We start from the raw sequence: 57671 nt of genomic DNA on the forward strand, positions 1-57671 counted from the left end.
AAATTTGAACGCCAGACGTCAAAATTTCGCGGCACTATAAGCGACCAGCCCGGTGCCCAATTTCCTGCCCAGAGCGGGCGCTACCATTTATATGTCTCCCTAGCTTGCCCTTGGGCCCATCGCACTTTGATTTTTCGCGAATTGAAAGGTCTGCAACAGCATATCGATGTATCAGTGGTTTCACCGGATATGCTGGAAAACGGCTGGGAGTTTACCCCGGCTTTTGGTGCCACAGGTGACAAATTATATAACAGCCAATACCTTTATGAACTCTACACCCGAGCCGAAAAAACCATCACCGGACGTGTCACCGTGCCCATGTTATGGGACAAGCAGCAACAATGCATAGTTAACAATGAGTCCGCTGACATCATTCGTTTATTTAACCACAGCTTCAATCACCTCACAGGCAATGACCTGGATTTTTATCCCCCGACGCTAAGGGCACAAATTGATGACATCAATGAACTGGTATATCAAGCCATAAATAACGGCGTATACCAGGCGGGATTTGCCACTACTCAAAGCGCATACGAAGAAGCCGTGCAGAATTTGTTTCAGGCGCTGGAAAAAATTGAGACACGCCTTGGCGATCAACGTTATCTGGTGGGGAACCGTATCACCGAGGCAGATTGGCGGTTATTCACCACTCTTGTCAGGTTTGACGCGGTTTATGTGGGGCATTTTAAGTGCAACCTTAAACGCATAGTCGACTACCCCCATTTGTACGGCTATTTACGTGAGTTGTATCAGATGCCTGGTGTGGCAACAACGGTAAATTTCGAACATATCAAACGCCATTATTATTACAGCCATACTATGATCAATCCCACTCAGATCGTGCCTAAGGGCCCCCAAATGGATCTGACCGGAGATCACCAGCGAGATCAACTTTGATGCTAAACAATAGACAGATAGCCCAGGTGGCCAGCGCTCAGGAAACCAGTGACGGCGGCGGCGTAAAACTCAAACGGATCATAGGCCAAGGCGCGTTACCCGGTCTCGACCCGTTTTTATTGCTGGATGAATTTGGTTCCGATCAGCCCCAGGATTACCTTGCGGGCTTCCCTGAACATCCCCATAGAGGCTTTCAAACCGTGACATATATGCTGGCCGGAAAAATGCTGCACAAAGATTCAAGCGGTAATGTGGGCATGATCCAAAGCGGTGGTTTGCAATGGATGAATGCGGGCCGGGGGATCATCCATTCTGAAATGCCCCAGCAAACCGAGGGGCTGATGCGTGGGTTTCAGTTATGGCTTAATTTACCGGCTTCCCACAAAATGTCTGCTCCCTCCTATCAGGATATCCCTCAGGCAGAAATACCAGTAATACAGGCTAATCCGGGATTACAGGTTAAAGTTCTAGCGGGGGTTTATAAGGATACCCCTGGGCCTGTTAACACTCAGGCAGTCAAGCCATTGTTTCTGGATATCATATTTTACAGCGCCCAAGTAACTACGGTGCAACTGGAGCAAGGAAGTACGGCTTTTGTTTATTGTTATCACGGAAGTGTGCACATAGGTGAGAGCCAGCTTAAGCGAGGGCAGTTGGGGGTCTTGACTGATGGTGAGCAGGTAGAACTGGGAGGGCAGGCTGATTCCCGCTGTATTTTAGTATCCGCTCAGCCTATTAATGAGCCGCTAGTTCAATACGGCCCCTTCGTAATGAACAGCCAACAGGAAATTGAACAGGCGCTACAGGATTACCGAAATGGCAAGTTGGTATAACCCCTCATCCTTGAAACTGCATGTTTGTTGGCGACACTTATTCGCCCCCATCGGTAACCGACGTTGCGACAACCGACGTTGCGACAACCGACGTTGCGACAACCGACGTTGCACTTAACGGCTGAGTCATGGGGCCTCATTTGTTTGCCGCGGCCATGCAATTCCAATGATTTTGGCTATAGACAAGTGTGAAAGGGGAAAATTAGCCAACTAAAGTGCTTTGTAGATTGAATATCAAGGGAAGCTTTAATACTATTCGCGCATTAAAAAAAAACAAGATGCTTAGGCATTGACCTTAAAAAGGATAGTTAAATGAAACCTGTTGTTTTAGCCGGTGGCAGTGGCAGTCGCTTATGGCCCAAATCACGAGCAGCCTTGCCCAAGCAATTTCTGCGTTTAACCTCAAATTTAACCATGTTGCAAGAAACGGTTGCCAGGTTGGATGGCATTCATATTGACCAACCTATTGTGATTTGTAACGAATCACACCGTTTTTTGGTGGCGGAACAACTAAGGCAACATGATATCCAGCACGGCGGTATTTTACTTGAACCCATGGGCCGAAACACTGCCCCGGCAATCGCATTAGCGGCTTTGCATGCCTGCCTAAACGGTGAAGATCCTACCTTGTTGGTATTGGCGGCAGATCACCTCATTAACGACGTTCCTGCTTTTCACCAAGCCATAGCAGAGGCAGAAAAACTGGCCGAACAAGGTAAGCTCGTGACCTTTGGTATAGTGCCAGACAGTGCTCATACCGGTTATGGCTACATTCGCCGAGGCGATGCAGTTATCAGAGGCAGTAAAGGCTTCGATGTAGCGGAGTTTGTGGAAAAACCCGATCTGGACAAAGCCCAGCAGTACGTGGCGTCGGGCAGCTATTACTGGAACAGTGGCATGTTTTTATTTAAAGCCAGCCGCTATTTGCAGGAGCTGGAAAAGTACGCCCCCGAGATGTTGGATATCTGTAAACGAGCCATAGCCAGCGAAGCACAAGATTTAGAGTTTGTGCGGGTGGACGCAGAAATATTTGCCAATTGCCCTGATGACTCTATAGATTATGCCGTAATGGAAAAGACCGATGCCGCTGCCGTAGTTCCCCTGGATGCCGGCTGGAGCGATGTGGGCAGCTGGACGTCCTTATGGGAAACAGCAACCAATAAAGATGAAAACAATAATGTCATCATTGGTGATGCCATATTGGATGGGGTAAGCAATAGCTATATTAACTCGGAACAGCGTTTGATTTCAGTTGTTGGTCTGGACGATGTGGTCGTGGTAGAAACCAAAGATGCGGTGTTAGTTGCCCACAAAAATAAAGTACAAAACATTAAAAATGTGGTAAATCGCTTAAAAGCTGAAAAACGCCCGGAATTCGAATTTCACCGAGAGGTATTTAGACCCTGGGGCAGCTATGACTCGATTGATAACGGTGCGCGTTTCCAAGTTAAACGTATTACGGTTAAACCCGGCGAAAAATTATCTGTACAGATGCATCACCATCGCGCCGAACATTGGATAGTTGTAGCCGGCACCGCCAAGGTTACCAATGGCGACCAGACCTTATTGCTGTGTGAGAATCAGTCTACTTATATTCCGATTGGTGTGATCCATGCCCTTGAAAACCCGGGAAAAATTCCCCTTGAGTTAATTGAGGTCCAATCGGGCACCTACTTAGGTGAAGATGACATTGTGCGTTTCTCTGACCGTTATGGCCGTGTTAAAACCAAATAGCTTTTAGCCCTAAGGAAAATAATTAAATGAAGATCACCTGTTTTAAGGCCTACGACATTCGCGGCAAGCTAGTGGAGCAATTAGATGAAGCCGTTGCTTACCGTATCGGTCGTGCGTTTGCCGAACACTTCGGGGCCAAAACGGTGGTAGTAGGCGGTGACGTCCGTTTGACTTCAGCCCCGTTAAAACTGGCACTGACGGCGGGACTGATAGATGGCGGTAGCCAGGTCACGGATCTGGGCATGACGGGTACCGAAGAGATTTATTTTGCAACCAAACATCTTAAGGTGGACGGTGGCATCGAAGTTACAGCCAGCCACAACCCCATAGATTACAATGGCATGAAACTGGTTAAAGCTGACTCCAAGCCGGTTAGCGGCGATACCGGCCTGTTCGCCATTCGGGATCTGGCGGAAACTTACACTGGAGAACTGGTCAGTCAAAGGCTCGCTGCTTATACCCAAGCACCGGTGACAGACAATGAATTTATCCAGGGGCGTGCCAGTGTCAGTATCGATAAACTGCGCGCCAGTGGTTTGTATCAACAAACCAGCGTGATGCAAGCTTATGTCGAACACATGTTATCTTACGTAGATTATCAGCGTTTGACCCCCCTTAAATTGGTGGTCAATGCGGGTAACGGTGCGGCGGGCAAAGCCCTGGACGCCATCGAAAATGCCCTACATAAATACAATGTACCCATTGAGTTTATTAAAGTTCACCATCAGCCTGACGGCCATTTCCCCAATGGGATCCCCAATCCCTTATTGCCTGAAAGTCGCGCGGATACCGCTAATGCCGTACTTGAACATCAAGCCAATATGGGAATCGCCTGGGACGGGGACTTTGACCGCTGTTTTTTGTTTGACGAAAAAGGCCAGTTTGTCGAGGGCTATTATATAGTGGGTTTATTAGCCCAAGCATTTTTGGATAAAGATCCCGGGGCAAAAATTATCTTTGATCCCAGGGTGTATTGGAATACCCAGGATATAATTAAATCTGCAGGTGGCGTACCGATTAAAAGCAAAACCGGACACGCCTTTATCAAAGAGCGCATGCGCGCAGAAGATGCGGTTTATGGCGGGGAGATGAGTGCCCATCATTATTTTAGGGACTTTGCCTATTGTGATTCAGGCATGATCCCCTGGTTGCTGGTAGCTGAGTTGCTATGTGTACAAGGAAAACCCTTATCGCAAATGGTGTCCCAGCGTATTGCAGCCTTTCCCTCGTCCGGGGAAATCAATAGCACGCTAAAAGATGCGGATGCCGCAATAGAGGCCGTTCTTGCAGCTTATCAAGAGGGTGCAGAGTTGGTAGATTACACCGATGGTATTGGTGTGGAATTTAGTGATTGGCGCTTTAATTTACGCAAATCCAATACTGAACCCGTGGTGCGCCTCAATGTTGAATCCCGTGGCGACATTTCGTTGATGGAAGCTAAAACCAAAACGTTATTAGCCATACTTAAAAAGTATTAAAAACACGCTGCGAAACTTACCGTGTTTGTGGATTTCAAGTAAAAAAATAGCGCCCATAGGCGCTATTTTTGTATTCACAAAACGGATTATTTATCGATTTTGCTATATTTCCTTTGTGCTTCACCCGTATATAACTGGCGAGGACGGCCAATTTTTTGACCAGGCTGGCTAAGCATTTCGTGCCAATGTGATACCCAACCTACTGTTCTTGCCAAGGCAAAAATACAGGTAAACATATTGGTCGGAATACCTATAGCTTTTAACACTATACCGGAATAAAAATCGACATTCGGGAACAATTTTTTCTCGGCGAAATAAGGGTCGCTAAGGGCGATCCTCTCCAGTTCCATGGCCACGTTGAGCAAAGGATCGTCGATATTTAATTCATCCAATACTTCGTGACAGCTTTCACGCATAACCGTGGCTCTAGGATCGAAATTTTTATACACACGATGTCCAAAACCCATCAAGCGGAAGGGATCATCTTTATCTTTAGCTCGAGCAATGAACTCAGGGATACGGTCTACCGTACCGATTTCTTCCAGCATATTTAGACAGGCTTCATTAGCACCACCGTGAGCAGGTCCCCACAAAGAAGCGACACCGGCCGCTATACAGGCGTAGGGGTTAGCCCCTGATGAGCCGGCTAAGCGTACTGTTGAGGTTGACGCATTTTGTTCGTGATCCGCATGCAAGGTAAAAATGCGATCAACGGCACGTGCCACAACCGGACTAATTTTGTAATCTTCTGCGGGCACGGAAAACATCATATTCAGGAAGCTTTCTGCGTAGGTTAAATCGTTACGTGGGTAAACAAATGGCTGGCCAATGTTATATTTGTAACACATGGCAACCAGGGTCGGCATTTTTGCCACTAAACGATAGGCACTACGTAAACGCTGTTCCGGATCATGGATATTCAAATCGTCATGATAGAAAGAGGCCATGGCCCCAACCGTGCCACACAGCATTGCCATGGGATGTGCATCGCGTCTAAAACCTCGAAATAAGTTGTTTACCTGATCATGCACCAAGGTGTGGCGCGTGATGGTATCTTTAAAATCGAGATATTCTTCAGAAGTGGGGGTTTTATCATGTAATAACATGTAGCAGACTTCAATATAGTCTGCGTCCCTGGCTAATTCTTCAATAGAGTAGCCACGGTGCAACAATATGCCCTTTTCCCCATCAATGTAGGTGATGGCTGATTCACATGACGCGGTGGCCATGAAGCCCGGGTCGTAGGTGAAATAGCCATTGGCGCCCAAAGTCCTTATATCGATTACATCGTGCCCTGCAGTGCCAGTTAAAATTGGTAATTCAATTTCCTTGTCACCTGCTTGTAAAGTGGCTTTTTTGTCCGCCATGTATTGCTCTCCTCAGAAAGTTCTGTTTGCGATAAACCGAATTATGTGCTGATTATCGGGGGAATTTGCCGGTATTTGTACTTATATTGTCTGAATAAGTCAATTTAAAACCAGTTACACGCAAAAATTATTCACTTTAAATCAACCTGAAAATATGTCTTGTCTTGCTTTGAATATTTCTCTGTGAATGCAAGCCGTTAATATCGAACAATAATTGTATTTAGGGACATCGCTGGATATACTGCGGGTCGTCGTCTGACACTTGTAAACACGAACAATAATAGCCACATATTGTTTACAAGTTGGTAACAATTCAGTCGATGGAATACATGTTCTTTAAGCGATTGTTAGAGTGCAACACGCTAACAAACAATGACTAGACAACCTACGGGTATAACAGGCATCCAAACGTGAAAAAGCAGAGACCAGTTAATTTACAACTTAATACGATCAGTTTTCCTCCCGCAGCAATTACTTCTATCTTACATCGCGTAACAGGCGTGGCAATGTTTTTTGCGCTGCTGTTTGTGATCTGGGCATGGGCAGAATCTGTGTCCTCTCCTGAAGGTTTTGCCATGGTGCAGGACCAAATGTCAGGGATCCTAGGCAAGATAATCGCTATCGGTTCGATTTCAGCACTGACCTATCATATTCTCGGTGGCTTGCGTCACATGGTGATGGACATGGGTTATTGGGAAGAAATTGAATCAGGCAACAATAGTGCCAAAGCCATTATCATTCTGTGGATCATATTAACCGTCGTGGTAGGAGTTCTATTATGGTAACTAACCAAGCTAGTTTAAAACGTGATGGCGTGCAGGATTACGTCACCGTGCGCACAACCGCACTCATTATGACTGCTTTTTCTTTTTACCTGCTGTGGTACTTTCTAAGCACACCTGTGGTGACGTTTGAAAGTTGGCAGGGCTTGTTTTCTACTTTGGCTATGAAAGTTTTCACTTTTGCTGCTCTGGTTTCCGTGATGTTACATATCCGCATCGGTATGTGGCAAGTGTTGACTGATTATGTAAAAGCGTCAGGGCTACGTGCCTTAATACAGTTTGTTATCAATCTAGTGGCTTTCGTTTACGTAGCCGTGGGTTTGTTTGTTTTGTGGGGTCTATAAATGGGAATTCCAGTTCACGAGTTTGACGCAGTCGTCATCGGAGCAGGCGGCGCAGGTATGCGTGCGGCACTGCAAATTTCAGAATCGGGTAAATCCTGTGCCTTATTATCAAAAGTATTTCCAACCCGTTCACATACTGTTTCTGCCCAAGGCGGGATAACGGTTGCTCTGGGCAATTCCCATGAAGATAACTGGGAATGGCATATGTATGACACTGTTAAGGGGTCAGACTACATAGGTGACCAAGACGCCATTGAATACATGTGTAACACCGGTCCGGCGGCCATTATCGAAATGGAAAATATGGGTCTGCCATTTTCACGTTTTGAGAATGGTAAAATCTACCAACGTCCGTTTGGTGGACAATCCCAGAATTTCGGAGGCGAGCAAGGTGCACGCACCGCCGCAGCAGCAGACAGAACCGGCCATGCCTTGTTGCATTTGCTGTATCAGCAAAACGTCAAAAACAAAACCAAAGTATTTAGCGAATGGTATGCACTGGATTTGGTAAAAAACCAAGACGGTGATGTAGTGGGTACGACTGCCATTGATATCGAAAGTGGCGAAGTCGTTTTTTTCAAAGCCAAAGCAGTGGTGTTAGCCACCGGTGGCGCCGGGCGTATTTTTGCTTCTACTACTAATGCCCATATCAACACGGGTGATGGTGTAGGCATGGCTATACGTGCTGGTGTGCCCATGCAAGATATGGAAATGTGGCAATTCCACCCAACCGGCATTGCTGGCGCAGGCACCCTGGTAACTGAAGGTTGTCGTGGTGAAGGCGGTTACTTATTGAATAAAGATGGCGAGCGTTTTATGGAACGTTACGCACCTAATGCCAAAGACTTGGCTGGCCGGGATGTTGTTGCCCGCTCGATGATGACCGAAATTCGCGAGGGTCGCGGCTTTGATGGACCTTTGGGACCGCACTTGAAACTGAAACTTGATCACTTGGGTAAAGAAGTCCTGGAATCACGTTTACCCGGCATACTTGAGTTATCTCGTACTTTTGCCCACGTTGATCCCGTCAAAGATCCTATTCCGGTTATCCCTACTTGTCATTATATGATGGGCGGTATTCCCACTAACGTTGACGGTCAAGCATTAAGTATTGATCCTCAAGGTAATATTAAACCTATCCAGGGATTATTTGCTTGTGGTGAAATTGCCTGTGTCTCCGTGCACGGCGCTAACCGCCTGGGTGGTAACTCACTGCTTGATTTGGTGGTATTTGGCCGGGCGACCGGACTACATCTGGGCAAAGCTATCGATGGCATCGATAGTCGCGATCCGACTCAAGAAGACATAGATGCAGCGCTTAGCCGTTTTAATCGCTGGGAAAATTCTGAAGTGGGTAAAGGAGAAGATCCGGTGCAAATCAAGAAGGATTTGCAAAGTTGTATGCAACTGAACTTCTCGGTATTTCGCGAGGGTGAGTCGATGGCACAAGGTCTCAAAGAGCTCGGTGAAATCCGTGAACGCCTCAAAAATGCCCGTTTGGATGATAAAAGCAGCGATTTCAATACCATGCGAATTGAATGTTTAGAATTAGATAACCTTATGGAAACGGCATACAGTACCGCTGTGGCCGCTAATTTTCGTACCGAGAGTCGCGGTGCACATAGTCGTTTTGACTTCCCAGATCGGGACGATGAAAACTGGCTGTGTCATTCGGTTTACTTACCACAGGGCGATGTGATGCTCAAACGCGAAGTAAATATGTCACCAAAACTACGTGAAGCTTTTCCACCTAAAGCTAGAACTTACTAAGGGGAGTTAGACACATGCAATTGACTTTTTCTGTTTATCGTTACAACCCAGACGTAGACAATGCTCCACGTATGCAGGACTATAAACTTGAAGTAGAAGAAGGCCAGGATATGATGGTCCTTGATGCTTTGATAGCCTTAAAAGAACAAGATCCAACCTTGTCTTTCCGTCGTTCATGCCGTGAAGGCGTGTGTGGCTCTGACGGGGTGAATATGAATGGCAAAAATGGGTTAGCCTGTATCACGCCATTGTCGGCGCTGGGCAAAAAGAAACTCGTCATACGCCCATTACCTGGCTTGCCCGTGGTGCGTGATTTAGTTGTGGATCTTAGCCAGTTTTATACTCAGTACGAGAAAATTAAACCGTTTTTGATCAACGATGATAATCTCCCCCCCGCCCGGGAGTTTTTACAATCCCCCGAGGAACGTGAAAAGTTAGATGGTTTGTATGAGTGTATTTTATGCGCCTGCTGCTCTTCCTCTTGTCCGTCTTTCTGGTGGAATCCAGATAAGTTCATAGGACCAGCAGGATTGTTAAATGCGTACCGTTTTCTGGCGGACAGCCGCGATACCGCTACTGAAGCTCGTTTGAGTGAATTGGATGACGCCTTTAGTGTTTTTCGTTGTCATGGGATCATGAACTGCGTCAGCGTATGTCCCAAAGGTCTCAATCCGACGAAGGCAATTGGTAAGATAAAGTCTTTGCTGTTACAACGGGCTGTTTAGTTTTAAATTCTGTAAGTTAATTATGCAGAATGGTATTGTCTAAATAGCCATCCCAAACGGGTGGCTATTTTTTTAGTTAATAACTAAAAAAAATTAAGGTTGGCATCTGCAAACCGGTAAAGGTCGTGTGCATCAGCACATATAATTGTGAGTCTTAATCCAAATCAAGGGACAACAATGCAACAAAGCGTGATGAAAGCATGGTGGGACTCTTCTCACATGGCTGGTGGCAACGCTGCTTATGTCGAAGAATTATACGAAGCATATCTAGAAGACGCTAAAAGTGTATCTGACGAGTGGCGTGCTATTTTCGATCAATTACCTAAAGTAGACGGCGTGGAGCTTGAGTCAAATCATAGTGAAATACGCAGTCAATTTAGAGAATTAGCCGCATTAGGTCCGATGGCGCGAACGGGAAGCAAAGATACGGGCACAGTAAGTTCAGGAGACGAGAAACAAGTCAAAGTCTTGCAACTGATTAATGCTTACCGATTTCGGGGGCACCAACATGCGAATCTGGATCCGTTGGAGTTGTGGAAACAACCTCGGGTAAGAGATTTAGAGTTATCGCATCACTCCTTAAGCGAACAAGATTTCGATTCAGTGTTCAATGTCGGCTCCTATGCTATCGGGCAAGATAGTATGAAACTGGGTGACTTGTTCAAATCTTTAAATACTACCTATTGCGGTTCTATCGGCACTGAATATATGCATATCACCGACACAGAACAAAAGCGTTGGTTACAACAACGTATTGAGTCTGTGCAGGCCAAACCGAAAATTGAGCGAGATGACAAAGTCTCAATCTTAAAAGGTTTAATTGCCGCCGATGGTATGGAAAAATATCTGGGCGCGAAATTCCCCGGTGCCAAACGTTTCTCTCTCGAAGGTGGGGATGCATTGGTACCCATGCTCAAGGGCCTGATTAGTCATGCCGGCGTGTGCGGAACCAAAGAAGTCGTGGTAGGTATGGCCCACCGTGGTCGAATAAACGTATTGGTCAATGTTCTGGGCAAAAACCCCTCTGTATTATTCGATGAATTCTCGGGTAAACACGATGACAGTCTAGGCGCCGGTGACGTAAAATATCACGCGGGTTATTCCTCTGATTTTGCGACACCCGGCGGTAACCTGCACCTGGCGTTGGCGTTTAATCCATCACATTTAGAAATAGTTAACCCGGTTGTCATTGGTTCTGTGCGGGCGCGACTTGATCGCAGAAACTGTAGCGATGGCTCGCTGGTATTGCCTATTACTATTCATGGTGATTCGGCTATAGCCGGCCAGGGTGTGGTGCAAGAAACCTTCAATATGTCCCAGACGCGAGGCTTCAAAGTAGGCGGTACGGTACGCATAGTGATCAACAACCAAGTTGGTTTTACTACCTCTAATATCGAAGATGCCCGCTCTACTCAATATTGCACCGACATTGCAAAAATGGTGCAAGCACCTATATTCCATGTCAATTCAGACGATCCCGAAGCGGTGATGTTTGTGACCAAACTGGCCTTAGATTACCGCAACAAGTTTAAACGTGATGTGGTTATCGATCTGGTTTGTTACCGTCGTCATGGTCACAACGAAGCCGATGAGCCCAGCGCGACTCAGCCGTTAATGTACAAAAAAATTAAAAAACATCCGGTACCGCGTCAGATTTATGCGGATCAGTTGTTGGCTGAAGGTTCAATCGATGCCCACGAAATTGAAAAGTTGGTAACAGATTACCGCGCAGCCTTAGATCATGGAGCTTGTGTAGTCGAAGAGTGGCGGCCTATGACCGAACATTCGGTGGATTGGACCCCTTATTTGGGACACGATTGGGATGTGCCCTATGATAGTGATATCAGTGTGGACAAAATACGCCAATTGGGTCAGAAGTTATGCAGCTTTCCTGAAAGAGTTAAGCTGCAATCCCGGGTAGCCAAACTCTATCAAGACCGCACTGCCATGATGGAAGGGGAAAAACCCCTGGATTGGGGCATGGCCGAAAATCTTGCTTACGCCTCGATAGTCGATCGTGGCTTGGATATCCGCATGACGGGGCAAGACTCTGGACGGGGAACCTTTTTCCACCGTCATGCTGTGCTTCACAGCCAAACAGACGGAGAAGCCTATATGCCCCTGGCGCATTTGCACGAAGAGCAAGGCACCATGGAAATATACGACTCAGTGTTATCGGAAGCCGCCGTATTGGCCTTCGAATTTGGTTATGCCACCGCAGAGCCTGGTACGTTAACGATATGGGAAGCCCAGTTTGGCGATTTTGCTAACGGTGCCCAGGTAGTGATTGATCAGTTTTTAAGTTCAGGTGAAGCCAAGTGGGGCCGTTTGTGTGGACTGACCATGTTGTTACCTCATGGTTACGAAGGACAGGGGCCAGAACATAGCTCGGCGCGTCTGGAACGTTTCCTACAGATGTGCGCCGATCACAACTGGCAAGTCTGTGTGCCTTCAACGCCGGCTCAAGTGTTTAACATGCTTCGTCGTCAGGCTATTCGCCCCATGCGCAAGCCGTTGATTGTTATGTCACCCAAGTCGTTGCTGCGTCATCCCCTAGCTGTGTCTAGTCTGGAAGAACTGGCGTTAGGCGTGTTTCACAATGTCATTGATGAAATCGACGACATCGACCCGGCCAAAGTAAAAAGGGTGGTGATGTGTTCCGGTAAAGTTTATTACGATTTACTTGATCAAAGACGCAAAAATGAGCAACAGGATGTGGCTATTGTGCGTATAGAACAGCTCTATCCGTTCCCCCACGCCGAAATTGCCCCAATAGTGAGCAAATTCGAGCATGTATCAGATTGGGTCTGGTGTCAGGAAGAGCCGCAAAACCAGGGTGCCTGGTATTGCAGCCAACATCACTTTTACTCGGCCATACCTCAGGGGGCGAAATTGACTTACACTGGCCGTAATGCGTCCGCATCACCAGCGGTAGGTTATATATCTGTTCACAACCAACAGCAAAAAGACTTGGTTGATGATGCATTAACAATTAAGTAAGGAACCAGTATGACAATAGAAATAAAAGTACCGGTATTGCCAGAATCAGTGGCTGATGCATCTATCGCCACTTGGCATGTAAAGGTTGGTGAGCAGGTAAGTCGCGATCAAAATTTGGTCGACATAGAAACCGACAAAGTCGTACTCGAAGTTGTGGCCCCAGCCGATGGTGTGCTTAGCGAGATCCTCGAGGCCCAAGGTGAAACTGTTCTTGGTGAGCAGGTTATCGCCAAATTTGAAGAAGGGGCAGGGGCGGCACAAGCCAAATCCCCTAGTCCAGCCCCAGCAGAACAAAAATCCAGTAATAATAAATCCAGTAATAAAGGTGAGTCAGTGGAGATAAAAGTACCGGTTTTGCCCGAATCAGTGGCAGATGCAACCATAGCAACTTGGCATGTTCAGCCTGGTGAGGCGATTTCTCGTGACCAGAATTTGGTTGATATCGAAACAGATAAAGTCGTTCTGGAAGTCGTTGCCCCAGCAGATGGTACCTTGAGCGAAATTCTCGCCCAAGAAGGCGAAACAGTAATGGGTGAGCAAGTTATCGCTAACTTCACTGCCGGTTCCGCGCCAGCCAAGTCAGAATCAACGACTTCAAGTACGGCCGCAGAGTCTGCCAGCACTGAAGAGAACGATGCTCTTAGTCCTTCTGTTCGTCGCCTATTGGCAGAAAAAGGCATTGATGCTTCGAATATCAAAGGGTCAGGCAAAGGCGGTAGAGTCACAAAAGAAGATGTGGAAAAATCCCTGAGCGCGCCCAGTCCGGCTAAAGCTCCAGCTCCTGAAAAATCTGCACCTAGCTTGGGCGGTGAACGCACAGAAAAACGGGTGCCGATGACCCGTCTGCGTAAAACCATCGCTACGCGCCTGTTAGAGGCTAAAAACTCTACGGCCATGTTGACTACCTTTAACGAAGTTAACATGAAACCCATCATGGACTTGCGCAAGCAATACCAGGAAAGTTTCGAGAAGCGCCACGGTATTCGTCTGGGTTTTATGTCTTTTTATGTTAAAGCCGTCACTGAAGCCTTGAAACGTTTCCCCGAAGTGAATGCCTCGATTGATGGGGACGACATCTGTTATCACAACTATTTCGATATCTCTATCGCAGTCTCCACTCCCCGGGGGTTAGTAACACCCATTTTGCGTGATTGCGATACTCTGGGCATGGCAGGTATTGAAGGCGGTATTAAAGAACTTGCCCTTAAGGGCCGAGATGGAAAACTGACCATGGCCGATATGCAAGGCGGTAATTTCACTATTACCAACGGCGGCGTATTTGGTTCGTTGTTGTCTACCCCTATCATTAACCTGCCACAAAGCGCCATCTTGGGTATGCATAAAATCCAGGATCGGCCTATGGCAGTCAATGGCAAAGTGGAAATTTTGCCAATGATGTATTTAGCACTTTCTTATGATCACAGAATAATAGACGGTAAAGAGTCGGTTAGCTTTCTGGTGACGATCAAAGAAATGTTAGAAGATCCTACCCGTCTGTTACTAGACGTTTAATCGGGTCAAGATAGGTAAATTATCTAATTTACCTATCGTCTCGCCGCTGTTGTACCTATAATATCGGCTACTAAAATCAAGTTGCTCAAGGCGGCTTTTTCCTTAAATAAAACGGATAGAAAACCATGAATTTGCATGAATATCAGGGTAAACAGTTATTCGCCGAATACGGTTTGCCTGTATCTGAAGGTTATGCTGCGGAAACTCCGCAGGCAGCAGTAGAAGCTGCAGATCGCATTGGCGGTACGCAATGGGTGGTTAAATGTCAGGTTCACGCTGGCGGCCGCGGTAAAGCGGGTGGTGTGAAACTGGTTAAAACCAAAGACGAGATTAAACAGTTTGCACAACACTGGTTGGGCAAAAACTTGGTGACTTACCAAACAGATGAGGCTGGTCAACCAGTTGGCAAGATTTTGGTCGAAAGCTGTACCGATATTGCCCAGGAACTGTATTTGGGCGCCGTTGTCGACCGAGCTTCTCGCCGTGTGGTATTCATGGCTTCCACTGAAGGTGGAGTGGAAATCGAGAAAGTAGCGGAAGAAACGCCAGAAAAAATTCTTAAGGCTGAAATTGATCCCCTGGTAGGTGCTCAACCTTATCAAGCACGTGAAATTGCTTTCAAACTGGGTCTTAAAGGCGTACAAATTAAACAATTCACCCAAATCTTCATGGGTTTGGCCAAGTTGTTTGAAGAGAAAGACGTCGCACTTATCGAAGTAAACCCGCTAGTAATTAAAACTGACGGCAACCTTCATTGCCTGGACGCAAAAATAACGATAGATAGCAACGCTATGTATCGCCAGGCTAAATTGCAAGACATGCACGATCCATCTCAAGAAGATGCCCGTGAAGCCCAAGCCGCTAAGTGGGAACTTAACTACGTTGCGCTTGATGGCAATATCGGTTGCATGGTTAACGGTGCAGGCCTGGCAATGGGCACGATGGATATCGTTAACTTGCACGGCGGTTCACCTGCAAACTTCCTGGACGTTGGCGGCGGTGCCACTAAAGAACGTGTTGCTGAAGCATTTAAAATTATCCTTTCTGATTCCAATGTTAAAGCCGTTTTGGTCAACATCTTTGGCGGTATCGTTCGTTGTGACATGATCGCAGAAGGTATTATTGGCGCGGTTAAAGAAGTCGGCGTTACTATTCCAGTGGTTGTACGTTTAGAAGGTACTAATGCTGAGCTGGGTCGTGACGTTCTTGCGAACTCAGGCCTGGACATCATCGCTGCTTCTAGTTTAACGGATGCTGCAAAACAAGTTGTTAAAGCTGCCGGAGGTGCTGCATGAGCGTACTAATCGATAAAAACACCAAGGTAATCTGTCAAGGTTTCACTGGTGGACAAGGTACTTTCCATTCTGAACAAGCCATTGAATATGGTACGCAAATGGTTGGGGGGGTGACGCCTGGTAAAGGCGGCACCACTCACCTTGGTTTGCCTGTGTTTAACACAGTGCGTGAAGCGGTAGAACAAACCGGCGCAACAGCGACTGTTATCTATGTGCCAGCGCCTTTTTGTAAAGATTCTATTATTGAAGCTGCGGATGCGGGTATCGAGTTGATCGTTTGTATCACCGAAGGTATTCCAACCATGGACATGTTGTACGTTAAAGAATACGTAAACGGTAAAGGCGTACGGATGATCGGGCCAAACTGCCCAGGCGTTATCACTCCGGGCGAATGTAAAATCGGTATTATGCCGGGCCATATTCACAAGCCAGGTAAAGTCGGTATCGTTTCACGTTCAGGTACCTTGACGTATGAAGCCGTTAAACAAACCACAGACGAAGGTTTTGGTCAATCTACCTGTGTGGGTATCGGTGGCGACCCTATCCCGGGTTCAAACTTCATCGATATTCTGCAGATGTTCCAGGACGATCCTAAAACTGAAGCTATCGTGATGATTGGTGAAATCGGTGGAACGGCTGAAGAAGAAGCGGCGGCGTACATTAAAGCTAACATCACTAAACCTGTGGTTTCTTACATTGCTGGTGTAACCGCACCTGCTGGCAAACGTATGGGGCACGCTGGAGCAATCATCTCTGGCGGTAAAGGTACCGCTGACGACAAATTTAAAGCGCTGGAAGATGCAGGTGTTAAAACCGTGCGCTCTCTTGCGGAAATTGGTCAAGGCCTGCGGGAAATTACCGGTTGGTAAGCTCCCGTTAGTTAGCTAAAAAACCCGCTTTTGTAGCGGGTTTTTTATTATTTAACCTAAAAGTTTTGCCAACCACTGATGAACTTGATGGCTGACTTTATCAGTGTACGGGCCCAAAATACCTTTAGCTGCATGGGGGAGATGTGCACCGGGATCGGTGTCTTTATCAAACACGTAATGTTCTAACATACTTCGCCAGGCTTGTTGCTGTTCATAGGGCTGGCTTTTCAAGGCTTGAATGGCATGGATAAGCATAGGAAAGGGCAGTGCGGTGGATACCTGGTTGCCGCTCCACCAATAATTGATCAACACATTTAAATCGCTCAGCGATTCAACATGATGCCACCAGGGAGAGGGTATATAGATGGCATCGCCTGGTTCAAGCTCAACGGAGCGCCCCTGTTTGTAGGCTTGCGCATATTTCGGATGTTTGCTTAAATCTGGAGCGCGCAGGTTAACCAGGCTGATGGGCTGACCAGCCGGAGTAAATTCTAAGGGGCCAACATATAGGTTTTTTACCTGTTCGGGTGGGAACAAGGTAAAGCGGCGCTTTCCACCGGCTACCACGGCTATATTGTGCGCCTCATCAAAATGGGCGGCCACGGTAACGCTATTCCCGATCCAGATAAAAGGGTGACTTTGGGGTAACAACGGGTTACTCAGCTGTGATCCAAGTGCGGGTAAGTAATCTTTTATACGGACACTCTGCAGACAAAATCGGTCAGTAGTGCCGCCACGTGTGAAGCGCTGCATTTGCTCGAGGCTTTGAGTAATGGTGGCCTGGGCGACTTTGAAGTTCATACCAGTAAGTGCTGAATTATAAAACATGCGCCCTTGGGTTTCACTGGGCAAGTTCACTAGTTGAAGCGGTTTTTGGCTATCGAAGCCTAGTAAGTACTGACATAATGCGCTATCTGAGCTTTGTGCATTTTGCACTATCGGCCACTTCGCCCCAAAGCCTCTTAATACCGCCGGTTGGTAAATGTCGGTGATTTTTTGCGCGAAGTTGGTCTGGTTAACATCCCGCACTTCTCTTGGTGCTGGCATGTTTTCCAAACAACCCCAATCAGTATCATCTTGGTTATTCATTTTTAGTATTCTATTTTCCGTCGAATTGGCAGGCTACCACAGCTGGCCCGGCACTTACATTGGCACCCTTATTCCAATCTGAAAGGATATGCACGTTGCTTATGCATTCATCCATGAAACCGTATGTTTATTCGCTATACTCATTCGCCATGCAATTTCAATGATTTTACGTATATTCAGTTAGTCTCTATTAGCGCTACTAATTTTTGGCCCACTACATAACTCAGCTTAACTCTGCCAAATGTTAGCTATACTAGGTAGGTTATACGGATCCCATATTTTCCGGGGGACTGATTAATTGTTTTTTGCGGTAAATTAAATGGTCGTTTTAAAGTTTTAGATTTGTCTTAATATTGTTTGCACGCCATAGTTTTTTGATGATTTTTTTGACCTTGCCAGCGTATCAACTGTTAATTAAAGGTTGGTTATTTTTACTGAATACGTATGCAAAGCATTGAGGCACAACTCACCCAGGCTGTACTATCCGTTCAAGTAAACAAAGCTATAACAATTGACTACAAGTTATTAACTAAGAGTCAAGTTTTACCTTATCGCCATCTGAACAGGACACACACATGAAAAATTTTAAACCCAATTTAATTAAGGTCGCGCTGATCTCAAGCGGTTTTGCATTCGGTCTTTCGCCTGTTGCTTTTGCCCAGGAAGCCACTGCTGACACAGCCGGTGAAGATACTGAAATCATTCAAGTTACGGGTATCCGTGGCTCACTGGTGCGAGCGCAGGCCATTAAAATGGAAAGTTCATCAATCGTTGAGGCCTTGTCGGCAGAAGATATTGGTAAATTGCCCGATACCAGTGTAGCTGAATCTCTTGCCCGCCTACCAGGCTTAGCCGGTGAACGTCGAAACGGTCGTACCAGTGGTTTGTCGGTTCGTGGTTTTAATGAAAATTATGTGGGTACTTCTTTAAATGGCCGTGAGTTGCTGGGTATGGGAGATAACCGTGGGGTAGAATTCGATTTATATCCCACGGAAATTATTTCCAATATTTTGGTATACAAAACACCGGAAGCTGGCTTATTAACCCAAGGCGTGGGTGGCACAATTGACCTGCAAACGGTAAAACCTCTGGGAATGGAACGCAATATTACGGTTAACGCCACCCTAGAACAGAACGAAAAGGAATCCGGTAATCCTGATTATGACAACGATGGTCACCGTTTTTCCTTAAACTACGTTGATTCCTTTGCCGACGACACCCTGGGTGTCGCGTTGACTATTGCTTCTATGGAAACTCCTCGACAGGAAGAGCAGTTCCGTGGCTGGGGATACGCAACGGTTAATACCACCCCGATCGGAGAAGAGGGGCATAATCCACGTCGAGAAAACGACCCAGTTGATGTTCCACCAGGTACAGTCGTTTTAGGCGGACATGATTCATTCACTCGTTCAGCATTGTTGGAGCGTGACTCAATCGCTGCCGTTATTCAGTGGGCTCCAACCGATAAATTAATGATCCAACTTGATGCACTTTATATCGATTTTGAAGAAAACGACGTTAAACGTGGCTTGGAAGAAGGTGGGGCTGAATGGGGAGTAGGTGGCAACTATGACATTACCGGTGTTGAAAATGGTTTGGTTACTTCCGGAAATTATGATGGTTTCTACTCAGTTATTCGTAACGACGGTAAGTCTCAAAAGTCGGATTTGACTACCATTGGCTTAAACATTGAATATCAATTGAGTGATGACTGGGCTGTCGAGTTGGACTTCTCAACAGGTAAGGTTGAGAAAAAGATAACCGATATTGAAAGTTACTCAGGGGTAGGTCGCGCTGGAATTGACGGCCGCCCGCTTACGGCTCGCTCATGGGAAATGACTTCAACTGGAGCTGTTTTTAGTGATCACCCCACTATTGCGCCCTTAGATTTAACCGATCCGAGTTTGATTACATTGGCTGGTCCACAAGGCTGGGGCGGCGCATTAGCACCGCTTCCTACTTTTCAGGATACGGGTACAGGTTTTGGTCCCAGTACTGCTCAAGATGGCTTCATTAACGATGCGGATTTTGAGGAAGATTTAGACAGTCTTCGTTTACAAGCACAGGGCTTTGTTGAGTGGGGTATCTTTACTGGCTTTGAAGCAGGTATAGCTTATTCTGACCGTTCAAAAACGAAAATTAATACCGGTGTGTTTTTGACCGCTCCCACTTGGCCAGGTGAAGGCCCTATTCCAGATGTGCTGGGTGTAGCTGATCTTAGTTTTATTGGCATAAACGGTGTGCTTGCCTATGACAGTTTGGGTCTTTACAACAGCGGCTATTACATTGAATCTGATGCTCAGCTTCTGGATAATGCCAGGTTGGGTGATACCTATACAGTTGATGAGGAACTCATCACTGTCTATGCGAAGTTGGATATAAACACTGAAATAGGTGACGTTTTTGTTCGCGGTAATATTGGCTTGCAAATAGTTGATACGGATCAAAGCGCGACGGGATTTAGCGGTATAACGGGCGCAGATGGATTTACCCAGGAAATACCGGTTTCTGGTGGCGATAGTTATACAGACGTGTTACCTAGCGTGAATTTGAGTTTTGAAATTGCTGACGGTCAGTTTATTAAAACCGCTGCATCGAAAGTGCTTAGTCGTCCACGCATGGATGATATGAAACCCAATAATCAAGTTGCTTTTGCATTTAATGACTCAAATATTTTGGAGCCAGAAGATGTTAGTAACACAGCCTGGTCTGGTTCATCGGGTAATCCGTTGCTAAAACCACTGGAAGCTAATCAGTTTGATTTAGCCTATGAAAATTACTTTGCGGACGATGGCTTTTTCGCTGTTAGCTTTTTCTATAAAGATTTGAAAAACTGGCACCGTAATTCAGCAGTTGTGACCGATTTCTCGGAGTTCTATATTCCTGAGTTCCATCTTTCTTCGGGAGAGCATGACATTAATGATGATGGTGTTGAAGATGGGCCTTTGCCACCTGCACTTTTCACCGGTGTGGTAACAGGCCGAGAAGATGGTTTGCAGGGCTTCGTAAGAGGTTGGGAATTTCAGGGCAGTGTTCCACTTAATATTATTCATGATTCATTAGATGGATTTGGTGTTTTCGCCAGTGCCACCTTCCTTGATGGCCAGCTAGATGACGGAGGTCGTGTTCCTGGTCTATCAGAAGAGATATACAGTATTACTGCCTATTATGAAAAAGCTGGTTTTGAGTTCCGTATATCAGGTACAAAGCGCGATGCGTTCCTGTCAGAAACCCGTGGTCTAAGTTTAGCGCTTGTTAATGCCACAGATCAGGGTGCTGAGCTTATAGATGCACAAATTGGCTATAACTTTGATGAGTCCGGTATTGAATCACTCAAAGGTCTAAGTATTTCGCTACAAGCTCAAAACTTGACTGATGAAGATACCGTGCAAACTGGCAACGATATCGATCCGCGGCAAATCACTCAGTACCAATCATTTGGTGCTAACTACTTGTTGAGTATGAACTACACGTTTTAAGTGTGGCAGCAAATGGCAGAGAAATTCTGCCATTTAATCAAGGATCTGTTGCTCAGGTCTTTTAATTTAAAACCCCATCTGTTTATATAGTTGGGGTTTTTCTATTTATACAGTGATGAAATGAATCAAGCTATAAAAAAGGTCGTAGTAGTAGGCGGCGGTACCGCAGGCTGGATATCGGCAGCCTTATTGAAAAAAGTCATCGGTTCATCTATTGAGGTGGAATTAGTCGAATCTGAAGCGATTGGCACGGTTGGGGTCGGAGAGGCAACGATACCACCGATTAGGTTGATGAATAATGTGCTGGGCATTAACGAGGCTGAATTTCTGCGGGAAACCAAAGCCACCATTAAATTGGGTATTGAGTTCGAAAACTGGCGAGTGAAAGGAGAACGCTATTTTCATTCGTTCGGTGCAGCAGGCAAGAGTATGGCATTTTGCCAATTTCATCATTTTTGGAAACGTGCACAGACGTTAGGTGATACTACTAGTCTGTGGGAATACGATTTAAATTATCTGTGTGCCCGGGAAGGCAAATTTGCCCAAATTAACAGTAAAGATCCCATTTTAGAATTACCTTATGCCTACCATTTTGACGCCTCACTCTATGCCAAGTTTCTACGTAAATTCTGTGAAAAAATGGGTGTTAAGCGCAGCGAAGGAATAATTGAACACGTAGCCTTGGATAGTGAGTCTGGTTTTGTGAAATCATTAACTTTAAAAGACGGGACTTTAATAACGGGTGATTTATTTATCGACTGTTCTGGCTTTAAAGGGCTGCTGATACAGGAGAAATTAAATACAGGATATGATGATTGGAGCCACTGGTTACCTTGTGATCGAGCAATAGCCGTTCCTTCAGAACGTTTTGAGAAAACCCGCCCCTATACCCGCTCCATTGCGCACTGTGCAGGTTGGCAGTGGAGAATTCCCTTACAACATCGTAACGGCAATGGTTTGGTTTATAGCAGCGCCCACTATGGTGAAGAACAAGCCGCTAGCATTCTTTTGTCAAATCTTGAAACCAAGGTGCTTGGCGATCCCAATTTTATTAAGTTCAAAACCGGTCGGCGGCGTAAACAATGGAATAGAAACGTTGTGGCGGTAGGTTTATCAAGTGGGTTTTTGGAACCTCTTGAGTCCACCAGTATTCATCTTATTCAATCGGCCATCGTGCGCCTTATTCATTTATTTCCGCACAACGGTATCAAACAAACTGACGTAGAAGAATACAACGCTCAATCGAAACTGGAATTTGAACAAATCCGTGATTTTTTGATATTGCACTATCACGTCAACGAACGCAGCGATAGTCACTTTTGGCGTGACATGCGTAACATGGAAATTCCCCATAGCTTGGCACATAAGATTGCGCTATTTCGCGAAAGTGGCCGATTATTTAGGCAGCAAAATGATTTGTTCTTGGAAAGCTCTTGGTTGCAAGTGATGATGGGTCAAGGGATCATGCCCAAAGATTATCATCCAATAGCCAACAATATTAGTGAGCAACGACTATTTGAAATGTTAAAAAATATAAAAAACATTAAACATGAACCCTTAGGCACACTACCTAGTCATGATGATTTTTTGCAGCAATTCTGTAGGCTGTAATATGTCACAAACATTCAGAATTACTATTTTGGGGGGCGGCACGGCTGGCTGGATGGCAGCCAATTTGTTTGCCCATAAATGGGCTGATAAAAATGTAGCCATTACCCTGGTGGAATCGCCGGATATTGGCATAGTGGGGGTGGGCGAGGGCTCTACACCTACCTTAAAGCGCTTCTTTGAGATGCTCAACATTCAAGACAATGATTGGATGCCCAGCTGCAATGCAACCTATAAAGTCAATATAGCCTTCGCTGGATGGAGCCCCGCATCCGGCATTGAGCGTTACAGCCATCCTTTTATCTCCCAGTTAGATACGTTTACGCAACGGGCCTTTATGGTCAATGGGCGTACCCGTCGCTTGGGGTTAGATACACACACCGTAGCAGAAGATTTTTTGTTAAACGGTTTGTTAGCCAAACACAATAAAGGCCCTATTGCGCCTGAACACTTCCCCTTTCGAATAGAATACGGCTACCACTTTGATTCACACTTACTCGGTGAGTTTTTAAAGCAGCATGCGCTGTCTTTGGGGGTGGAACACGTACAAGCCAAGGTAGATTCAGTTAACCGCCATCCTAATGGGGACCTCGCCGAGTTGTGTTGCAGCGATGGGCGCGCTATCAGTGGTGATTTTTTTGTGGATTGCAGCGGTTTTGCCAGCGTATTGATGCAAAAAAACCTTGGGGTTAAGTTCAGGTCATACAAAGATAACCTATTCAACGATTCAGCCGTGGTTATGCCCACCCCGATCGGAGCCACAATCCCGGTCGAAACAACTTCAATCGCCTTATCTGCTGGCTGGTGCTGGAAAATTCCTCTGACCAATCGCTTTGGCAACGGCTATGTGTATAGCGCCGATTTTATTACGCCAGAGCAGGCCGAGCGCGAGCTTAAGGCGCACCTTGGTGTCGCTGGATCAGATTGGGCATGTCGGCATTTATCAATGAAAGTCGGCACACTGGAAAGGCAATGGCAAAATAATTGCCTGGCAATCGGTTTATCCGCTGGATTTATTGAGCCACTTGAGGCTACGGCTTTACATTTAACCCAGATTGCCATCGAGCTGTTTATCCTTAAGTTTGAAGAAGGCGAGTTTAGTGCCCGGCATCGTGAGCAGTTTAACCAGAAAATGAATGAACGAGCAGAGCGCACCCGTGATTATATAGTGGCCCATTATAAATTAAACACCCGCAATGACAGCGAATATTGGCGCGCCAATCGTGACAATAATCACCTGTCGAACTCGTTAAAACACATACTCGATGTTTGGTATAGACAAGGGGATATTGAGGCAGAAATTAACCGTCAGAATTTGCAAACCCATTTTGATGCGCTGTCGTGGAATTGCCTGTTGACAGGCTATGGTGCGTTTCCGCCACTTGCCGCCAATCAGCCAGGTAAAGGCGATTTGTACCAAGAACAACAGGTGGATAAATTTGTTAAAGGCTGTGGGTTAAATTTTAGCTCACACAGCGAAAACCTGGCAGCATTGAATATAGTAAGCAAATAGCACTTTACAGCAAACATACTATGAAAACGGGCTCCATAATATGTATGTGGAGCCCGTTATTTCTAAACTAAAAATTACTGCTTATTGGAAAACGTCTTCCGCCAAGTCTATTACGCCTGCCTCTGTAGCTGATGAAGTGACAGAGCGATTGGTACCTGATTCCCAGACCACATTGCCTACATCGTCTTTGAGAATATATTTGTACTCAAAGGTAGTGTCTCTTGGCACACTCACGGGTAAGAACCACTTCCAGTACTGACTTGGATCGGGGTTGTGGAAGGCGTCCACTGCGTCGGCCGGCGCCCAACTACCCAATTCAGGAATACTGCCCACTACGTACACGTTTTGGCCCGGGGAGGTATAGGCCTCTACATGGAAAATTAGCTGATTCTGATCATCTGACAACACATCGAAGGTAAAGTTATTACTGGTAACCACGCCTCTTTTCACCGTGACTATTTGTTCACCAGCGGCAACCACAGGTACGGTAACGCGGATACTGTCATAATCATTCGCGACAATGCTTCCTTGTACCGCGCCAAAATACACTTGTACTGAGCCATCTAAACCTGTGCCAGCAATCGTCACTTCATTACCCGTGCGGCCTGCAACCGATTGCATATCACCTATATGGGGATCACTGCCAAGGTTTGGATCATGACTCCAGACATTCACTTCCTGCGGACTAAGGGTAAATCCCGCAATTTTAGATCCGCCGGATGAAATCACGCTGGCGGTTGTGCCACTCAATTCTCCTGTGAGTACATCAGGGTAAGTGCCTACTGGCATACTGGTGGCTAGGTTGGGTACGCTGTAAGTGTTATAGGGGCTGCGATTAATCGCCACGATAACCTCTTTATCAAAAAACTTGCGCGACATCACCAGCACATCTGCGGTTGAATATAAAATACTGGTCAAGCCATAAGCCAAGGCATCATTTTGCTGTCTCAGGGCCGATAGTTTTTGAATGATGCGGTAGGCGCGGGTGGTTTGATTAAAGCTGCTGGATGTATCCATGAAGATGCGGCCGTCGTTACCGTCGGTACCAAATCCTTCAACATACTGCTCACTGCCGTAATATACATTGGGAATGCCTCTAGAGACCAGTGTTGTGGCTAACGCGAGCTCCAAGCTGCGGCCATCACCGTTATTTTTCAGAAAACGCTTCACGTCATGGTTATCAAAAAAGGTCACTGTCTGGTTGGCATAATTGTATTCGGTGTCAGTGTATTGATAAAAGTTGGCTAGGGCATTCATATCTTCAGAGCCGTTGTCGAGCACGTTGGCTATGGTCCGGTAAAATTCGAAGTCCAAATTATTAATCGTGGTGCGAGTTGGAAAGGATGCATACTCCGCAAACTTGGGATCCGGCTTACCGATAAAAAACTCACCAAAATGGGTCACTGCCCCACCTGGCGCGGAATCGATGGCATCGCGGAAACCTTTCGCAAATGCTGGATTCATATGTAAAGTGGCATCGTGACGATAGCCATCAATGCCCTTGGCTTTCCAAAATGTCGCGGCTTGTTCAAGATGTGCAACCACCGCGGGCAACTCATGGGTAAAATCGGCTAAAGACCCCAGGTCTTTGTAGCGAAATCCAAAGCGACTGCTGTCACTGCCCCGATCGCCGATCAGGTGAAACCAGCCGGGATTAACACTACCGTTAGGATCCGCTATCAGGTTATCCACAGAACCGTCGTTATTGAAATCTACCGCATCGCCGCTGGCATTAAATACAAAATCACCATTAGCATCTCTATCGGGCTCATATAACCGGCCATTTTCTGGGGAATAACCGGTAGTCGGGTTTTGCCAACGACTGGTGTGATTAGAGACGAAGTCAACGACCACCTTGATACCTTGTGCATGCAAAGCATCGACCATATCGGTGAAATCTTGCATGTTGCCAAAGTGGGGGTTAGTGCGAAAATAATTACTCACATGATAACCGTGATAACTGGAATAAACGTCTGTGCCCCCACCCGGTTGTAGATCATTAATTGGTTCGTCCCGGTTTGCATAGGGCGCCGAAATCCATACCGCTGAGATCCCCATGTTCTTCAAATAAGTTACTTTGTTGGTGATCCCTTTAAAGTCGCCGCCTTGGTAGAGTTTCAGGTCGTTTCCGCTGCCATCAAAAATTTGTGATGGTGAGCCAGCAGGAATATTATTGCTCGGATCACCATCCGAAAACCTGTCGGTAATGATTTGATACACCACATCTTTGGCTGTTACTGGCCCAAGAGCAGTGCTGGCGGTAGTACCTAAAGACATCACAGCGCATGTGATTAACGATATAGTCTTCAAGGTGTATTGGTGTGAGATTAGTCTCATGTGTTCTCCAAATATATTAATAGAAAAATGAACGCCGTTGTTTCATCTTTAAGGGCTGGCTGCATGTATGGGTTTTACAACCTGTTAACCTTTCAGATCATCGAGTTTACATTAATTGCAGGGCGTGACTAAGGCCTGCATAGCTGAATACGTATGCATCTTTAGGACTACTTACACGCGGCTCAGGCCAACGCTGGCCCGGAGTGATTTTCTGCAATCGATAGCGCGGCGCCTTACCTGACGTTGTGGGCGAGAGAGCCTTGAGTTATGCATACGTATGCTGTTTTACTCACTCGCTGCGCACTGCTAAGGTATGGCATTATGTCGTTAGTCTTAGGGTTGAAAACTCAATCCGTGTCTTAGGTTGCACCTTCATGAATAAGTCAGCATCATCCTTTTTGTTTCGAAGTTTAGGGATTTCAATTGCCAGTATCCTGTATTGTCAAACTGCTTTTGGGGTTTGCGCAGCCGATACTGATGCCACCCCCAAGGGCCCAATAAAGCTTAATGCGCAAGGCGAGTTTGTCCCTCAATGGGCTAAAAAAGCCGTGTGGTACCAGATTTTCCCCGAGCGTTTTCGCGATGGTGATAGCAGTAATAATCCGACTCAAAAAGATCTGATTGGGGCCGATCCCGCAGAGCCCCCCAAGGAATGGCAAGTACACCCCTGGGGCAGTGATTGGTTCGAATTACAAGCCTATGAACAAGCCAATGGTGAGAAAGAGTTGTGGAAACACATGCTTAGGCGCCGCTATGGCGGCGACTTGCAAGGTATTATCGATAAACTCGATTACCTGCAAGACCTGGGGATTAATGCTGTGTATTTAAACCCTGTCTTTGATTCCCCTTCTTTACATAAATACGATGCGGCCAGTTATCATCATATTGATCCTAATTTTGGTCCCGATCCAGAGGGCGATCGTAAATTAATAGAAAATGAAAAGGCGGACGATCCATCAGCTTGGGTGTGGACAAAAGCGGATGAATTAGCATTAGAACTGATAAAAAAAGCCCATAAACGCGGGATCAGAGTAATCTTTGATGGGGTGTTTAATCATATGGGGATCAACAGTTTTGCCTTTGGGGATCTAAAAGAAAATCAACAAAACTCTCCTTACAAAGACTGGTTTACCGTGACGTCTTGGGAAGATGAGAAATCCGGCAGCAAGTTTGAGTATGAAGGTTGGTTTGGCGTGCCCTCGTTGCCCGAGTTTAAAGAAGACGAAAACGGCCTGGCTGTGGGCCCAAAAAATTATATTTTTGCCGCTACTCAGCGTTGGATGAACCCAAAAGGCCAGGGCGCGGATCAGGGTATCGATGGCTGGCGCCTGGATGTGGCATTTTGTGTGGCACACGGTTTTTGGAAAGATTGGCGTAAACACGTAAAATCGATTAATCCCGATGCGTATCTTACGGCGGAGATCGTCGATAAGCCCGACAAGGTGAAACCTTATATGCAAGGTGATGAATTTGATGGCGAAATGAATTATAACTTTGCTTTTGCCGCCAGTGAGTTTTTGTTTAATCCAGGCGATATGCGCATAACAGCCAGCGAGTTTGATAAAAAATTACGTGGGCTGCGCACCTTCTATCCAAAAGGGGTGGCCTATGTGACCCAAAACCTGTTTGGTAGTCATGATTCAAATCGGATCGGCTCGCATATAGTCAATCGCGGGATCGGCAATTTTGCCGATTGGGGCACCTATTTCAATCTGTCTCAGGCGGCTAGTAATCCAGACTATCAAGTACGTAAACCCAACGAGCAAGAGATCGGTCTACAAAAGCTGTTTGCCGTATTGCAAATGACCTATCTTGGCGCGCCGATGATTTACTATGGTGATGAAGTCGGCATGTGGGGCGGCAATGATCCCGACGACCGTAAACCCATGTTATGGCCAGATATCGACTACGATGATGAGGTTTACCTTCCGGACGGCAGCAAGCGCCAGCCAGACAAAGTCAGCATAAATATTGAATTAAAAGCTCATTATAAAAAGTTGATAAATATCCGCCACAGTAATCAGGCCTTAACCTTAGGCAGTTTCAAAACTTTGCTAACGGATGATAAAAATGATCTTTATGCTTACGAACGTGAATATCAGGGGCAACGTGTATGGGTACTTTTTAACAATAGCAGCAAGGCTCAAAAAGTAAGTTTGCCTAACCCTAAACATTATGTATTTAGTGATGCCTTAAGCGCCATCAACACGGATCAATTGCAAGATGCATTGAGCATAACATTAGCGCAAAAGACTGCTGCGGTGCTGGTTCAGCGGTAGGGTACTATTGATAGTGTTTTGTTTTAAGCTCAGGCCAGATTGAACCCATGCCTGGGCATAAATCACCATATTAAGACGTCAGATTAAGCCGTACGGATAATCACGTTCGGCTTTTATATGGGGTGACGCTAGCTCACTTGGCGTTGAACAGATGAGCCATACACGCGTTAATCAGCCGACATATTAAAACAATAGCCAAGTCATTTTTGAACATCGTCATAGTGTGACTATGCCCTAGACATGGGCAATTGAATAGGATTCTGATTATGTGTAGCGCTTTGGTTTATAAAGTTTATGTAATGAATCTGATAAAAAAAGTGCTTGCTATGGCATTGCCTATCGCTTGTCTTCTATTGTCATATACGGGTCATTGGACGCCTCTATTTAATGGTAAGAATTTAACGGGGTGGTAAACTTATGTCAGCTACCAGCTACCAGCTACCAGCCAAAAGCTAATAACTATCCCCCTGATTCCCCAGCTCCCTTCGGGAGCTGGGGACCGATCCTCACCAGGTATTTTTCTTCCAGGATGAATTGTTGCGCGTATCGGTCTGAATACTCTGTAAGAATTTGAAAATTTCCATTTGAAGAATTTCATTTGTAATGTGAGGTTAAATGGAGGGATAAAAAGTGGCGACCTAGGTTGGATGCGTCGTCATGAATTTCAGGTGTAAGAAGGAGACTGCGGTGATTATCAGAGTCTCGATGGGGTCAGTGTTAATGTGCATTGTAACGATGCCATGAAAGGGATTGCACGTTTTTTCGTTACGCTGCCGTCTTACCACTGTGCCAAAATGTCGCCGCCAAAGTCTTAAACCCCGGGAGCGATGAAAAACCATTCGGGCAGTGGGATATCATGGAAATTATCACTGACGGCAAAACCTTAATCCACAAGGTCAATGGCCATGAAGTGATAAGGGTATTTAATTCCACGCAGGTTACAGGGGCAAAGCACAACCCTTAAACAAAGGTAAAATTCAAATTCAGTCGTAAGGGTCGGAAGTGTTTTATCATAATATTCTAATTAAAACGTTGGATAAGCCAGCCGCGGAATATTAAATACGTCCTTTAAAACACATATATTCCTGTGTTTACACTAAAAAGGCCAGCATATTGCTGGCCTCGGTAGACTATTTTTTGCAAAAAAAACTAGTTATTTTGGCAGTTTGAATGTCCACACACTACCACCTTGGTTGAAATGCTTAATACGCTTGGCTACATCACCACCCCATAGCGGTACTGCGCCACCCCATCCTGACAATACAGATATGTATTGCTCGCCGCCCATCTCCCAGGTGATAGGGGAGCCGACGATGCCAGAGCCGGTATTAAATTTGTATTTAACTTCGCCTGTTTTTGCATCGAATGCTAATAAATAACCTTCTGGGTTGCCCATGAACACCAAATTACCCGCGGTGGCCAATACGCCGCCCCACAAAGGAGCGTAGTTTTCATAGCGCCACACTTCTTTGCCGGTTTTAGGATTAATCGCTTTTAGCACACCAATGTAGGCTTCGTTAATCGGTTTGATGGTAAAGCCTGCACCCAGGTAGGCGGCGCCTTTTTTGTAGGCGGTGGGCTCATTCCAAATGTCCATTTCCCATTCGTTTGATGGTACATAGAATAATTCTGTGTCTTGACTGTATGCCACGGGCATCCAGTTCTTCGCGCCTAGGAACGCTGGCGCGGATACCACTGAGGTTCCCTGGGTTCCTGTTTCTGAATCGCTTGGGTTGCCCGGGCGATTGCTGTCGTCATAAATAGGGCGGCCGTTTTTATCTAAGCCTGTCGCCCAGGTGATTTTATCAGCGAAAGGGAAGCCTCGAATGTATTCACCATTTTCACGGTTAAGTACGTAGAAGAAACCGTTTCTGTCAGCTGAGCCCGCTGCCTTGATGGTTTTGCCTTTTTCTTTATAGTCGAATGAAACGAGTTCGTTAACGCCGTCAAAGTCCCAGCCATCATGAGGTGTAGATTGAAAGTGCCAAACAATTTTGCCGGTATCTGGATTGATGCCTAAGCGAGAAGATGAAAAGAGGTTGTCACCGGGGCGTAGGTGGGAGTTCCATGGAGCAGGGTTACCCGTACCGAAAAATAACAAATCAACATCGGGATCGTAGGTTCCGCCTAACCAAGGGGCTGCGCCGCCAGTTTTCCATAAATCACCTGGCCAGGTTTGACCGGCTTTACCGCCAGAAATACCGTTCTCAATCTTTTTGCCGTCTTTCCAGATGTAACCCATGTGGCCTTCGACCGTGGGGCGTTCCCATACTATTTGGCCGTTTGTCGCATCATAGGCGCGGACTTTTCCAACTACGCCGAATTCACCACCGGCCACACCGGTAATGACTCTACCCCTGACAATAATTGGCGCGGCGGTAATCGAGTAGCCTGCTTTATAGTCTTCTACGGTTTTTTTCCAAACAACTTTGCCTGTGTCTTTGTTTAAGGCCACAAGTTTTGCGTCTAAGGTCGCGAAAATAACGAGATCATGGTACAAGGCAACACCGCGGTTTACCACGTCGCAGCAAGGCATGATGCCATCGGGCAGTCTTGCATCATACTGCCAAATTTCATCCCCAGTCATTGCATCGATGGCGTATACACGGGAATAGGAACCGGTGATATACATTACACCGTCTTTGATCATGGGTTGTGATTCTTGGCCACGCTGTTTTTCGCCACCTAGGGAGAATGCCCATACCGGACGAATGTCTTTTACCGTATCGGTGTTTATTTTTGCTAGTGGACTGTAGCGCTGTCCTCTAAGACCCATTCCATAGGAAACAACATCTTCTGTGGTGGCTTGGTCATTCAAAATATCTTTGTCGGTGACATTCGCATTGACCCCAGTGGACAGCGCAAGTGAGATCAGCACAGATAATGACAATACTTTTGTTATACTTTTATTGTTCATTGTTATTTCCTCATGAAATTTTAGTTTCTTAGCTATGTGTAAACCTGGCGTTTAACGCAGGTTAATTAAATTTCGCACCCTAATAACAAATGCTTTATTAGGCTATGAACATACTAATATTTGCTGTCAACTAGCTCTATAACACTGGGGTAGGATTTTCATTCATCATTTAGTATGAGACTTTTGTAGATAAATTCAGGGAGCGTAATAATCAGGCTTTTCATAAATAACCTGATACTGGTCAAATATGCTGGCCATTGTTCCAACGCTGATCATTTGCTCTACAATATCGCCAACTGCATAGGCCAATTGGCGATAATCGTTTTTGACCGCCATACCAATATCCCATTTTTGTTTGCCGATCATAGGGAAGCCATTTTGTGCTAAGTGATAGCGTTTTTTATCCAATTTCCCCCGGTAATAACTGATTTGACTGCGCATGCCCATGACCGCATCAACTTTGCTGTCTTGCATGGCCGATATGGCAAGGGGGATGGTGCTAAATTGTTTGCTTTTCTGCCGCATGCGACCGGCAAAGGCAGACATAAGATAGAATTGGGGAATAGAGTCGTTCTCAACACCTATGTCGTGATATTGAAAAATCGCCATGGTGGGGACTGATTTGATAGCCGTTGAATCAAATATAATCTGCCAAGATTCAACATGGTAAGGGGCAAACATATGCACATTCCCGTGTACCAATTCACCTATGTCGTCGCGCAACAAAGCATAAGCTTGATCGTAAGGCACCCTTAGCATGAGATCCGCTACGGTGCGCGTTAAATAATGGCCTTTCCAAATGTTATTACGTAAGTCATCTTCTACATTTTCATCTGCGGTCATCCATTTGAGCTTAAGGTTGACTCCTAGCTCGTCAGCAATATGACGGGCGACCTCTACATCAATGCCTTTGCTTTGCCCTTCTTGTTGGAATGAAAATGGTGGGAAATCCCGATATACCGCCACCACGATTTCATTTTTATCAATGATGTCGTCATAGCTCAGGGCACAGGCTACCTGGCTGACAATCAGCAAGTAACCTGACCAGCAAATATGGAAGAGGTGTTTATTGATCTTCACTGACTGACTCTAACCAAGTGCGGATTGACCATAGTGCTTCTTGATTGAGATATTCTGACATTTTAGGCATATAGACAGCACCATTACGCACCGCGCCATTTTTAACTCGGTAAACATACCATTCGTCACCATCGTAATCCGGGGCGAGTAAACGTAGATCAGGAGCGATACCGCCTGAAACACCACCTAAGCCGTGGCAGCGGGCACAGTTTTGGTTGTACGCCGATGACCCAACTCGCAGGATTTCTTCCCGGTCGTGGCCTTCGGTTTCACGGTAGGGGTTGGTGTCAGACCATTCTTCGCCTAGCTTTGGCAAAGTAGATGTGTCCATTGTTTGTGGGGTTACCGCACCATGTGCAAACAAACCGAATGAACAGGTCGTTATGGCTGCTATAAAAATACTGCGGCTTAATGTAAGTTTAATCATCACCGATCATCCTCTGTCTATGAAACTCGTTTGTAATTTAGTCAACGAGATCAGCTTACCGATGTCAGCGCCAAGTACACATTGCACTTTAGCTAGATAAGAACTCATCCTTTAGGATGATTTTTAGCGAACATTTCACGTAAAAATAGGTTTAGTTTAATAATATCAATGTGTTAAGTGTGAATGGTCTGAATTTCAAATTTTCTGATTCTTCTATATGCTGATCCCTAAGCAGTTTTAGGCCATTGATATTAGGATCCCAATGAAGAGACTCATAAACCCTAACTGGCGCAGTATTTTTGTTACTTTATTTTTTTATACTTTTTTTTTTAGTGTTTCTGAAATGAAGGCATCGGCCCAGCCGTTGCCACTTAAATATGATATTCACTATTTAAAATTGAGCCAGAAACCCAGAGCCACTTTTACCAATATCAATAAACTCCCCGAAGATAGTGGTTATCTCGGTGCTAAATTAGCTACTGATGATGCTAATTCCACGGGTAAATTCATCAGCCAATTATTTTCATTGCACTACTTCGAATTCAAACAAGCAAGCGCACTACTGGCTGAATTAAATGAACGCTACGTTGAGGGGCAAACTATTTTTCTCTTACAGGTGCCCAGTGATTTACTTATCGCGGCGAATATTTGGGCAAAAGACAAAGCCGTTTTGCTGTTTAATATAAGTGAATCCGCCGACGATTTGCGCTATCAGCAGTGTTTATCTTCGGTGTTACATACCATTCCTAGCTATGCCATGAAATCTGATGCGTTAGCCCAGTGGCTTGTTGCTCGGCGTTTACAAAAGGTACTGATGATCAGAGGCAAGTCAGATGAAGATAAGCAAGTAGCCAACTCGTTCAAACGTTCAGTCAAACGATTTGGGTTGAAGATTATTGATGAAAAAGTCTGGGATTTCTCCACTGACTTGCGCCGTTCTACCCAACAAGAAATCCCGCTATTTACGCAAACTTCATCCGAATATGACGTGGTTTACGTGGCTGATCCACACAAAGATTTTGCCGAGTTTTTACCCTTTAATACCTATTTACCCAGGCCAGTTATTGGTTCTGCTGGCTTAGAGGCACTCGCGTGGCATCGCGTCATTGAACAATGGGGCGCGGCTCAGCTGCAAAGTCGATTTACTCAGTTGGCATCTCGTGACATGAATGAGGTAGATTTTAGTGCCTATTTGGCGCTGCGCAGTGTTGCCCAAGCCGCTCAGCAGATTCAGTCGAGTCAAGCGGGGGCAATCATTGATTACATTCGCTCTGATAAATTCGAACTGGCTGCCTACAAAGGCCGCAAGCTGAGTTACCGACGGTGGAATGGGCAACTAAGAATGCCTATGGCGTTGGTACAGCCCAATGCGTTTGTTTCGCAGTCACCCCAAGAAGGCATGTTACATCCCCGCAATGAATTAGACACCATGGGGTACGACGCCCCCGAAATGAAGTGTCAGTAATGCAAGATAACGATTAGGTAAGGTGGCGTATGAATAAGCAAATAGTGTATGGGTTGGTCTTGCTCAGTGCATGGGCGTTTTGCGGGGCAGGGAATGCAACAGAGCTTGCCTATGTGACCAACGAAAAGGACAACACTGTGTCTGTTATTGATGTGGCCGAGCTCAAAGTGCTACGCCAGTTTGAAGTAGGACAACGTCCCAGAGGAATAGTGTTAAATCACGATGGCTCTATAGCGTACATTTGCGCCAGTGAGTCAGACCGTATTCAGATTGTGGATTTGACCACTGAGACGGTAATAGGGGATCTGCCTTCTGGGGAGGATCCTGAAACCATAGCATTGCATCCAGATGGAAAAACCATTTATACCTCCAATGAAGACGATGCACTGCTGACGGTGATCGATATCGCATCTCGCTCGGTGATTGCTCAGATCGATGTGGGCGTGGAGCCTGAGGGACTGGCAATCAGCCCTGACGGTAAGTTAGCGGTGGTTACCTCAGAAACCACTAATATGGTGCATTGGATTGACACGCAAACCTATCAAAACATTGATAACTCGTTAGTGGGCGCGCGCCCAAGATCGGCTAAATTCTCCCAAGATGGCAAGCTATTGTGGGTCAGTTCTGAAATTGGCGGCACGCTTAGCGTATTTGACGTTAAAACTCGAAAGGTAGTGCACGACTTCCGCTTTAAAATTGCTGGCGTACACCGCGACAAAGTGCAGCCGGTAGGCGTGGCGTTGAGTCAGGATGGCCAGTATGCATTTGTAGCCTTAGGCCCGGCTAATCACGTAGCCGTGATTGATATTGCCAGTATGAGCGTAGAGAAATATATATTGGTAGGCCGCCGGGTATGGCAGTTAGCGTTCAATCATGACCAAAGTATATTGTTGACAACAAACGGCGTCAGCGGGGATGTATCCATGATTGATGTGGCAAAACTGAAAGTTACACGGTCCATTAAGGTTGGTCGTTACCCTTGGGGCGTAGTCGTGCGTCAATCACCATGAGTGTTAAGAACGCTATGAGTATTAAACCGTCAGCGAAGGGCGAACATCCTATGAGTTGCCAAACACTATCCGTATCTAAAAATGATGAGGGCTCAACAGCATGAAGATCCAGAGTCCAGCGAGTATCACAGTAAAAAACGTGTCCTTTAGTTATGCTAAAACAGTGGCACTTGATTCGATTAACGTGCATGTGCAGTCAGGTATTAATCTCATGCTCGGGCCAAATGGTGCAGGTAAAAGTACCCTGTTTTCCTTGCTCACCGGCTTACTGACCGCCCGCAATGGTTCAATTGAAGTCACTGGACTCGATTTCAAAAAACATCGCTCAAATATCATGCAGAGCTTGGGGGTAGTGTTTCAGCAAAGTACCCTTGATCTGGATTTGAGCGTACAGCAAAACTTATTTTACTTCGCCTCGTTGCACGGTATCGCCCCAGCGAGAGCCCTGCAAAATATTGCTCCTATGCTTGCCCAGCTCGAATTGAGCGACAGATTACAACACAAGGTCAGAACCCTTAATGGGGGGCACCGCAGACGTGTAGAAATAGTCAGGGCGCTCATTCACCAACCCAATGTGTTACTACTTGATGAACCCACGGTTGGATTGGACATTGAGAGCCGGGCATTGATTATCAAGCATGTTAGAGCTTTGGGTGACAGTGATGGGCTTTGCGTACTATGGGCCACACACCTGATAGATGAAATAAGACACAGCGATCCGTTAATTGTGATCCATGCAGGCAAGATAAAAGCGCTAGGTGTAACCGAGCAACTATGTCAGAAAAATCACGTCGCTAACGTGAGCCAACTCTATCGTAAGTTAACAGGGAGCATGGAGGCGATATGAATTCATCAGCTTATCTGTACTGTTTTAACGGCATTGTGAAGCGTGAAATGTTACGTTTTTTACAGCAGCGTACACGCTTAATCAGTGTATTAGTTCGACCACTGCTGTGGCTGGTGGTGTTTGCTGCGGGTTTTCGCTCGGCCTTGGGGGTGTCTATCATGGAGCCCTACGGTACCTATATTACCTATCAAGAGTATATCACCCCTGGTTTAGGGGGCATGATCATCTTATTCAACTGCATGCAGAGTTCGTTGTCCATGGTGTATGACCGGGAAATGGGCAGCATGAAGGTGTTATTAATGAGTCCTATTCCTCGTTCATTTTTACTTTTTAGCAAGCTGGTTGCAGGGGCGATTTTATCGACCTTACAAGTGCTTATTTTTTTGTTTGTTACCCGCCTTGTTGGGGTAGAAATTGAACTGTGGGGCTACATCACCGCAATACCTGCGATATTCCTAATATCGTTTTTTTTAAGCGCATTAGGGTTGATGTTAGCCAACTTGATTACCCAATTAGAGAATTTTGCCGGGGTAATGAACTTTGTGATTTTTCCGATGTTTTTCTTATCCAGTGCCTTGTATCCCCTGTGGAAAATGCAAGAAGCCAGCCTGGTACTCTATTGGATATGCCAACTGAATCCCTTTACCCATAGTGTTGAATTACTGCGCTTTGCTCTATACGGACAAGTCAATATGCTGGCGTTATCTGTGGTGCTGCTAGCCTCTATTGTGTCATCGGTGATTGCCCTTGCCACTTTTCGCGGCCGGGGCTAACGAGGTAATACTCATGTGTAGTACTGAACGTAAAAATGGCGGCAAAATCTACGGCTATCTTTGGCAGGAAAACTCTCCTACTTTAGGCTGGTTTTTTTTGTGCGGTTATTTTTAACTACATGAGTTTATTGAAATTATTTTATCTCTGAGTCATTTTTAGAATAAGGATCTCTTAAATAATCGCTAGATTTCATTACACTGTTTGCAAACATAAGGCTGTGGTGATGATAATGAAATATTTAGTAGCGGTAGGTGTGTTGTTCAGTTTGGATGCACTCACAAATGAAGTAGCCAGCTTGGAAACCATTAATATCATCGGCCAGAATCCACTGTTCAGTGAACAATCTACCACCAGCATAATTGGCAGCATTCAATCTATCTCTGGGGAAGCACTCACAGAGAATAACGTTACCTCACTGTCGCAACACATGAAAAACCGCCTGTCGAGTGTGCATATCAATGATGTACAGAACAATCCGTTTCAGCCTGATGTGCAATACCGTGGTTTTACTGCCTCACCATTGTTAGGTTTGCCTCAAGGAATTTCTGTATATTTAAACGGTGTAAGGTTTAACGAGCCCTTCGGCGATACGGTTAACTGGGACCTCATTCCTTTGGCTGCACTAGATAATGTCGCGTTGTATTCTGGCTCGAACCCCAGTTTTGGGCAAAATACCTTGGGCGGTGCGCTGAATATGCGGGTTAAAAATGGCTTCGTGTACGATCAAAATGCAATGGACTTGCAATTGGCTAGTTTCGGTCAAAGACAACTCACCCTGCAAAGCGGCGGCAATCAGGATCGCTGGGGATATTATGTGGTGCTTAATCGTTTACACGAAAACGGTTGGCGTGACTTTTCCGCTAGTGATCTTAAACAGTTTTTATCTACCCTGACTTACCGCGGCGAAACTCATCATGTGGACATGTTGTTGTCGGCCAATGATAACGAATTAACCGGCAATGGCGCGGTTCCCGAGCAACTACAAACGATAGAGGGCAGCGCCGCAATTTATACCTACCCAGATAAAACAGAAAATGATTATCGCATGGTTGCGCTGAACACTCAGTCAATCCTGGGTAATGGCTTCAAATTACAGACTAACAGTTATTTTCGCCTTAACAATATTGATACCACTAATGGTGATGACAGCGATTTTGATGTATGTGAGTTTGATAGTGTCGTTACTCTGTGTGAAGAAGAGGATGATGAGCTTGAGAGGGTTGGTTTTGTGGGTTATTCCTCTGATACGTTTTTCAGTGAAATTTCAGATATCGATGCTGATTCAATCGATGGCACCTTGAATCAAAGCGCCACTCAAAACAAAAGTTACGGCTTAGCTATGCAGTTTTTGTACAACAAAAAGACAGCGCAGGTTGAACATGAATGGGTCTTAGGCGGCGGCATCGATCAGGCGGATATTGATTTTGTTAGTGATACCGAATTTGGCATCTTGCACAACAGCACCGCTGATGACGACCGTTCGGTTTCGGCAACGGGATTTTTCGACACTGGCTCGCAAGTCAGGTTGGGCGTGAAAACCTATAATCATTATCTTTACGGGGGATATTTTGCGCGCTTAGATGATCGCTGGTTGCTCAGTGTGTCGGGGCGTTATAACGCCAATAAAATATCCATGCATGATCGTATCGATGTGGGGGACGGCTCGCTAAATGGCGAGCACGACTTCAATCGATTTAACCCTGCAGTCGGCTTGCAATATATCCTAAGCCTGCGATGGACGGCATCGTTAAGTTACAGTGAGGCGTCCCGTATGCCCAGCCCAGCTGAGCTCAGTTGTGCAGATGAAGATGACCCCTGTAAATTACCAAATGGTTTTGTGGCGGATCCGCCTTTGAACAAAGTCGTCGCCAAAACCCTTGAGGCGTCTCTCGATTACCAGGCAAACGGCAACACTATCAGCGGTACGCTGTATCGGACCAAAAGCACCGATGATATTATCTTTCAGCAGGCGGGTGTTACCCAGTCTCAGGGCTATTTTATCAATGTTGATGAAACCAATCGCCAGGGCGCGGAACTGTCATTTTTACGCAGCAGCGAAAGCCTGACGTTTGGCGCAAGCTACAGTTACTTAGACGCTACGTTCGAGTCACCATTTGTATCTTTTAGCCCAAATAATCCGTTTGGTGGCGACCGTCAAGTCGAAGCGGGTGACAATATTCCTGGTCAACCGAAACATCAGGTGAAAATGCACAGCAATTGGGATATAACTGATGCGGTTAGCTTAGGGGCTGAATGGCTATTTGCGTCATCGTCATATTATCGCTCAGATGAAGCGAATGAGCATAAAAAAGTGCCATCTTATGCTGTGGCTAACCTGTATGTGAATTACCAGGTTACTCAAGCTACCACGCTATCTGCGCGCGTCGATAATGCGTTCAATCGTCAGTACCATACCTTTGGCACCTATGGTGAACCCGATGAAGTGCTAGGTGAGGTACATCTTGAAATAGACGAGCCTTATTTCATTGGACCGGCTAGCCCTCGGGGAATATCGGTTAACATGCACGTTCAATTTTAGTTGTTATTCACTCCTCATTTAATTGTTATGTATGCGTCAAAGGTAGAGATTCCGCTACAATTGACGAGAGTAGTCATACTAAAGGAGGAAAGAATTTAGGCGAGGCTAGCAATAGGATAAACCTTCATTACCGGACACGTAGAGAGCCATTGATGTTTCGAAGATCTATTCAAAATCTAAGCCCTGTATTCACGTTATCACTTATTGCAGCGAGTGGTTTTGTTGATGCCAATACCGATAAAAACGACTTGCCCGCACTATCTGCTGAATCAGATGTCATCGTCGTGACAGGTACGCGTCAAGCATCTGATTTACTCACACTTTCCGGTAACTTAGAGCGCATTATTGAGCGAGATATTCAGTCAGTACGTTCGGTCTATCCCAGTGATTTGTTAAATCAGGCAACAGGGGTACACGTGCAGGCAAATAACGGTATGGAGTCGTTACCATCGCTGCGCTCACCTGTGTTAACCGGCCCTGGTGCTGCAGGAGCTTTTTTGTTTCTTGAAGACGGCATTGCTACGCGTTCGGCTGGGTTTGCTAACAACAATGCGTTATCTGAATTAAATCTCGCCCAAGCAAAAGAAGTTGAAATTGTGCGTGGCCCTGCCAGTGCAATTTATGGCTCTAACGCGGTACATGGCGTGGTCAATGTGATTGGCAAGGAAGTGCGGGACGCAGGGGATATTTCGCTGATGGCAGGCCCGAATGAGCAATATCAACTGCAGGGCAGTATCGGGAAAATATTTGGCGATCATGGGCTCAGTGTTAATACCCAAATTATTGACGACGGGGGATACCGTGACAACAGCGAGTTCCAGTCGGCAAAAGTGGGCTTACGCCATGAATACAGTTATGACAAAGACGCCATAACCACCACTGTTTCAGGCTTTGTACTTGACCAAGATACCGCGGGTTTTATCGCATCTGGTGATAATGGTGAGGGCTGCTATAGCTCTATCTTTGCTGACGACGTACTGTACAAAGATAGTGACGCCATGGAGAAAAACTGCGATCAAGATGCCTATCGTAAATGGTCATCTTTGCGTGTAGCCAGTAAATGGCAGCGGGAGTTGAGCCAAGATGGCTATTTTCAAATCACTGCGTATTTACGTACCAATTCGATGGAGTTTCGTCAGCATTACTTACCCTCTGAAGCCATTGAAGAAAATAGTCACTCGAGTGTCGGTGTAACCAGTAGTTATCACTGGCGCGTAGACGAAGATTTAGCGCTTATCATCGGCACTGATGCTGAATGGACCGCTGGGGAGCTGACCGAAACCCAGCAAAAAGCCAGTACTTTTGGCTTTGGTAAGGCGCGTCAGCAGGGTGTGCATTATGACTACGATGTGGATGTATTTACCATCGCACCTTATATTCAAGCTGATTGGCAATACAACGAACGGCTAGATTTCTCAGCCAGTGTCCGCTTTGATGTCAATGACTATGATTACGATAACCTTATCGCTGATGGCACCACAAAAGCGGATGGCTCTAGTTGTGTGGACCGTGACAATGAAGCTGTGCCTTGCTTGTATCAGCGCCCTGAAGACAGTAACGACAGCTTTGAAAATTTCAGTGCCAAGGCAGGGTTTAATTATCGAATAGCGCCTGATATGGCTTTGTTCGCCGACTGGTCCCAAGGCTTTAGAGCACCGCAGACCACTGATTTATACCGGATTCAAAACCAGCAAGTTGTCGGGCAAATTGACTCTGAGAAAATACAGAGTCAAGAAATTGGTCTGCGTGGCCTAGGGAAAACACTTAACTACGAATTGGTTATGTTCTATATGACCAAAGATCATTTCTTTTTTCGGGACAGTAATGGCCTAAATGTCACAGACGCTCAGACATCCCACAAAGGCGCAGAGCTAGGACTTGATTACCCCATTCTCGACAACCTCAATTTGGCGGTTAATTACACCTACGCAATACACCAATACGAGTCTGATCGTCAAAGCAGCCAAGTGGTCAAAGGCAAAGATATTGATACTGCTCCGCGGCAACTGGCGAATGTCAGGCTAGCTTGGCAACCGACAGTTACAACGGATCTTTCTCTTGAATGGGCACACGTGGGCAGTTATTACTTAGATCCCGCAAATGAACATGAATACCAAGGCCATGATGTTGTCCAGCTACGGGGTCAACTGGCATTAAACGACCGGGTGACGTTTCTTGCGCGCATAGAAAATTTATTTGATGAGCGTTATGCCAGTCGGGCTGATTATGCTTTTGGTGCGTATCGCTTCTTTGGCGGCCAGCCCAGAGCGTTGCATTTAGGGATCGCAGCAACATTCTAATTCGGTGTACAAGGATAAAAGACATGTTCAATATTTTTACTGTTCTACTGCTTTTCACCAGCTTTTGTATTCAGGCGGGCAATCTTCCCGATGTGCGCTTAGGCGTATTGAAATATGGCACGGTGAACTGGGAAGTGGACGTGATTAAACAGCACAAATTAGATGAAAAATATCACTTTAATTTGCATGTTGTTTCACTAGCCAGTAAGAATGCCTCGGCGGTGGCCCTGCAAAGTGAAGCCGTTGATATCATTTTAACGGATTGGCTGTGGGTTAATCGTCAGCGTTTTAATCAGAAAAGCTTTACTTTATTTCCCACGTCGATCGCTACAGGTGGCTTGTATGTTCCTGCAGATTCAAGCATTGAAGATGTGACTGGATTGCGCGGACATAAAATAGGCATTGCGGGTGGTGAAGTAGACAAAAATTGGTTGCTTTTACAAGCGTACTCGCGCAAGAAATATGGTTTTGATATCAAAACAGAAACCTTACCAAGCTTTACCTCACCAGCGCTGCTCAATGTATTGATGTTACGCGGCGAGCTGGATGGGGGGATTAATTTTTGGCACTACGGTGCAAGATTGAAAAACCAAGGTTTCAAGCTACTTATCACTGTACCGCAGATGTTAGCTGAGCTTCAAATTGATGCCGATGTACCCTTATTAGGCTGGGTATTTGATGAGAATTGGGCACAACAACATCCGCAAGCTATTCAGGGTTTCTTGCAAGCTTCATTGGAGGCGAAACAGATTTTATACTCGTCAGATGCACAATGGCAACGTATACGCAAACTCACCAAGGCCGAGGATGATTCTGTGTTTTCCACCCTCAAAAATGATTATCGCGCAGGCTTGCTTCATCAGTTTGGCCCGGATGAGATCGACGCCAGTAAGCAAATTTTTAAGGTGTTAGCCGAGCAAGGTGGACAAAGTCTGGTGGGCAAGGCGACATCTTTGCATAAAGGCACATTTTGGACGATTAATGAAAGCCAGGTGACCTTAATACCGACTGAAGATCATGAAAGTTACTAGTGATCTACCGCAACAAAATAGTCTTGCTCATGGCGCCAGCCAAAAGATGAAGGGCTTCTCGGGGGGTGACGCCATCACAAAGGCCAGTGCCATAACGAATGGGCTGCTTGGCAGGCTGGCTAAGCGATTAATGGGCATAGTCGCGCTCGGGTTAGTCTGGCAATGCGCAGCGTTGTGGGTGTCTAGTCCGGATTTTCCGACTTTTTTAGCCGTACTCGAAAGTATCTACTTTCATCTGAGTGAAGGAGATATGGCGGCTAATCTGCTTGTTACTCTCAACAGGGTCTTCATCAGTTTTACTATCTCGATGATTTTAGGTGTTTTGCTTGGCGTGGTGATGGGGACGCATTATAGAGTGAACAAACTGACTGATTCAGCCCTCATCATCGCGTTGAATGTGCCGGCATTGGTGACCATATTGCTGTGTTACATTTGGTTTGGTTTAGTAGAAAGTGCAGCAATAGCAGCAGTGATCCTTAATAAAGTGCCGACTGTGGTGGTGATGATACGAGAAGGCGCTCGGGTAGTAGATCAAGATTTACTCGCCGTCGCCAAGGTTTATCGACTCTCGGCACAAACGACATTTTTCCGCGTGTTTTTACCCCAGCTTTATCCTTACATAATGGCATCTGCACGCTCCGGGCTGTCGCTGATATGGAAAATAGTGCTGGTGGTTGAACTGCTTGGCCGCAGCGATGGGGTAGGTTTTGCTCTAAATACGCAGTTTCAGTTTTTTGATATCAGCGGAATACTGGCATACACCTTTGCATTTATCAGCATTATTTTATGTATTGAAGCATTGATTTTCAGGCCGCTTGATAAATGGATTGCAAGGGGAGGAACCCATGGGTGAACTCGAGGTGCACATTGAAGATAAGCAATTCTCGCATTGCACAACGGTACTCCAGAACATCGATTTTACTCTGGCGGCTGGGGAGTTTGTGGCCATCATCGGGCCCTCCGGTTGCGGCAAGACAACCTTACTTAATATGATCAGTGGGCTAGAATCATGCTCTGCCGGTAGCATTATGCTCAACGGGGAACCCCTTGCCGGTGGGCACAATACCCACATCGGCTATATATTTCAGCAACCACGTTTGATGCCCTGGTTAACAGTTCGCCAAAACCTGCAGTTAGTTGCACATACTGCTACGCCTGAAGAAATGGGGGCGCTGCTGCACAGTGTGGGGCTAGCCGGTAAAGAAGATTACTACCCCAGGGAACTATCTGGAGGAATGCAACGGCGAGTCAGTATTGCCCGGGCTTTCTTGATTAACCCGCAACTGCTATTGCTTGATGAGCCATTTAACTCACTCGATGCCCCAACAGCTGCCCGTTTGCGTTTGTTGCTGATTGAGTTTTGTCAACGCCAGCAGTGCAGCGTGGTGTTTATTACCCATGATTTGCATGAGGCAATTTACTTAGCTGATCGCATACTGTTTTTGAGTGCACCGCCGAGTCGCATTGTGCATCAAGAACACGTTACTCTGGCGCGTCCACGAAGTGAATCTGGTATTAACGAGCTTAAGTGGCAAGCAAAACTCATGGCTAAGTACCCTGACTTACTTGCTGGGCGTGTTAACTAAGATGATTTCGAGGAATGTTGTGGGTTCGTAGTGGCAATTCAGCTCACAAAATACACACGACAAAGCATAGGGGAACATAGCCAACCTCGGCTTTGGGTGTCAGAACATCGCTCAGTAATTACACAATAGGCCATCGCTGAAAATTGCTATCTCGACTTCTATTAGTCACCTTGCTGTGCGGATTTCTGAGCAAGAGCGCCATCAGTAATTTGTTAAGCTCTGTGCGTTATGTACGGGCTACAATGTGAACCCACCGGCGGCAGATGCCTGTTGCTATTACCAAAATTTTGGTGGGTTTGACATTCGCTGGGAGAAGCATCTCGAATTTTCCAGTTATACCTTTATCAGAGCAGGCATCAGCCCCTTATTATTCGATGGTTACGCCATCGAGTATGTACCTCGGCAATAGTTTGATGAATTAGTCGGTGAGCTGGTCAGCGCGGTCAATCTTGTTATTTGCGATACTGAATTGACTGAACAGAGACGTAAAAAGACCTTCGAAGGTAGTCAAGTTCTTGGTAGTAAGGTGGCAAATGGCCGGGCCAGCGTATTTGCGTCTTTTCGTTTGCACAGAGATGGGGTTGGCCGTTTATATGTTCAATCACACGGATTAACCGATTATCAGGCTGGGCGATTAATTCAGCACTTGTTAGAAATTGAAACTTATCAAATGATGGCGCTACCAAGTCTGCCAATCGCTAGAGAGTTGGCGCCTAAGGTTGCGGATATGGAACAGCGCCGTGTCAGTATTAACAAAAAAATGGCCCATGTGTTTCATCACGATGACGGTCAAATGTTAGAGAGTCTTTCGAGTTTAGCCAGTCAAACTGAGCAGTTTATTGCCGATATCAGTTATCGATTCAGTGCCACGAATGCCTATTATGAGCTGGTGTGCGTACGTCTTGACCAGTTAAAAGAACAAGATATTTGCGTTATTGAGGGAATTGGCGAGTTTGTTACCCGAAGACTAAGCCCAGGGATCAGAACATACCAAGCATTAACTCATCGGTTGCACGATCTCACATGTCGTATTGAGCGGGCCAGTGGTTTACTCAGAGCCCGTGTGGATTTATCGATTGAGCAGCAAAATCAAAAACTGCTCCAGGCCATTAATCAAAGGGGAGAAGTGCAGTTGCGCCTGCAACAAATGGTTGAAGGGGTGTCGATTGTTGCCATAGTTTATTACTCAATGGGTTTACTGGATTACCTACTTAATGCGTTTAATTCGTTTGGATTGCCAGTCGATAAAACATTAGCAAAAGGAGTAGCGGTGCCGATTTTCTTACTCCTCACTCGGTTAACCATGCGCTATGTTGTCAAGGTTATTAAAAAAACAGTCATTAGTATAAACAATATGGCGAATGTACCATAAACATGATCACGCGCCTGTTCCGCAACGTTCCTATCGAGTCTTCCATCAAGTTTATCGTTACGGGATAAAGCATAGGATCAGGTGAGCGGTTCGTGTAACGGGTTTATCTGTGCAAGCCAAAAAACCGTCTCCCTCCTTAAGTACTACGTCTATCTCGTCATCCTAAATAACACGATATTTCGTTAAGTTGACGAATATTCGAATGCGCCTCGTCTTTATATTATTCCGTTGAAAGATAATAAAAAACGGGAAACACAATCATGAATAATGTAATCAAGTATGGATTTATCTCAGCAGCAATTGCATGGGCAACTAGCGCGAATGCAAAGATTGAAGTCTACGAGAAGGACGGACTTAGTTTTAGTACCGACGGTTTAGTGAATGCCTTTTATTCCAATAGTTCGATCGAACACACTGACGCAACTGGGGCTCAGAGCGATAGAGACCAATCGCGGGTGCGAATGGGCTTTTTACCCAATAACGTGGGCTTTAATTTTGCCAACCAAATGTCTGATATGAAAATTGAAATGCGCTCATCTTTTTGGGTATCGATAAATGATACTGACAACAATCGTGATGCGTCTCCGGCTGATCTTGGCACCGGCTCACTTATCGATGTTCGCCAGTTTTACGCCACTATCAGTGCTGATTGGGGAGAAGTGTTGATTGGTAAGGACTTTGGTCTTTTTAACCGCTCTAATATTCTCAATGACGAGTTATTACTCGGGTTTGGCCAAACATCTGATTTTTTTGGCTTGGTCGATGGTGGAAACGTATCATTTGGTAATATTAGTACGGGCTACACTTATCCATTTCCAAAGGCGCAAATCACCTATCGCTCCCCTGAATTTAGTGGTTTTAAAATTGCGCTAGGCTTGATGGACCCGAATAAAGTGGCGGCAGACTCTTCTGAAGATTTACCGCGTTTTGAAGCCGAATTAACATTCAACTCCACTTTTGAAGGGGGGGCGTTTAAAGGCTGGTTAAGTGGCGTGAGTCAATCAAGTGAAGTTGATGGCGAGGCTCAAGACCAGTCAGGGGTAGGTTATGGAGCCAATATCAAATTTGCTGGATTTGGATTCACTGCATCAGGTTTTAGCACTAAAGGGTTGGGGCATGTGGCTGGATTAGATCAAATCGTCGGGGCACAAACCATTGAGACTGACGGCATGCTGATCCAAGCTTCATATACTATAGATGCCCATCGATTTGTGTTAACCCATGGCCAAACCGAGGTGGAAAATACTAATAGCATTCTTGATGCCAAACATAAAAATACCGGAATCGCCTATTTTAACACCATACGCTCTGGGCTTACCGCTGTGTTTGAATATAACCATACTCAGGCTGATGTGGCGGACTCCCTCGTGAAAGAGGACAACGATACACTCTCTATTGGGGCCGTGGTGATCTTCTAACCGGGTCTTTAACGAGTGTTTATTTTACGACTAATAAGAAAGGTATGTAATGAAAAACGTTAAGTTAATAGTTTTGTACCCACAACCCACTGACGTGGATACTTTCAACGAAGATTACCAGCAACATCTTAAATTATTCCACCGGGAAATGGATATTCCTGTTGGGCCTGACGTGCCTTACAGTGTGACGCGTTTCGCTTCAGTAGGTGATGAAATTCCTAAATATTATCAAATGTTTATGATGCCATTTACCTCTATGGCTGCCTTACAACGAGCCTTGGATAGTGCACAAATGCAAGAAGTAGCGGGGGATGCTGTGCGTATCTCATCAGGCGGTACGCCGAGTATTTTGATGGGTAAGGATGAATAAGCCCGCGTTTGGAAATCCAGCACGGGAAAGTGATACATTTTGCCGTGCCATTGAGTGTTAAAAAAGGGTTAAAATACTGGTTGTTGAGGTCACATTTAGGGTAGAATAAGCTATTCAAAACATGGCGTTAGGCATCATGTATAAAATTCTAGTTGCTGATGATCATCCTTTGTTTCGTGAAGCGATAATCAATACTATTAGTACGGCCTTTCCTGGGTCAACGACCTATGAAACCGAAGATATCAAGTCAACACTTGCTCTTGTCAAAGACAATGATGATATCGACCTGATTCTGCTTGATTTAAATATGCCAGGCATGACCGGTTTGAATGGTTTGCTTGATGTCAGAAATGAGTGTCCAACGATACCTGTGGTTATTGTCTCGGCTGAAACGGAAAAGCAAAAAATACTACAGACACTGTCGTACGGAGCCGTTGGCTTTATCGCCAAGTCTTCTTCAAAAAAAGTGATTGGGGAGGCCATCGAAAGTGTTTTTGAAGGCAATGTGTATTTGCCGCCCAATATTATGCGCTCCCAAGCGGTGGCGAGTCCGTCGAATGAATGTGAAATTTCACCTGAAAAAATATCTCTGCTAACCCGCCGTGAATTAATTGTGTTGAAGCATTTAACCAAGGGCGAAGCCAATAAGCAGATTGCCTACAACCTACATATTTCTGAAACGACAATTAAGTCCCATGTATCTTCTATTCTTAAAAAATTGGGGGCCACTAATCGCGTTAAAGTGGTAGTCGGCTGCGGCAACATTGACTTCAACCAGTACTTAAAGCGTTAGACCTTGCGTAAAAGATAAAGCATGGACGTCTTTAATTTCATTGGTTTCACGGGTTTGTTTAACAACAGTATTTTGCTGTTATTAATTTCATTTTTAAGTGACTGACTGTAATTAGCGGTGATCATTATGGTGGGTAGCGACGCGCTACGTGTTTGATTTATTTGATTGGCTACATCCAACCCCGTTTCGTCATCGTCTAAGTGATAATCAACCATCAATATATCTACCTTACCGTGCTGAATATTTACTTTAGTACCCAAATCATTCAAGCTTACTGCAGTGATAATCATACAACCCCAGCCTTCAAGTAAGCGTGACATGCCAGCACATACATTCATATCATTGTCTACTAACCAAACATGACAATTAGAAAAATCAGTGTGGCTTTGAGTGCTATGCTGAAGAGTTAAGGATTTTGCGGATTCAATTTGCGCACAAATAGGGACGGTCACTGAGAATACTGAGCCCTTACCAAGCTCGGAATTAACGGCGATTTTATGTTTGAGTACGGTGGCGATTTTGTCCACTATGGCTAAGCCTAAACCCAGCCCGTTGCTAAACGCAGTATGGGATGATTTAAGGCGTTTAAATTCTTTAAATATCTCTTTTAATTGGTCTTGAGCGATACCAGAGCCGCTATCCCATACCTCAATTGCAACATGATCACCCCGGCGTTTACAGCCTAACAGTACTTTACCATTGCCTGTGTACCTAAAGGCGTTGGACAGAAAGTTACGTAAAATACGGGCCAATAAAACGCTGTCACTAAAGACCATTACATCGGATGATACATAGTGCAACTCAACCCCGTAATGCTGGGTGATCTGCTGGTATTCATTGGCTAAATTGTCCAGTAACTCTGATAACTTAAAGGTGCCTTTATCGGCCTTTACTACGCCGGCATCCAGTTTGGAAATATCTACCAAGGTACAAATTAAATTTTCTAAATCATCAAGAGAATTGGTCACTGAGTCAACAATGGGTTTTGCTTCATTATCGACTAAAACTTCTCCAAGAGAGCTGGTGAAAAGTTGCGCGGCGTTAAGCGGTTGTAATAAATCATGGCTAACCGCTGCAAGGAACTTGGTCTTGGATATATTGGCAAATTCGGCTTCGCGCTTAGCTTTAAGCAAATTAATTTGAGCCTGACGGCGCTCTTTTGCTTCGATCAGCAATTTGTCATTTAGATTTTTGAGCTGTGAAGTTCGTTCCTCAACGCGCAATTCGAGTTGGTCGTGCGCTTTTTGCAGCGCCACTGCATTCTTTTTTCGATCGGTAATATCACGAACTAAAACAAAAAATCCATGTACTTTGCCCTCAGCATTGCGATTGGGTACGTAGGATTTTAGTAAATGACGAAGTTCACCCGCATGATTTTCTTCATCAATTTCAAAACTTAGGCTTTCCCCTTTCAATGCACGTTCAATGTACGGTTGTAACGTTAAAAAGTCTGAACCCACACGGCTGTGTTTAATGGATTGTCCATCGAGGCTACCTTGTTGCAAGCCATACCAATTGACATATACTTGATTGGTGAATTGAAACTTAAGGTCTTCACCGATATACGCAATCATGGCAGGTACGTTATTGGTAATAAGCCTCAACCAGCGTTCACTTTTCTCCAGTGATTCGGCGTAACGGTGACGAACCGTTATGTCGGTATAGGTTTTGATTAGCTTACCGTTAACGAGGCGGTGATCTCGGATCTCCAGTACCGTGCCGTTCGTTAGAGTTTGTACGTAGAAACCGTCTTTGTTTTTGGGATGTTCGCCTAAATCCAGTTCGGTTAAATTTTTTAAATGGGCAAAGTAGGGCATTGACAGAAGTTGTCTGGGTGACAACTGACTCATCTGTGTAAAGCGTTTGTTCCACACTTCAATCTGGTTGGCATTGCTGATTAACACGACACCTTGTGACAAATTATCGATTAAGCTTTGCAATAACTCGGATTTCTGGGTCATCCCGTGTTCGTAACGCGCAGATTCCGCCATTTTTATGTCAGTAATGTCGGTATACAACATAACCCAACCACCCTCGCTGGTGCGTCGTTCATTAAGCTGAAACCAGCGCCCGTCTGACAACTGGTAAACAGGGCTTGATTGCGCATTACCAGGTGTGGCCCGTCGAATTACACCACTGGTTTTAGCCCGTTCTTTCAAGTCGTTGAAATTCGCCCCTTCCTTAACGGAGATCCCTGTTGTACTCCAAAAATTAGCGAAGATGGTATTTTGTAGCAGGATCAATCCGTTTTCATCGAGCAATACAAATGCTTCTGAAATACTCTCAATGGCATCGATGAAACGTTGTTTGAATATATTAGCCTGCGCATTGGCTTGTTTGAGCGCGCGATGGCTATGCTCGACCTCAGCCAAGGTTTCATTCAGTATTTGGGTTTTTTCTCGAACTTGTTCCGCCAGGTGCACTGAATGCTCAAACGCAGCGTAAGGGGCGTACTGGTTGCCGCCCCCTTGCTCGACCCGCTGTATCAGCGCGTCGTTAATTTTTCTTAGTTTAGCGTTTTCATTCCTAAGCTGTAGTAATTCTTGGTGTATGGCTTGCTCGCTCATTCATTTCCTCGTGCAATGTAAACGCCGGTAAACGTCTGGTTGAGGTGAGTACCAGCGATGTGTTCGCCATAGGTATTAAATCCCGTAATCTTGTACTTGTTTTGCAAGGCTTTTGCTTGTGGTACAAGATTCTTATGTTCTATTTCGAGTCTTCGTAAAAAACAGTCACATGCCAACACAAGTTCTGGCTCTCCATACTTTGACGATATGCGGACCAGCTCGTTGTCCAGAGAATAAAAAATATCATCCATTTCAACCGCACTGAGCACGATCCCAACATCAACTGCACAGTAAAAGGTCAAACTGAAATCATCCTCATTTACCTTTTGAATCGAACGAATGTAGTATTGGCTACCGACTTTTACGGCCAGTGGATTAAGTGAAAACACTTCTGGGCTGAGGTTTTTTACGTCCGTATTTAATAACCTTGCGTACTCTAGAGCGGCGGGCTCCGCATTTAATTCATAGACGGTTCGACTTTCAGCATGCGCAGATGTGACGACCATTTTTTTAGTGGGTAATTTAATATGGTTGCAACTAAATACTTCAAATGGGCAGGTAGTATTTACCATGATGACAATAGCCGCATTTTGGTAAAACTTGCCCTGGTAGAATACGTGAGTTTTCGCTAAATGAATGTCATCACCTGCGGAGCCGCCAAAATGGGGTATACCGCCAGACGCTGAATTAAGGGTAACTAAAAATTGCTCTTCATCTGAAGACAGGCCATCGAGGAGGGTTAAAAGGAAGCTATTGTTTTTGATACCGGTCAACTTTTTCGAGTAACAGGCTTCAGTGAGTTTGTTAATGGTTTCCTGGGCGTCTATCAAGTTAAATTTATTCATCGATTTAACAATTTGTGCATTGATAGCAAAGTGTACTGAAGAAAATCCAATCGCGACAATTGAGTGCTGTTCGTAGCCGTCCTGGGTTATTTCCCCGGCCGTTGTACAGCCCACAATATCGATTGCTGAAAAGGCCTGTTTCATGTTTAAAGCGAGAGCATCTAACGCATAAATCGACGAACAGTAGAATAGAACGAAGCTGATATCGGGATGCGCCAATTGTTGATAGAGCTCTTGGCTTGCAGTTAAGGGATCTACTGACCTGCTAATTGCCGTTATTGTTTTTATGTCGGACATGTTAATGCCTTAAGGTTTTTAAATTTTACGCTTCATCATATAGCGTTAATAAGCTATACCAAAAAAATTAATCACTGTGCCATAACCCGTCTCGGATCGATGTGGTCCGTGAAAAAGCCAATCAATTTATCTTTGAAATGGGTATGGATTTTTTATGATATTTATCAACCACACAAAGCTTTGGACTTTCAATGGTTACTAGACACTCCAGACACTGTATACACTCTCCATAATCAATTGCGCCGTCTTGATTGATTGCATCAATAGCGCATTTTTTGCTTCGACACAGTTGACAGGGTGAGCCACATTCTTTGCGTCTCGTTAGCCATTTGAACAATGGGAAACGGCCCATTACGGCTAAGCCTGCACCTAAAGGGCATAAGTATCGGCAATAAAATTTATGTATTTTCAAACTCACAGCGAGCAGAAGAACTGCGTATAAAACAAAGGGCCAGTAGCGAACAAAATTGAGTGTGATACTCGTTTTGAATGGTTCTATTTCGGCAAGTTGTTCAGCTAATGTCAAAGAATAAAAGGAGCAAACAACCAAACCAATTAAAATCAGATACTTGAGTTTCTGGGCCAAGTTATGGTGTTTTGGCGTTATCTTGATTTGGCTAATTCGTAATTTTTTAGCTATCAGCCCCGCAAACTCTTGCAACGCACCAAAGGGGCACAGCCACCCGCAGAATACTCCACGGCCCCATATAAATAATGTAACAAATACAAAAGCCCACAAAATGAATATCACCGGGTCGAGCAAAAAGACCTCTATATTGAATCCGCTCTTTATCGCTAACAGCAAGGTGTAAATGTTCACCACCGACAGTTGACCCTGTGCGTAAAATCCGACGAATATCAGGACAAATATTAACGAAACGAGACGGATTTTGTGAACCTTATCTGCGCTACGAGCCAATTTATGTTGCTTGATAAATATCCACAGTAAAAACCCTAGGTAAACAACAGTAACGGCTATCTCGGCTTTTCTTGCCAGCCAGATTTGTTGCCACAAAGGCTGGGTATTAGCCAAGGTTGAGTCCCGAGGGGACGCTTCGAATAGTGCTTCGTTTGGTGCGGTTTCAAATTCAAACCCATATTCGTGCTGAGACAAGAAAGACGAATTATAACTTACCGATAGTTGCAGGTTTAGCGGGCGACTGATATCAAACCCAGATTGCGATTTTATGCGAAAAACACGTTGGTCATCGAACTTGGGCATATCCACAGCGTAACGCGGAGAAAAATAACTATAAAAGTCAATATCACGCACATCCACTGGAAATCCGCCTTGCTCAGCACTCAATCGGCTTGAAATGGTTTGTGGAATAAATTCTTCGCTTACAAATGAATAACGCCCCTGATTAAAAAACATCAGCGCGTGCTCTCCGGGGGACAACTCCTCAAGTAACCGTTGGTATTCAGATTGGCCTAAAATATTTTTACCAATGATGGGAATGTTGATAAACCCAAGGTAAATATCAATGAAATTACTCGCCCCGTTTGCGATGGATTGGACTTTATCAGACAATTTAGCAGAAATGGAGGAAGCTGACTTTGTATCAACATACCAGTGATGAATGTAGCCGCGGGCGAGTAATTGCTTGAAGGACAGTGGCTCAAAAAACGCGGTGTTAATTTGATTCGGTTGTGAGGCCAAGAATCCATCCAGTTTTTGCCGTGCAACTTTCAGTGCTGATGCGATGATCGTGTCATTGATGATTAATACAGAGATGGTGGCACGGGTGACGCCGTCAAAGTAGGTTGCTTCAAAGGCGTTTTTATCGCGACTGTTAATAATGACGCGTTCTTTAATTGAATGCCCCGAGTATTGGTCTATAAAAGCAAACATCGGGTCCTCGCCCAAGCCATGCAAAAAGATGGGTTCGTGATGGTTCAGCACCTTGATACCAGTGATGACACCTTGTGTATCCAGTCCAATTAACAGGTTGATTGTCTGACCTGAAAATCCAATGAAGTGGGTAAAATCATCCGATTCAAATGTGTAGCCAAGGAGTTCATCAAGTTGATAGACAGGTGTAACCGCAATGTCAGGATCCTGAGGACCAACACGGGTTGCACTAGGATATATGTGAGCGATCTCAGGGGGGACATAGGTGGTTTGGTTATTGGCAAGTGTATGGCAAGAAACAAGCAATATTAACAGCGTGCTAACCCGGTAGAGTGTGAGCAGAAATAACATGGCTAAGGGCATATAATTCTCTGGTGCCGCCTTCTTTTAGGTATCCGCTTCTGACGTGGGTCAGAAGCGGAGCACTCTAAAGTTTCTTAAAAGAAGCCCATAGGAGACGTGCTGTAGCTAACCAGTAAGTTTTTAGTTTGCTGGTAGTGGTCTAACATCATTTTATGTGTCTCACGACCAATACCTGACTTTTTATATCCTCCAAATGCGGCATGTGCAGGATATAAGTGATAGCAGTTAGTCCAGACTCGACCAGACTCGATACCTCGCCCAATACGATGGGCCAGGTTAGCATCGCGTGTCCAAACGCCAGCGCCCAAACCGTAGGCTGTGTCATTGGCAATGGCTAGTGCGTCATCTGGTGTTTTGAAGGTGGTCACAGAGATAACCGGTCCAAAAATTTCTTCCTGGAACACTCTCATTGAATTATCACCTAGGAGGATCGTAGGCTGTATATAGAAGCCATTGTCGAATTCAGAATTGTGTTGTTTTGCATTTCCTCCCGTAAGCACAGTTGCACCTTCGTTGCGACCGATATCCAAATAGCCCATGATTTTATCAAACTGTAGTTTAGACACTTGGGCGCCAACCATAGTGGTGTCGTCTAAAGGATTGCCTTGGACTATATCTTTGGTTTTTTCTATTACCCGTGCCATGAACTCGTCAAAAATGTCTTCTTGTACAAGTGCGCGAGACGGGCAGGTACAAACTTCGCCTTGGTTAAAGAAGCCTAATGCAAAACCCTCAGCACATTTGTCAAGATAATCATCCTCAAAATTAGTAATGTCTTTGAAAAATATATTAGGTGACTTACCACCAAGTTCGACTGTAGAAGGAATTAAGTTTTCGGCCGCACATTTTAAAATATGTCCACCCACTGCAGTGGAACCCGTAAAGGCAATTTTTGCGATACGTGTACTGGTTGCTAATGCTTCACCGGCCTCCTTCCCGTAACCGTTAACAATGTTTAATACACCGGCAGGTAACAAGTCTGCAATGAGTTCCATCAACACCAAAATACTGGCAGGTGTCTGTTCTGCGGGTTTAAGAATAATACAGTTGCCCGCAGCTAATGCCGGTGCAAGTTTCCATGCTGCCATCAGTATTGGAAAGTTCCAAGGAATAATTTGAGCAACAACGCCTAGAGGTTCGTGAAAATGATAGGCCACAGTGTCATCATCTATTTGCGAGATGCTGCCTTCTTGTGCTCGAATACATCCAGCGTAGTAACGAAAGTGGTCAACTGCCAGCGGAATGTCGGCGGCAAGGGTTTCTCTGATTGGTTTACCGTTGTCCCACGTTTCAGCAACGGCTAACATGGTTAAGTTCTGTTCTAATCGATCAGCGATTTTCAACAAGATAGTGGAGCGAGCTTGAACCGAGGTTTTCCCCCAAGCAATTTTAGCTGAATGGGCCGCGTCTAACGCTAGTTCGATGTCCTCGGCACTTGAGCGCGGGATTTCACAGAACTCTTCGCCGGTAACAGGCGTTAAATTTTTAAAATAAATACCTTTTACGGGAGCGACCCATTTACCACCGATAAAGTTTTCATATTTTGCTTTGAATTTGATTACAGCATCTGCGCTGCCCGGGTTTGCATAAATCATATCGTACCTCATATCATTAACTAGAAAATTCAGCGATGAGTTTTGGTCAAAGGGTTTAACCAAATGGGTTAAAACCAGTGCGTTACTCCTATTATTAGAATAGGTGGTTTGGACCGGTACTCACATGCTTCCTTTGCATAGAAAAAGTCATACTTTAGGAGTAAAAACCGCCCGGGGGCGGCTATGGGTAAAGAAGTAACAAATTCGATATGATAATCGTCAAACAAGGTGCACGGTTAACTAGCGGCAAGTTAGAAGTTTGATAAATAGAGAATTTAAAATAAATACAGAAACTCTAAAACCAGATATAAATCGACCATAAGATAATCTGCCAGTTAATGAAAGGCACTCAAAGAATGGGCAGATAAACATCCGTGATCATTTCTGAACCTTGCACATGGGGTCCAACGTTAACATAATGAAAAAAAACTGGAAATTCAGCTAGTGCCTCACCGCTGCCTGGTAACCACTGTTGGTACAGGAATTTAGCAGCCGTCACATTTTCACGTGATCCTAAGTGACGAGTCTTGGCGCAGCGCAGAGCCGGAATGATTTTAGTCACTACCCCAAATGCATTTCTTTCCACGTCATCAACAACAGAAACACATAAATCTACTCGGTACTGTGAGGGGGGAATGTTGGCAGGATCGTTGTAATGAACCCCATAACTGCGGTGCAACTCAGAGGGTGGCAACTTATTTACCATGCGCCAAGCAACCAGTTTTTTAATCGACTCGTATTCAAGGGCGGGTGATCCAATATGCTCTATAACCGCAACTTTGGTTGCAGGGAACATTACTATTTCGACCTTCATAGACACCCTGAGTTAAAGACAAGCCTAATGCCGCCTGGTGGTAATAGATTTGTGTAAATGAGCGTGCTCAGTTAGTTGATGACCATTTCATGGCTAAAGAATTATTTGACACCATATTAATGGTTACTAAAAATAGTATCGCTTTACGTGTATTTTTTTCGAAAAAGACTAAACCAAAATAGACCTTCAAAAACAAAACCGAGAATGATGAACAAAAACATTCCAGTCGCATTGCCATAATGGTAGGAACTAAGTGCAGCAAATATGAGCACCGCAATAATTAACAATCTAAATATTTTATTCACACTACTTCCTTAAACGTGTATTGCAACTTATGTTGCGTCAAACGCAACGGCTAAGCATCTGACTTTATTATTCAATTATAAGTTGCAGGTGAAGGGCCCTTTCTGGTTTTTAAGCCAAAATAAGAGCCTAAATATCTTAATTGGTTAAATAATGAAAAACAAATGATACATGTAACAATAAAGAATAGAGAGA

The 57671-nt window shown here is 45.3% G+C and carries 39 protein-coding genes and 1 pseudogene (1 of these 40 cut by a window edge); 29 read left to right on the forward strand and 11 right to left on the reverse strand.

Annotation, left to right across the window (positions count from 1 at the left end; genetic code table 11):
• The 4 genes from AC3RV5_RS09825 to AC3RV5_RS09840 form a co-directional block, all read left to right on the forward strand.
• Positions 1–897, forward strand: the 3' portion of a protein-coding gene (locus AC3RV5_RS09825; RefSeq protein ID WP_489731743.1) for a glutathione S-transferase family protein. It extends 63 nt beyond the left edge of the window; 897 of the gene's 960 nt are visible here — the last part of the coding sequence; its start codon lies beyond the left edge, outside the window; it ends in the stop codon at positions 895–897.
• Entirely contained in the window at positions 897–1730 is an 834-nt protein-coding gene (locus AC3RV5_RS09830; RefSeq protein ID WP_489731744.1) for a pirin family protein, read from the forward strand. Before AC3RV5_RS09825 ends, AC3RV5_RS09830 begins: the two co-directional genes overlap by 1 nt.
• Positions 1731–2042: 312 nt before the next feature.
• Positions 2043–3464, forward strand: a complete 1422-nt coding sequence (locus tag AC3RV5_RS09835; protein ID WP_489731745.1) for a mannose-1-phosphate guanylyltransferase/mannose-6-phosphate isomerase — start codon at positions 2043–2045, stop codon at positions 3462–3464.
• A 26-nt stretch (positions 3465–3490) separates the two neighbouring features.
• Entirely contained in the window at positions 3491–4942 is a 1452-nt protein-coding gene (locus AC3RV5_RS09840) for a phosphohexomutase domain-containing protein (RefSeq protein WP_489731746.1), read from the forward strand.
• 86 nt (positions 4943–5028) lie between these two features.
• Here the strand turns inward: AC3RV5_RS09840 and AC3RV5_RS09845 are convergent, their stop codons facing one another.
• On the reverse strand, positions 5029–6309 hold the full coding sequence (locus AC3RV5_RS09845; protein WP_489731747.1) for a citrate synthase: 1281 nt from the start codon (positions 6307–6309) through the stop codon (positions 5029–5031).
• A gap of 410 nt (positions 6310–6719) precedes the next feature.
• Here AC3RV5_RS09845 and sdhC point away from each other — a divergent pair, with 410 nt between their 5' ends.
• The 8 genes from sdhC to sucD all read left to right on the forward strand — a co-directional run bounded on the left by sdhC (position 6720) and on the right by sucD (position 16606).
• The gene (sdhC, locus tag AC3RV5_RS09850; protein WP_489731748.1) at positions 6720–7094 is read left to right on the forward strand and encodes a succinate dehydrogenase, cytochrome b556 subunit; all 375 of its coding nucleotides are present in this window, start codon (positions 6720–6722) and stop codon (positions 7092–7094) included.
• Positions 7088–7435, forward strand: a complete 348-nt coding sequence (sdhD, locus tag AC3RV5_RS09855) for a succinate dehydrogenase, hydrophobic membrane anchor protein (RefSeq protein ID WP_489731749.1) — start codon at positions 7088–7090, stop codon at positions 7433–7435. Before sdhC ends, sdhD begins: the two co-directional genes overlap by 7 nt.
• A complete protein-coding gene (sdhA, locus tag AC3RV5_RS09860; RefSeq protein ID WP_489731750.1) occupies positions 7436–9205 on the forward strand; it encodes a succinate dehydrogenase flavoprotein subunit in 1770 nt (589 codons plus the stop codon).
• A gap of 14 nt (positions 9206–9219) precedes the next feature.
• The gene (locus tag AC3RV5_RS09865) at positions 9220–9930 is read left to right on the forward strand and encodes a succinate dehydrogenase iron-sulfur subunit (protein ID WP_489731751.1); all 711 of its coding nucleotides are present in this window, start codon (positions 9220–9222) and stop codon (positions 9928–9930) included.
• 177 nt (positions 9931–10107) lie between these two features.
• The gene (gene sucA / locus AC3RV5_RS09870; protein WP_489731752.1) at positions 10108–12930 is read left to right on the forward strand and encodes a 2-oxoglutarate dehydrogenase E1 component; all 2823 of its coding nucleotides are present in this window, start codon (positions 10108–10110) and stop codon (positions 12928–12930) included.
• A 9-nt stretch (positions 12931–12939) separates the two neighbouring features.
• Positions 12940–14442, forward strand: coding sequence for a 2-oxoglutarate dehydrogenase complex dihydrolipoyllysine-residue succinyltransferase (gene odhB / locus AC3RV5_RS09875; RefSeq protein WP_489731753.1), 1503 nt, complete (start codon positions 12940–12942; stop codon positions 14440–14442).
• Between the two features lie 125 nt (positions 14443–14567).
• On the forward strand, positions 14568–15737 hold the full coding sequence (gene sucC / locus AC3RV5_RS09880; protein ID WP_489731754.1) for an ADP-forming succinate--CoA ligase subunit beta: 1170 nt from the start codon (positions 14568–14570) through the stop codon (positions 15735–15737).
• Entirely contained in the window at positions 15734–16606 is an 873-nt protein-coding gene (gene sucD, locus AC3RV5_RS09885) for a succinate--CoA ligase subunit alpha (protein WP_489731755.1), read from the forward strand. The genes sucC and sucD overlap by 4 nt, the downstream gene beginning before the upstream one ends.
• A gap of 51 nt (positions 16607–16657) precedes the next feature.
• Here sucD and AC3RV5_RS09890 read toward each other — a convergent pair whose 3' ends face one another.
• Entirely contained in the window at positions 16658–17695 is a 1038-nt protein-coding gene (locus AC3RV5_RS09890; protein ID WP_489731756.1) for a cupin-like domain-containing protein, read from the reverse strand.
• A gap of 575 nt (positions 17696–18270) precedes the next feature.
• Here AC3RV5_RS09890 and AC3RV5_RS09895 point away from each other — a divergent pair.
• The 3 genes from AC3RV5_RS09895 (at position 18271) to AC3RV5_RS09905 (ending at position 24295) form a co-directional block, all read left to right on the forward strand.
• Positions 18271–21174 carry a TonB-dependent receptor gene (locus AC3RV5_RS09895; protein WP_489731757.1) on the forward strand — a complete coding sequence of 968 codons (2904 nt, stop codon included), beginning with the start codon at positions 18271–18273 and terminating at the stop codon, positions 21172–21174.
• Between the two features lie 120 nt (positions 21175–21294).
• Positions 21295–22785 carry a tryptophan halogenase family protein gene (locus AC3RV5_RS09900; protein WP_489731758.1) on the forward strand — a complete coding sequence of 497 codons (1491 nt, stop codon included), beginning with the start codon at positions 21295–21297 and terminating at the stop codon, positions 22783–22785.
• A 1-nt stretch (position 22786) separates the two neighbouring features.
• Positions 22787–24295 (forward strand): tryptophan halogenase family protein, encoded by a 1509-nt coding sequence (locus tag AC3RV5_RS09905; protein ID WP_489731759.1) that lies wholly within the window; start codon positions 22787–22789, stop codon positions 24293–24295.
• Between the two features lie 81 nt (positions 24296–24376).
• On the opposite strand, the gene AC3RV5_RS09910 is transcribed toward AC3RV5_RS09905, so the two are convergent.
• Complete coding sequence (locus AC3RV5_RS09910) at positions 24377–26632, reverse strand: alpha-amylase family glycosyl hydrolase (RefSeq protein ID WP_489731760.1); 2256 nt, start codon at positions 26630–26632, stop codon at positions 24377–24379.
• Between the two features lie 374 nt (positions 26633–27006).
• On the opposite strand from AC3RV5_RS09910, the gene AC3RV5_RS09915 reads away from it, so the two are divergent.
• On the forward strand, positions 27007–28911 hold the full coding sequence (locus AC3RV5_RS09915) for a glycoside hydrolase family 13 protein (protein ID WP_489731761.1): 1905 nt from the start codon (positions 27007–27009) through the stop codon (positions 28909–28911).
• Between the two features lie 1153 nt (positions 28912–30064).
• Here AC3RV5_RS09915 and AC3RV5_RS09920 read toward each other — a convergent pair.
• From AC3RV5_RS09920 to pedF, 3 genes are all read right to left on the reverse strand, one after another.
• The gene (locus AC3RV5_RS09920) at positions 30065–31828 is read right to left on the reverse strand and encodes a PQQ-dependent methanol/ethanol family dehydrogenase (protein WP_489731762.1); all 1764 of its coding nucleotides are present in this window, start codon (positions 31826–31828) and stop codon (positions 30065–30067) included.
• A gap of 195 nt (positions 31829–32023) precedes the next feature.
• A complete protein-coding gene (locus AC3RV5_RS09925) occupies positions 32024–32908 on the reverse strand; it encodes a substrate-binding periplasmic protein (RefSeq protein ID WP_489731763.1) in 885 nt (294 codons plus the stop codon).
• A complete protein-coding gene (pedF, locus tag AC3RV5_RS09930; RefSeq protein ID WP_489731764.1) occupies positions 32895–33335 on the reverse strand; it encodes a cytochrome c-550 PedF in 441 nt (146 codons plus the stop codon). The genes AC3RV5_RS09925 and pedF overlap by 14 nt, the downstream gene beginning before the upstream one ends.
• Positions 33336–33597: 262 nt before the next feature.
• Here pedF and AC3RV5_RS09935 point away from each other — a divergent pair, with 262 nt between their 5' ends.
• The 13 genes and pseudogenes from AC3RV5_RS09935 to AC3RV5_RS09995 all read left to right on the forward strand — a co-directional run bounded on the left by AC3RV5_RS09935 (position 33598) and on the right by AC3RV5_RS09995 (position 48840).
• Entirely contained in the window at positions 33598–34800 is a 1203-nt protein-coding gene (locus AC3RV5_RS09935) for an ABC transporter substrate-binding protein (protein WP_489731765.1), read from the forward strand.
• Positions 34801–34829: 29 nt separating this feature from the next.
• The gene (locus tag AC3RV5_RS09940; protein WP_489731766.1) at positions 34830–35810 is read left to right on the forward strand and encodes a YVTN family beta-propeller repeat protein; all 981 of its coding nucleotides are present in this window, start codon (positions 34830–34832) and stop codon (positions 35808–35810) included.
• A 100-nt stretch (positions 35811–35910) separates the two neighbouring features.
• Positions 35911–36657: an ABC transporter ATP-binding protein gene (locus tag AC3RV5_RS09945; protein WP_489731767.1), complete on the forward strand. Its 747-nt coding sequence runs from the start codon at positions 35911–35913 to the stop codon at positions 36655–36657.
• Positions 36654–37430, forward strand: a complete 777-nt coding sequence (locus AC3RV5_RS09950; protein ID WP_489731768.1) for an ABC transporter permease — start codon at positions 36654–36656, stop codon at positions 37428–37430. Before AC3RV5_RS09945 ends, AC3RV5_RS09950 begins: the two co-directional genes overlap by 4 nt.
• A 230-nt stretch (positions 37431–37660) precedes the next feature.
• Positions 37661–39970 (forward strand): TonB-dependent receptor, encoded by a 2310-nt coding sequence (locus AC3RV5_RS09955; protein WP_489731769.1) that lies wholly within the window; start codon positions 37661–37663, stop codon positions 39968–39970.
• Positions 39971–40122: 152 nt separating this feature from the next.
• Positions 40123–42270, forward strand: a complete 2148-nt coding sequence (locus tag AC3RV5_RS09960) for a TonB-dependent receptor (RefSeq protein ID WP_489731770.1) — start codon at positions 40123–40125, stop codon at positions 42268–42270.
• Between the two features lie 23 nt (positions 42271–42293).
• Complete coding sequence (locus AC3RV5_RS09965; RefSeq protein ID WP_489731771.1) at positions 42294–43301, forward strand: ABC transporter substrate-binding protein; 1008 nt, start codon at positions 42294–42296, stop codon at positions 43299–43301.
• Positions 43288–44154, forward strand: a complete 867-nt coding sequence (locus tag AC3RV5_RS09970; protein WP_489731772.1) for an ABC transporter permease — start codon at positions 43288–43290, stop codon at positions 44152–44154. Before AC3RV5_RS09965 ends, AC3RV5_RS09970 begins: the two co-directional genes overlap by 14 nt.
• The gene (locus AC3RV5_RS09975) at positions 44147–44887 is read left to right on the forward strand and encodes an ABC transporter ATP-binding protein (protein WP_489731773.1); all 741 of its coding nucleotides are present in this window, start codon (positions 44147–44149) and stop codon (positions 44885–44887) included. Before AC3RV5_RS09970 ends, AC3RV5_RS09975 begins: the two co-directional genes overlap by 8 nt.
• Positions 44888–45131: 244 nt before the next feature.
• A pseudogene (locus AC3RV5_RS09980) lies at positions 45132–46259 on the forward strand (DUF3422 family protein).
• Positions 46260–46519: 260 nt separating this feature from the next.
• Complete coding sequence (locus AC3RV5_RS09985; protein WP_489731774.1) at positions 46520–47677, forward strand: porin; 1158 nt, start codon at positions 46520–46522, stop codon at positions 47675–47677.
• 49 nt (positions 47678–47726) lie between these two features.
• Positions 47727–48047 (forward strand): EthD family reductase, encoded by a 321-nt coding sequence (locus AC3RV5_RS09990; protein ID WP_489731775.1) that lies wholly within the window; start codon positions 47727–47729, stop codon positions 48045–48047.
• Between the two features lie 136 nt (positions 48048–48183).
• The gene (locus AC3RV5_RS09995; RefSeq protein WP_489731776.1) at positions 48184–48840 is read left to right on the forward strand and encodes a response regulator; all 657 of its coding nucleotides are present in this window, start codon (positions 48184–48186) and stop codon (positions 48838–48840) included.
• Here the strand turns inward: AC3RV5_RS09995 and AC3RV5_RS10000 are convergent.
• The 5 genes from AC3RV5_RS10000 to AC3RV5_RS10020 form a co-directional block, all read right to left on the reverse strand.
• Positions 48837–51407 carry a NahK/ErcS family hybrid sensor histidine kinase/response regulator gene (locus AC3RV5_RS10000; RefSeq protein ID WP_489731777.1) on the reverse strand — a complete coding sequence of 857 codons (2571 nt, stop codon included), beginning with the start codon at positions 51405–51407 and terminating at the stop codon, positions 48837–48839. The genes AC3RV5_RS09995 and AC3RV5_RS10000 overlap by 4 nt on opposite strands.
• Positions 51404–52549 carry a nitric oxide-sensing protein NosP gene (nosP, locus tag AC3RV5_RS10005; RefSeq protein WP_489731778.1) on the reverse strand — a complete coding sequence of 382 codons (1146 nt, stop codon included), beginning with the start codon at positions 52547–52549 and terminating at the stop codon, positions 51404–51406. Before nosP ends, AC3RV5_RS10000 begins: the two co-directional genes overlap by 4 nt.
• Before the next feature lie 121 nt (positions 52550–52670).
• The gene (locus AC3RV5_RS10010; protein ID WP_489731779.1) at positions 52671–54764 is read right to left on the reverse strand and encodes a 4Fe-4S binding protein; all 2094 of its coding nucleotides are present in this window, start codon (positions 54762–54764) and stop codon (positions 52671–52673) included.
• A 74-nt stretch (positions 54765–54838) separates the two neighbouring features.
• Positions 54839–56359 (reverse strand): acetaldehyde dehydrogenase ExaC, encoded by a 1521-nt coding sequence (gene exaC / locus AC3RV5_RS10015; RefSeq protein WP_489731780.1) that lies wholly within the window; start codon positions 56357–56359, stop codon positions 54839–54841.
• Between the two features lie 349 nt (positions 56360–56708).
• Entirely contained in the window at positions 56709–57173 is a 465-nt protein-coding gene (locus AC3RV5_RS10020; RefSeq protein ID WP_489731781.1) for an AraC family transcriptional regulator, read from the reverse strand.
• Between the last annotated feature and the right edge of the window lie 498 nt (positions 57174–57671).

The sequence above is a fragment of the Paraglaciecola sp. IT1134 genome (genome assembly GCF_058068185.1).

What these genes read in the sequence shown, in the direction of transcription:
- AC3RV5_RS09830 (WP_489731744.1), top strand. Translation starts at nt 897, where the DNA reads ATGCTAAACAATAGACAGATAGCCCAGGTGGCCAGCGCTCAGGAAACC.
- AC3RV5_RS09835 (WP_489731745.1), top strand. Translation starts at nt 2,043, where the DNA reads ATGAAACCTGTTGTTTTAGCCGGTGGCAGTGGCAGTCGCTTATGGCCC.
- AC3RV5_RS09840 (WP_489731746.1), top strand. Translation starts at nt 3,491, where the DNA reads ATGAAGATCACCTGTTTTAAGGCCTACGACATTCGCGGCAAGCTAGTG.
- AC3RV5_RS09845 (WP_489731747.1), bottom strand. Translation starts at nt 6,309, where the DNA reads ATGGCGGACAAAAAAGCCACTTTACAAGCAGGTGACAAGGAAATTGAA.
- sdhD (WP_489731749.1), top strand. Translation starts at nt 7,088, where the DNA reads ATGGTAACTAACCAAGCTAGTTTAAAACGTGATGGCGTGCAGGATTAC.
- sdhA (WP_489731750.1), top strand. Translation starts at nt 7,436, where the DNA reads ATGGGAATTCCAGTTCACGAGTTTGACGCAGTCGTCATCGGAGCAGGC.
- AC3RV5_RS09865 (WP_489731751.1), top strand. Translation starts at nt 9,220, where the DNA reads ATGCAATTGACTTTTTCTGTTTATCGTTACAACCCAGACGTAGACAAT.
- sucA (WP_489731752.1), top strand. Translation starts at nt 10,108, where the DNA reads ATGCAACAAAGCGTGATGAAAGCATGGTGGGACTCTTCTCACATGGCT.
- odhB (WP_489731753.1), top strand. Translation starts at nt 12,940, where the DNA reads ATGACAATAGAAATAAAAGTACCGGTATTGCCAGAATCAGTGGCTGAT.
- sucC (WP_489731754.1), top strand. Translation starts at nt 14,568, where the DNA reads ATGAATTTGCATGAATATCAGGGTAAACAGTTATTCGCCGAATACGGT.
- sucD (WP_489731755.1), top strand. Translation starts at nt 15,734, where the DNA reads ATGAGCGTACTAATCGATAAAAACACCAAGGTAATCTGTCAAGGTTTC.
- AC3RV5_RS09890 (WP_489731756.1), bottom strand. Translation starts at nt 17,695, where the DNA reads ATGAATAACCAAGATGATACTGATTGGGGTTGTTTGGAAAACATGCCA.
- AC3RV5_RS09895 (WP_489731757.1), top strand. Translation starts at nt 18,271, where the DNA reads ATGAAAAATTTTAAACCCAATTTAATTAAGGTCGCGCTGATCTCAAGC.
- AC3RV5_RS09900 (WP_489731758.1), top strand. Translation starts at nt 21,295, where the DNA reads ATGAATCAAGCTATAAAAAAGGTCGTAGTAGTAGGCGGCGGTACCGCA.
- AC3RV5_RS09905 (WP_489731759.1), top strand. Translation starts at nt 22,787, where the DNA reads ATGTCACAAACATTCAGAATTACTATTTTGGGGGGCGGCACGGCTGGC.
- AC3RV5_RS09910 (WP_489731760.1), bottom strand. Translation starts at nt 26,632, where the DNA reads ATGAGACTAATCTCACACCAATACACCTTGAAGACTATATCGTTAATC.
- AC3RV5_RS09915 (WP_489731761.1), top strand. Translation starts at nt 27,007, where the DNA reads ATGAATAAGTCAGCATCATCCTTTTTGTTTCGAAGTTTAGGGATTTCA.
- AC3RV5_RS09920 (WP_489731762.1), bottom strand. Translation starts at nt 31,828, where the DNA reads ATGAACAATAAAAGTATAACAAAAGTATTGTCATTATCTGTGCTGATC.
- pedF (WP_489731764.1), bottom strand. Translation starts at nt 33,335, where the DNA reads ATGATTAAACTTACATTAAGCCGCAGTATTTTTATAGCAGCCATAACG.
- AC3RV5_RS09935 (WP_489731765.1), top strand. Translation starts at nt 33,598, where the DNA reads ATGAAGAGACTCATAAACCCTAACTGGCGCAGTATTTTTGTTACTTTA.
- AC3RV5_RS09940 (WP_489731766.1), top strand. Translation starts at nt 34,830, where the DNA reads ATGAATAAGCAAATAGTGTATGGGTTGGTCTTGCTCAGTGCATGGGCG.
- AC3RV5_RS09945 (WP_489731767.1), top strand. Translation starts at nt 35,911, where the DNA reads ATGAAGATCCAGAGTCCAGCGAGTATCACAGTAAAAAACGTGTCCTTT.
- AC3RV5_RS09950 (WP_489731768.1), top strand. Translation starts at nt 36,654, where the DNA reads ATGAATTCATCAGCTTATCTGTACTGTTTTAACGGCATTGTGAAGCGT.
- AC3RV5_RS09955 (WP_489731769.1), top strand. Translation starts at nt 37,661, where the DNA reads ATGAAATATTTAGTAGCGGTAGGTGTGTTGTTCAGTTTGGATGCACTC.
- AC3RV5_RS09960 (WP_489731770.1), top strand. Translation starts at nt 40,123, where the DNA reads ATGTTTCGAAGATCTATTCAAAATCTAAGCCCTGTATTCACGTTATCA.
- AC3RV5_RS09965 (WP_489731771.1), top strand. Translation starts at nt 42,294, where the DNA reads ATGTTCAATATTTTTACTGTTCTACTGCTTTTCACCAGCTTTTGTATT.
- AC3RV5_RS09970 (WP_489731772.1), top strand. Translation starts at nt 43,288, where the DNA reads ATGAAAGTTACTAGTGATCTACCGCAACAAAATAGTCTTGCTCATGGC.
- AC3RV5_RS09975 (WP_489731773.1), top strand. Translation starts at nt 44,147, where the DNA reads ATGGGTGAACTCGAGGTGCACATTGAAGATAAGCAATTCTCGCATTGC.
- AC3RV5_RS09985 (WP_489731774.1), top strand. Translation starts at nt 46,520, where the DNA reads ATGAATAATGTAATCAAGTATGGATTTATCTCAGCAGCAATTGCATGG.
- AC3RV5_RS09990 (WP_489731775.1), top strand. Translation starts at nt 47,727, where the DNA reads ATGAAAAACGTTAAGTTAATAGTTTTGTACCCACAACCCACTGACGTG.
- AC3RV5_RS09995 (WP_489731776.1), top strand. Translation starts at nt 48,184, where the DNA reads ATGTATAAAATTCTAGTTGCTGATGATCATCCTTTGTTTCGTGAAGCG.
- AC3RV5_RS10000 (WP_489731777.1), bottom strand. Translation starts at nt 51,407, where the DNA reads ATGAGCGAGCAAGCCATACACCAAGAATTACTACAGCTTAGGAATGAA.
- nosP (WP_489731778.1), bottom strand. Translation starts at nt 52,549, where the DNA reads ATGTCCGACATAAAAACAATAACGGCAATTAGCAGGTCAGTAGATCCC.
- AC3RV5_RS10010 (WP_489731779.1), bottom strand. Translation starts at nt 54,764, where the DNA reads ATGCCCTTAGCCATGTTATTTCTGCTCACACTCTACCGGGTTAGCACG.
- exaC (WP_489731780.1), bottom strand. Translation starts at nt 56,359, where the DNA reads ATGATTTATGCAAACCCGGGCAGCGCAGATGCTGTAATCAAATTCAAA.
- AC3RV5_RS10020 (WP_489731781.1), bottom strand. Translation starts at nt 57,173, where the DNA reads ATGAAGGTCGAAATAGTAATGTTCCCTGCAACCAAAGTTGCGGTTATA.